General features: G+C 67.4%; 55 protein-coding genes, 1 pseudogene and 1 riboswitch (2 of these 57 cut by a window edge). Of the genes and pseudogenes, 34 read left to right on the top strand and 22 right to left on the bottom strand.

The window, feature by feature from the left end; translation table 11 throughout:
* The 5 genes from AAFP35_RS13260 to AAFP35_RS13240 form a co-directional block, all read left to right on the top strand.
* Positions 1-1712, top strand: partial view of an MMPL family transporter gene (locus AAFP35_RS13260; RefSeq protein WP_419222096.1) — the 3' portion only. The gene continues 454 nt to the left of window position 1, outside the view; only the last 1712 of its 2166 coding nucleotides appear in the window; its start codon lies beyond the left edge, outside the window; it ends in the stop codon at positions 1710-1712.
* A gap of 82 nt (positions 1713-1794) precedes the next feature.
* Complete coding sequence (locus tag AAFP35_RS13255) at positions 1795-2406, top strand: NUDIX hydrolase (protein WP_419222095.1); 612 nt, start codon at positions 1795-1797, stop codon at positions 2404-2406.
* Between the two features lie 123 nt (positions 2407-2529).
* Positions 2530-3078, top strand: coding sequence for a YceI family protein (locus tag AAFP35_RS13250; RefSeq protein WP_419222094.1), 549 nt, complete (start codon positions 2530-2532; stop codon positions 3076-3078).
* A gap of 182 nt (positions 3079-3260) precedes the next feature.
* The gene (locus AAFP35_RS13245) at positions 3261-4985 is read left to right on the top strand and encodes an adenylate/guanylate cyclase domain-containing protein (protein WP_419222093.1); all 1725 of its coding nucleotides are present in this window, start codon (positions 3261-3263) and stop codon (positions 4983-4985) included.
* 61 nt (positions 4986-5046) lie between these two features.
* Positions 5047-5925, top strand: coding sequence for an oxidoreductase (locus AAFP35_RS13240; RefSeq protein WP_419222092.1), 879 nt, complete (start codon positions 5047-5049; stop codon positions 5923-5925).
* Positions 5926-5941: 16 nt separating this feature from the next.
* Here the strand turns inward: AAFP35_RS13240 and AAFP35_RS13235 are convergent, their stop codons facing one another.
* Both AAFP35_RS13235 and AAFP35_RS13230 read right to left on the bottom strand, forming a co-directional pair.
* Entirely contained in the window at positions 5942-6493 is a 552-nt protein-coding gene (locus tag AAFP35_RS13235) for a hypothetical protein (protein ID WP_419222091.1), read from the bottom strand.
* A 97-nt stretch (positions 6494-6590) separates the two neighbouring features.
* Positions 6591-7217: an alpha-ketoglutarate-dependent dioxygenase AlkB gene (locus tag AAFP35_RS13230; RefSeq protein ID WP_419222090.1), complete on the bottom strand. Its 627-nt coding sequence runs from the start codon at positions 7215-7217 to the stop codon at positions 6591-6593.
* Between the two features lie 202 nt (positions 7218-7419).
* On the opposite strand from AAFP35_RS13230, the gene AAFP35_RS13225 reads away from it, so the two are divergent.
* From AAFP35_RS13225 to AAFP35_RS13215, 3 genes are read left to right on the top strand one after another with little or no spacing between them, the layout of a single operon-like run.
* The gene (locus AAFP35_RS13225; RefSeq protein WP_419222089.1) at positions 7420-9657 is read left to right on the top strand and encodes an MMPL family transporter; all 2238 of its coding nucleotides are present in this window, start codon (positions 7420-7422) and stop codon (positions 9655-9657) included.
* Between the two features lie 18 nt (positions 9658-9675).
* A complete protein-coding gene (locus AAFP35_RS13220) occupies positions 9676-10308 on the top strand; it encodes a TetR family transcriptional regulator (RefSeq protein ID WP_419222088.1) in 633 nt (210 codons plus the stop codon).
* A gap of 51 nt (positions 10309-10359) precedes the next feature.
* Positions 10360-11172 carry a mycofactocin-coupled SDR family oxidoreductase gene (locus AAFP35_RS13215; RefSeq protein WP_419222087.1) on the top strand — a complete coding sequence of 271 codons (813 nt, stop codon included), beginning with the start codon at positions 10360-10362 and terminating at the stop codon, positions 11170-11172.
* A 381-nt stretch (positions 11173-11553) separates the two neighbouring features.
* Here the strand turns inward: AAFP35_RS13215 and AAFP35_RS13210 are convergent, their stop codons facing one another.
* The 3 genes from AAFP35_RS13210 to AAFP35_RS13200 are packed head-to-tail and all read right to left on the bottom strand — an operon-like array spanning position 11554 to position 15387.
* The gene (locus AAFP35_RS13210) at positions 11554-13269 is read right to left on the bottom strand and encodes an FAD-dependent oxidoreductase (protein ID WP_419222253.1); all 1716 of its coding nucleotides are present in this window, start codon (positions 13267-13269) and stop codon (positions 11554-11556) included.
* Positions 13269-14813 carry a flavin-containing monooxygenase gene (locus tag AAFP35_RS13205; RefSeq protein WP_419222086.1) on the bottom strand — a complete coding sequence of 515 codons (1545 nt, stop codon included), beginning with the start codon at positions 14811-14813 and terminating at the stop codon, positions 13269-13271. The genes AAFP35_RS13210 and AAFP35_RS13205 overlap by 1 nt, the downstream gene beginning before the upstream one ends.
* Positions 14806-15387, bottom strand: a complete 582-nt coding sequence (locus AAFP35_RS13200) for a TetR/AcrR family transcriptional regulator (RefSeq protein WP_419222085.1) — start codon at positions 15385-15387, stop codon at positions 14806-14808. The genes AAFP35_RS13205 and AAFP35_RS13200 overlap by 8 nt, the downstream gene beginning before the upstream one ends.
* Positions 15388-15603: 216 nt before the next feature.
* Here AAFP35_RS13200 and AAFP35_RS13195 point away from each other — a divergent pair, with 216 nt between their 5' ends.
* The gene (locus tag AAFP35_RS13195; RefSeq protein WP_419222084.1) at positions 15604-17187 is read left to right on the top strand and encodes a GMC oxidoreductase; all 1584 of its coding nucleotides are present in this window, start codon (positions 15604-15606) and stop codon (positions 17185-17187) included.
* Positions 17188-17214: 27 nt separating this feature from the next.
* On the opposite strand, the gene AAFP35_RS13190 is transcribed toward AAFP35_RS13195, so the two are convergent.
* Both AAFP35_RS13190 and AAFP35_RS13185 read right to left on the bottom strand, forming a co-directional pair.
* Positions 17215-17856: a TetR/AcrR family transcriptional regulator gene (locus AAFP35_RS13190; RefSeq protein WP_419222083.1), complete on the bottom strand. Its 642-nt coding sequence runs from the start codon at positions 17854-17856 to the stop codon at positions 17215-17217.
* A 122-nt stretch (positions 17857-17978) separates the two neighbouring features.
* A pseudogene (locus AAFP35_RS13185) lies at positions 17979-19153 on the bottom strand (pyridoxal phosphate-dependent aminotransferase).
* 132 nt (positions 19154-19285) lie between these two features.
* On the opposite strand from AAFP35_RS13185, the gene AAFP35_RS13180 reads away from it, so the two are divergent.
* On the top strand, positions 19286-20419 hold the full coding sequence (locus tag AAFP35_RS13180; protein ID WP_419222082.1) for an LppU/SCO3897 family protein: 1134 nt from the start codon (positions 19286-19288) through the stop codon (positions 20417-20419).
* Positions 20420-20421: 2 nt separating this feature from the next.
* Here the strand turns inward: AAFP35_RS13180 and AAFP35_RS13175 are convergent, their stop codons facing one another.
* Together AAFP35_RS13175 and AAFP35_RS13170 are read right to left on the bottom strand one after the other, a co-directional pair.
* Complete coding sequence (locus AAFP35_RS13175; RefSeq protein WP_419222081.1) at positions 20422-22089, bottom strand: DNA repair helicase XPB; 1668 nt, start codon at positions 22087-22089, stop codon at positions 20422-20424.
* Positions 22090-22152: 63 nt separating this feature from the next.
* The gene (locus AAFP35_RS13170; RefSeq protein ID WP_419222080.1) at positions 22153-24489 is read right to left on the bottom strand and encodes a helicase-associated domain-containing protein; all 2337 of its coding nucleotides are present in this window, start codon (positions 24487-24489) and stop codon (positions 22153-22155) included.
* A gap of 78 nt (positions 24490-24567) precedes the next feature.
* Between AAFP35_RS13170 and AAFP35_RS13165 the strand changes: the two genes are divergently transcribed.
* From AAFP35_RS13165 to AAFP35_RS13145, 5 genes are read left to right on the top strand one after another with little or no spacing between them, the layout of a single operon-like run.
* Positions 24568-24753, top strand: coding sequence for a hypothetical protein (locus AAFP35_RS13165; protein ID WP_419222079.1), 186 nt, complete (start codon positions 24568-24570; stop codon positions 24751-24753).
* 58 nt (positions 24754-24811) lie between these two features.
* Positions 24812-25240, top strand: a complete 429-nt coding sequence (moaC, locus tag AAFP35_RS13160; RefSeq protein WP_419222252.1) for a cyclic pyranopterin monophosphate synthase MoaC — start codon at positions 24812-24814, stop codon at positions 25238-25240.
* Positions 25233-25730 (top strand): MogA/MoaB family molybdenum cofactor biosynthesis protein, encoded by a 498-nt coding sequence (locus tag AAFP35_RS13155; protein ID WP_419222078.1) that lies wholly within the window; start codon positions 25233-25235, stop codon positions 25728-25730. The genes moaC and AAFP35_RS13155 overlap by 8 nt, the downstream gene beginning before the upstream one ends.
* Positions 25730-26182 (top strand): molybdenum cofactor biosynthesis protein MoaE, encoded by a 453-nt coding sequence (locus AAFP35_RS13150; RefSeq protein WP_419222077.1) that lies wholly within the window; start codon positions 25730-25732, stop codon positions 26180-26182. The genes AAFP35_RS13155 and AAFP35_RS13150 overlap by 1 nt, the downstream gene beginning before the upstream one ends.
* A gap of 3 nt (positions 26183-26185) precedes the next feature.
* Positions 26186-26743 (top strand): DUF6328 family protein, encoded by a 558-nt coding sequence (locus AAFP35_RS13145; protein ID WP_419222076.1) that lies wholly within the window; start codon positions 26186-26188, stop codon positions 26741-26743.
* Positions 26744-26818: 75 nt separating this feature from the next.
* On the opposite strand, the gene AAFP35_RS13140 is transcribed toward AAFP35_RS13145, so the two are convergent.
* From AAFP35_RS13140 to AAFP35_RS13120, 5 genes are all read right to left on the bottom strand, one after another.
* The gene (locus AAFP35_RS13140; protein ID WP_419222075.1) at positions 26819-27457 is read right to left on the bottom strand and encodes a transglycosylase family protein; all 639 of its coding nucleotides are present in this window, start codon (positions 27455-27457) and stop codon (positions 26819-26821) included.
* Between the two features lie 6 nt (positions 27458-27463).
* Positions 27464-27637, bottom strand: a riboswitch (cyclic di-AMP (ydaO/yuaA leader).
* Between the two features lie 260 nt (positions 27638-27897).
* Entirely contained in the window at positions 27898-28146 is a 249-nt protein-coding gene (locus AAFP35_RS13135) for a MoaD/ThiS family protein (RefSeq protein WP_419222074.1), read from the bottom strand.
* 7 nt (positions 28147-28153) lie between these two features.
* On the bottom strand, positions 28154-29245 hold the full coding sequence (gene moaA, locus AAFP35_RS13130; protein ID WP_419222073.1) for a GTP 3',8-cyclase MoaA: 1092 nt from the start codon (positions 29243-29245) through the stop codon (positions 28154-28156).
* Complete coding sequence (locus AAFP35_RS13125) at positions 29242-29787, bottom strand: flavin reductase family protein (protein WP_419222072.1); 546 nt, start codon at positions 29785-29787, stop codon at positions 29242-29244. The genes moaA and AAFP35_RS13125 overlap by 4 nt, the downstream gene beginning before the upstream one ends.
* Positions 29784-29993, bottom strand: coding sequence for a hypothetical protein (locus tag AAFP35_RS13120; protein ID WP_419222071.1), 210 nt, complete (start codon positions 29991-29993; stop codon positions 29784-29786). The genes AAFP35_RS13125 and AAFP35_RS13120 overlap by 4 nt, the downstream gene beginning before the upstream one ends.
* Before the next feature lie 227 nt (positions 29994-30220).
* On the opposite strand from AAFP35_RS13120, the gene AAFP35_RS13115 reads away from it, so the two are divergent.
* Positions 30221-30634: a cold-shock protein gene (locus tag AAFP35_RS13115; protein ID WP_419222251.1), complete on the top strand. Its 414-nt coding sequence runs from the start codon at positions 30221-30223 to the stop codon at positions 30632-30634.
* Positions 30635-30649: 15 nt separating this feature from the next.
* On the opposite strand, the gene AAFP35_RS13110 is transcribed toward AAFP35_RS13115, so the two are convergent.
* Complete coding sequence (locus AAFP35_RS13110) at positions 30650-31204, bottom strand: DUF2771 family protein (RefSeq protein ID WP_419222070.1); 555 nt, start codon at positions 31202-31204, stop codon at positions 30650-30652.
* A gap of 54 nt (positions 31205-31258) precedes the next feature.
* Positions 31259-33292 carry an MFS transporter gene (locus AAFP35_RS13105; protein WP_419222069.1) on the bottom strand — a complete coding sequence of 678 codons (2034 nt, stop codon included), beginning with the start codon at positions 33290-33292 and terminating at the stop codon, positions 31259-31261.
* A gap of 113 nt (positions 33293-33405) precedes the next feature.
* Between AAFP35_RS13105 and AAFP35_RS13100 the strand changes: the two genes are divergently transcribed.
* Together AAFP35_RS13100 and AAFP35_RS13095 are read left to right on the top strand one after the other, a co-directional pair.
* The gene (locus tag AAFP35_RS13100; RefSeq protein WP_419222068.1) at positions 33406-34218 is read left to right on the top strand and encodes a DUF3027 domain-containing protein; all 813 of its coding nucleotides are present in this window, start codon (positions 33406-33408) and stop codon (positions 34216-34218) included.
* Positions 34219-34226: 8 nt separating this feature from the next.
* Positions 34227-37004: a sacsin N-terminal ATP-binding-like domain-containing protein gene (locus AAFP35_RS13095; protein ID WP_419222067.1), complete on the top strand. Its 2778-nt coding sequence runs from the start codon at positions 34227-34229 to the stop codon at positions 37002-37004.
* On the opposite strand, the gene AAFP35_RS13090 is transcribed toward AAFP35_RS13095, so the two are convergent.
* Positions 36973-37560: a TetR/AcrR family transcriptional regulator gene (locus AAFP35_RS13090; RefSeq protein ID WP_419222066.1), complete on the bottom strand. Its 588-nt coding sequence runs from the start codon at positions 37558-37560 to the stop codon at positions 36973-36975. The two genes, AAFP35_RS13095 and AAFP35_RS13090, sit on opposite strands and share 32 nt — an antisense overlap.
* 84 nt (positions 37561-37644) lie before the next feature.
* Between AAFP35_RS13090 and AAFP35_RS13085 the strand changes: the two genes are divergently transcribed.
* The 7 genes from AAFP35_RS13085 (at position 37645) to AAFP35_RS13055 (ending at position 44547) form a co-directional block, all read left to right on the top strand.
* Complete coding sequence (locus AAFP35_RS13085) at positions 37645-38799, top strand: acyl-CoA dehydrogenase family protein (RefSeq protein ID WP_419222065.1); 1155 nt, start codon at positions 37645-37647, stop codon at positions 38797-38799.
* 132 nt (positions 38800-38931) lie between these two features.
* On the top strand, positions 38932-39537 hold the full coding sequence (locus AAFP35_RS13080) for a phosphatase PAP2 family protein (RefSeq protein WP_419222064.1): 606 nt from the start codon (positions 38932-38934) through the stop codon (positions 39535-39537).
* Positions 39501-40826 (top strand): acyl-CoA dehydrogenase family protein, encoded by a 1326-nt coding sequence (locus AAFP35_RS13075; RefSeq protein ID WP_419222063.1) that lies wholly within the window; start codon positions 39501-39503, stop codon positions 40824-40826. The genes AAFP35_RS13080 and AAFP35_RS13075 overlap by 37 nt, the downstream gene beginning before the upstream one ends.
* Positions 40823-41896 carry a phosphotransferase family protein gene (locus AAFP35_RS13070; protein ID WP_419222062.1) on the top strand — a complete coding sequence of 358 codons (1074 nt, stop codon included), beginning with the start codon at positions 40823-40825 and terminating at the stop codon, positions 41894-41896. Before AAFP35_RS13075 ends, AAFP35_RS13070 begins: the two co-directional genes overlap by 4 nt.
* Positions 41897-41948: 52 nt before the next feature.
* The gene (locus tag AAFP35_RS13065; RefSeq protein WP_419222061.1) at positions 41949-43007 is read left to right on the top strand and encodes a MerR family transcriptional regulator; all 1059 of its coding nucleotides are present in this window, start codon (positions 41949-41951) and stop codon (positions 43005-43007) included.
* A gap of 86 nt (positions 43008-43093) precedes the next feature.
* The gene (locus AAFP35_RS13060; RefSeq protein ID WP_419222060.1) at positions 43094-43750 is read left to right on the top strand and encodes a hypothetical protein; all 657 of its coding nucleotides are present in this window, start codon (positions 43094-43096) and stop codon (positions 43748-43750) included.
* Entirely contained in the window at positions 43747-44547 is an 801-nt protein-coding gene (locus AAFP35_RS13055) for a DJ-1/PfpI family protein (RefSeq protein ID WP_419222059.1), read from the top strand. The genes AAFP35_RS13060 and AAFP35_RS13055 overlap by 4 nt, the downstream gene beginning before the upstream one ends.
* Here AAFP35_RS13055 and AAFP35_RS13050 read toward each other — a convergent pair.
* Positions 44541-45149 carry a TetR/AcrR family transcriptional regulator gene (locus AAFP35_RS13050; protein WP_419222058.1) on the bottom strand — a complete coding sequence of 203 codons (609 nt, stop codon included), beginning with the start codon at positions 45147-45149 and terminating at the stop codon, positions 44541-44543. The genes AAFP35_RS13055 and AAFP35_RS13050 overlap by 7 nt on opposite strands.
* Before the next feature lie 291 nt (positions 45150-45440).
* Between AAFP35_RS13050 and AAFP35_RS13045 the strand changes: the two genes are divergently transcribed.
* From AAFP35_RS13045 to AAFP35_RS13010, 8 genes are all read left to right on the top strand, one after another.
* Positions 45441-46973 (top strand): ABC transporter substrate-binding protein, encoded by a 1533-nt coding sequence (locus tag AAFP35_RS13045; protein ID WP_419222057.1) that lies wholly within the window; start codon positions 45441-45443, stop codon positions 46971-46973.
* 25 nt (positions 46974-46998) lie between these two features.
* A complete protein-coding gene (locus AAFP35_RS13040; RefSeq protein WP_419222056.1) occupies positions 46999-47931 on the top strand; it encodes an ABC transporter permease in 933 nt (310 codons plus the stop codon).
* Complete coding sequence (locus tag AAFP35_RS13035) at positions 47931-48788, top strand: ABC transporter permease (protein ID WP_419222055.1); 858 nt, start codon at positions 47931-47933, stop codon at positions 48786-48788. Before AAFP35_RS13040 ends, AAFP35_RS13035 begins: the two co-directional genes overlap by 1 nt.
* A 2-nt stretch (positions 48789-48790) precedes the next feature.
* Positions 48791-49810 (top strand): ABC transporter ATP-binding protein, encoded by a 1020-nt coding sequence (locus AAFP35_RS13030; protein ID WP_419222054.1) that lies wholly within the window; start codon positions 48791-48793, stop codon positions 49808-49810.
* Positions 49810-50649, top strand: a complete 840-nt coding sequence (locus AAFP35_RS13025) for an ABC transporter ATP-binding protein (protein ID WP_419222053.1) — start codon at positions 49810-49812, stop codon at positions 50647-50649. The genes AAFP35_RS13030 and AAFP35_RS13025 overlap by 1 nt, the downstream gene beginning before the upstream one ends.
* A gap of 95 nt (positions 50650-50744) precedes the next feature.
* Positions 50745-52322: a sulfatase gene (locus AAFP35_RS13020; RefSeq protein ID WP_419222052.1), complete on the top strand. Its 1578-nt coding sequence runs from the start codon at positions 50745-50747 to the stop codon at positions 52320-52322.
* 44 nt (positions 52323-52366) lie between these two features.
* Complete coding sequence (locus AAFP35_RS13015) at positions 52367-52729, top strand: YidH family protein (protein WP_419222051.1); 363 nt, start codon at positions 52367-52369, stop codon at positions 52727-52729.
* 10 nt (positions 52730-52739) lie between these two features.
* Entirely contained in the window at positions 52740-53042 is a 303-nt protein-coding gene (locus AAFP35_RS13010) for a DUF202 domain-containing protein (RefSeq protein WP_419222050.1), read from the top strand.
* A gap of 31 nt (positions 53043-53073) precedes the next feature.
* On the opposite strand, the gene AAFP35_RS13005 is transcribed toward AAFP35_RS13010, so the two are convergent.
* Positions 53074-53919 carry an alpha/beta fold hydrolase gene (locus tag AAFP35_RS13005; RefSeq protein WP_419222049.1) on the bottom strand — a complete coding sequence of 282 codons (846 nt, stop codon included), beginning with the start codon at positions 53917-53919 and terminating at the stop codon, positions 53074-53076.
* A gap of 84 nt (positions 53920-54003) precedes the next feature.
* On the opposite strand from AAFP35_RS13005, the gene AAFP35_RS13000 reads away from it, so the two are divergent.
* On the top strand, positions 54004-54609 hold the full coding sequence (locus tag AAFP35_RS13000; RefSeq protein WP_419222048.1) for a TetR/AcrR family transcriptional regulator: 606 nt from the start codon (positions 54004-54006) through the stop codon (positions 54607-54609).
* A 104-nt stretch (positions 54610-54713) separates the two neighbouring features.
* Here AAFP35_RS13000 and AAFP35_RS12995 read toward each other — a convergent pair whose 3' ends face one another.
* The 3 genes from AAFP35_RS12995 to AAFP35_RS12985 form a co-directional block, all read right to left on the bottom strand.
* Complete coding sequence (locus AAFP35_RS12995) at positions 54714-55433, bottom strand: TetR/AcrR family transcriptional regulator (RefSeq protein WP_419222047.1); 720 nt, start codon at positions 55431-55433, stop codon at positions 54714-54716.
* A gap of 63 nt (positions 55434-55496) precedes the next feature.
* Entirely contained in the window at positions 55497-56642 is a 1146-nt protein-coding gene (locus AAFP35_RS12990) for an acyl-CoA dehydrogenase family protein (RefSeq protein ID WP_419222046.1), read from the bottom strand.
* 91 nt (positions 56643-56733) lie between these two features.
* On the bottom strand, positions 56734-56866 hold the 3' portion of the coding sequence (locus tag AAFP35_RS12985; RefSeq protein ID WP_419222045.1) for an acyl-CoA dehydrogenase family protein. The gene runs 1073 nt beyond the window's last position; the window shows 133 of its 1206 coding nt (coding positions 1074-1206); the start codon falls outside the window, past its right edge; its stop codon occupies positions 56734-56736.

The following is a 56866-nucleotide window of genomic DNA, read 5'->3' as shown; positions in this document are numbered from 1 at the left end:
ACACCAATGAGATGGTTCGTGCCGCAACCGATCTGAAGGATCCGCTGCGGGCTCTGTCCACGCCGGATGTGTCGGTGAACCCCACCGGTTCGTCGATGCTGTGGGCCGATTTCAACGCAGCCAACCTCAAGGCGATGCTGACCTCCGAGATGTTGTCGTGGCCGGTCACGTTGGCGATCTTGGTGATCGCCTTCGGGGCGTTGGTCGCGGCGGGGCTCCCGCTGCTGCTCACACTGGCCGGGCTGGTCGCTTCCGCGGGGTCGCTGGTGCTGATCAACGAGATCGTGCCGGTCTCGATCTGGGCGATGAACTTCGCGATGATGTTCTCCCTGGCGTTGGGCATCGACTACGCGCTACTGCTGGTGGTCCGGTACCGCGCAGCGCGGATGGGGCGCGATCTCACGCCGCGCGACGCGATTGCGCAGACGATGAACACCGCGGGCAAGGCGGTGCTGCTCTCCGGCGTCACCGTGCTCGTCTCGCTGTCGGCGGTGATGCTGGTGCCGTCGCCCTCGTTCCGGTCGATGGCGGGCGGGATCATGCTCTCGGTCGTGTTCGTGCTGGCCGCCACGCTGACGCTGTTGCCGTTGGTGCTGGTGAAGCTCGACAAGCGGATCAACGCGCTCGCGCTGCCCCGGGCACGCCGCGCACAGCACCGGTCGCCGTTGTTCGAGCGCTGGGGTGAGCGCCTGTGGAAACGGCCGTTCGCCTGGGGTGCGGCAGCGTTGGCCATCTTGCTGGCCCTCTCGATCCCACTGGCCGGGCTGAAGACGGCGATGCCCTCGATCACGGTGTTGCCGTCGGATGCGAGCGCCCGGGTCGGCTACGACGATGTCCAGGATGCGTTCGGCCCCGGCGCCCCGGGCACCCTGCAGATCATCACGCCCGCCGGCCACGTCGCCGAGGCGCAACGCGTGGTGGCGCAGGACGAGGGAATCGCGGGCGCCATGCCTGCCGTGGCCGCGACCACGGGAGAGGACCTCGGCATGATCTCCGCGGTGCCGACGGTCGATCCGTCGGATCCGGACCTCGCGGACACCGTCGACCGACTGCGCGCCGATCTGCCCGACGGCTCGCTGGTGGGAGGCGCGGCCGTGGAGAATCTCGATCTGAAACGGCAGCTGGATTCGTCGACGCCGTTGGTGATCGTCGTGGTGTTGTTGCTCGGCTTCGCGCTGCTCCTGGTGGCGCTGCGTGCCCCGCTGATCGCGTTGTTGGGCACCGTCGTCAGTCTGCTGTCGACGGCTGCCGCGTTCGGTGTGGCGCGGTTGGTCTTCCAGGACGGGATCGGTGCCCAGATCTTCGGTTTCGAGTCGCAGGGTTTCCTGGACGCGTGGGCGCCGGTGTTCTTCTTCGCGATGATCTTCGCGATCGCCATGGACTACACGGTGTTCCTGCTGTCGTCGGCCAAGGAGCACTGGGAGCGCTCCGGCGATCCGAGGGAGGCTATGGTCGGTGCCGTCGCGCACTCGGGACGGGTGATCTTCGCGGCCGGTGGCGTGATGGTCGCGGTGTTCTTCACCTTTGCGCTCTCGGGGCCGCTGCCGCCCAAGGAGATGGGGGTGATCCTCGGTGTCGCGGTGCTGCTGGATGCCTTCCTCGTGCGCCTCGTGTTGCTGCCCGTGGCGCTACGGCTCGCCGGGCGTGCCGCCTGGGCATGTCCGGCATGGCTCGGCAAGATCCTGCCGAACATCAGTTTCGCCCACGACTGACGTCAGGTGGTCCGGCTCGTGGCGGCCGCGACGATGGTGTGCCGGCGCGGCCCGCCGGCCGCGATCGTGGTCAACTGAGAAGGTGATCACACTGGAGCGCAGTCAGATCCGACATCGACTCGATGGCTTCGAACGTCGCGTGGCCACGCCGGACGCGGATGTCCCCACCCGGCCGGCCGCCGTCGCCATCACCATCGCGCAGCGAGACGGGCAGCAGGGCATCTGGCTGTGCAAACGTCCCGCGACGATGCGACGGCACGCCGCGCAGTACGCGTTGCCGGGTGGCCGACTCGATCCAGGTGAGGACGAGCCGACCGCGGCGCTGCGGGAGCTGCACGAGGAGATCGGGGTACAGGTGCCGGCCGACGATGTCCTGGGGATCCTCGACGACTATCCGACACGGTCGGGCTTCGTCATGACGCCGGTGGTCTGCTGGGCCGACGGCGACCAGGTGCCGACACCGAACCCCGACGAGGTCGCGCAGCTCTTCTTCGTCACCTTCGACGAGCTGATGGTCGAGCCGCGTTTCCTGACGATCCCGCAATCCCCGCGGCCGGTGATCCAGCTGCCCATCGTCGGCGCACTGGTCCACGCGCCCACCGCAGCGGTCATCTACCAGTTCGCGGAGGTGGTCCTGCGAGGTCGTGACACTCGCGTCGACGGCTTTGAGCAGCCGGTTTTCGCGTGGTCGTGAAAAATTTCAGAAATCTTCACGCATCCGGGAATGGAATCGGACCGCGGTCCGTTTAAGCTTGTGTTGGGTCGATACGGCCCACGGGAGAACCGATATCTCACAGACCATCACCTGGAGGAATTCATGACTGCTGCAGTCACCGCCCCGATCGCCGCCGGCACCTGGACCATCGACCCCGTCCATTCGACCGTCAACTTCTCCGTCAAGCATCTGATGGTGAGCAAGGTCCGCGGCAAGTTCGACACCTTCAGCGGCACCATCACCGTCGCCGAGGACGGCACCCCGTCGGTGCAGGCCGAGATCGACGTGACCTCGATCGAGACCGGCAACGAGCAGCGTGACGGCCACATCAAGTCGGCCGACTTCTTCGACGCGGAGAAGTTCCCCAAGGCGACCTTCGTGTCGACCGGTGTGGCGCCGAAGGGCGACGACTACGTACTCACCGGTGATTTCACCCTCAAGGGAGTCACCAAGCCCGTCGAGCTCGAGCTGGAGTTCAACGGTGTGAACCCGGGTATGGGCAACGGTCCCGTCGCGGGCTTCGAGGCGAAGACCGTGCTCAACCGCAAGGACTTCGGCATCGACATCGAAATGCCTCTCGAGGGCGGCGGCGTCGTCGTCGGTGACAAGGTCACCATCACACTCGAGATCGAGGCCGGCCAGCCTGCCTGATTCGGCCTCGACGAACCCGAGAGGGTTCTCGGTCGACCCGACGGGAGTCGGTGTCGCGCACATCAGCGCGGCCCGGCTCCCGTTTTGTCGTGTCTGCGCGGCGTCGATTGCCGGTCGATGGGGTGGGGCCGACCGTCGGCTTCGGTAGGCTGACCACACGCGTGCTGGCAGGAGGTGGCCGTATGGTGCGACCACGCCGACGCCCGAGAGCCGAAGACGGGTCGCGGCGTGGACTCCGTGCGCGGTGGGGCGCCGCCTGGGGCCGGTTGCGGGCCCCGCAATGGCATCCGCCCTCGCTGGAGACGACCTCCGAACGTGCACGCGTGGCGAAATGGGCCACCGCCGCGGCCGCGCTCGCAATCAGCATCACCAACAGCGTCGTCGGGCTCGAGACCTTCCTGCTCGTACAACTCGCCTTCGACGGCGGCGAACTCGGCTACGACACCACGGTGCGGGCACCGAACTTCCCCGCGGTGGTCGTCGCGATCGTGGTCGGGACCGTCATCAACGTGGTCCTCGGTCTGGCATTGTTCAAACCGCAGCTGAGATGGTTCGTCGACGGTACGCCCGCCGACCAGTCCCGCCGTCGAGCGGTGCAACGAATACCGATGACCCAGGTGTTCGCCACCCTGATCGCCTGGACACTGGCGGTCATCTCCTACGCCCTGGCCGCGAGCGAGCTGACACCGCGGACGGTCGTGGGTGTCGCGGTGGCCTTCGCGTTGGCCGGTCTGTCGAGCTCGTGTATCACCTACGTGTTCGCCGAGCGTGCCGCGCGACCCCTGGCCGTCGTTGCACTACACGACAATCCGGCCCGGCACGTGATGCACGGGGTGCGGTCCCGGATGATCGCGGTCTGGGCGGTGAGCTCGGCGGTGCCGATGCTCGGCCTGCTCATCATCAACGGCGGGCGCTGGATGGGGATGTTGCCGCCGGCGCGGGGACCGATCGACTGGACCACCGTGGTGTTGGCCATCGTCGGGCTCGCCGCGGGCGCCCGCGTGGTGGTGTTGATCGGCCGGGCGATCGCCGATCCGCTCATCGATCTCCGTAGGTCGGTGGAACGGGTCGACCGCGGCGATCTGAGTGTTCGGGTCGCGGTATACGACTCGTCGGAACTCGGTGTCCTGCAACATGGTTTCAACGAGATGGTGTCGGGCCTCGACGAACGCGAGCGAATGCGTGAGCTGTTCGCCAAGCACGTGGGGGACACCGTGGCCGAACTCGCGATGGAGCGTGGGGCGGGTATGCACGGTACCAACGCCCTCGTGGGTGTGTTGTTCGTCGACATCGCCGGGTCGACGAGGATTGCCGCGCAGCAGGATCCGCGCGACACCGTGGCGTTGCTCAACCGCTTCTTCACGATCGTGGCCGAGGTGGTCGACGGCCACTCGGGCTTCGTCAACAAGTTCGAGGGCGATGCGGCGTTGGCGGTGTTCGGGGTGCCGGTGGCCGTCGACAACCCGGCCGCGGCGGCCCTGGCCGCGGGCCGTGAACTCGCGGTGCGTCTCGGCGAACTGCCGATCGGATGGGGGATCGGCGTCTCTTTCGGGATGGCGTTCGCGGGCAACGTCGGGTCGGAGCGACGCTACGAATACACGGTGATCGGCAACCCGGTGAACGAATGCGCGCGGCTGTCCGAACTCGCCAAGCGATCGGAGGTACCGGTGTTCGCGTCCGACGCGGCGATCGAGGCCGCCGACGACGAGGCAGGCCACTGGGAGTCGGTGGGCGCACGGACTCTGCGCGGGCATGGGGACCCCACCGAGGTCTTCGTCCCCAGCGCCCTGGCCCGAGACCTCACGCAACCCGGCGTTCCCGCAGTGCTGTCCGGACTCCTGCGGCCTGCGCGGCGCACGATGCTCGGAGGTCTGATCCGGTTGCCGTTGCACCTGTGGGGCCGTTGACGGCCGCTCGCCGCGTCAATAGCGTGGATCGCGACATTCGGCGACGAAGGGGAGCGTGAGCATGAGTGGCTGGTCGACGGCGGACATTCCGGGTCAGGCGGGTCGCACCGTGGTGGTCACGGGAGCGAACAGCGGGTTGGGTGCCGAGACCGCAAAGGCGCTGGCACGCGCAGGCGCCCAGGTGATCCTGGCGTGCCGCGACACCTCGAAGGCCGACGTCGTGGCCAAGGAGATCGGCAGCGCCGCGAGCGTTGCTCGACTCGACCTGGCCGACCTGTCCTCGGTGCGCGCGTTCGCCGACGGGTTCACCGGCGCGGACGTGTTGGTCAACAACGCGGGCGTGATGGCGATCCCGTTGCGACGGACCGCGCAGGGTTTCGAAATGCAGATGGGTACAAATCATCTCGGTCATTTCGCGCTCACCGCGCTGGTGTTGCCCAAGATCTCGGATCGGATCGTCACGCTGTCGTCGGGTGTGCACCAGATCGGTCGCCTCGACCTCGACGACCTGAACTGGGAGAAGCGTCGGTACCGGCGCTGGCGCGCCTACGGCGATTCGAAGATGGCCAACCTGATGTTCGGCAAGGAACTCGCTGCGCGACTGTCGACGGCCGGGTCGTCGACGATGTCGTTGATCGCCCATCCCGGATATGCCGCAACCGAATTGCAGGGCCGCTCGGAGTCCGTCGAGGACTTCTTCATGAAGCTGGGCAACAAGACGCCGATGGCCCAGTCGGCAACCCAGGGGGCGCTGCCGACCCTCTACGCCGCGACCTCGCCCGACGTGGTGAACGGAACCTTCTACGGGCCCACCCAGATGTTCGGAATGCACGGTGCGCCAGGCAAATCCGGCTACAACAAACGCGCCGACGACCTCACCGTCCGCGACGGACTGTGGCAGGTGTCGGAGAAGCTCACCGAGATCGACTTCCGGGTCTGAGAGCCCGCTCGGGCGCCTATCGGACGTCGAAGGTGATCGAGTTCGAGGCGCCCGAGATCCCGTCGGTGACGGTGATCGAGTAACCACCAGCGGCCCGCAACATGTAGGTGTGCACAGATGTGCAGTCGCGGGTCTTGAACAGGGCGGCCTTCGCCGGGATCTTCGGCCCGGTGATCCGGATGCTCATGGTGCACTCGTTGCCGTCGACCACCGGTCCCGCGTCGATGGTGGAGTTCCACTTCACGCCGAGTTGTGAGTTCTTCGGATACACGTTGGCCGAGATCGGCTTCGCCTTGGGCGCATAGGCCCACACATTGATCGACTTCACCCCGTTGGGCGCGTTGTCGCGACCGAGCTTGCCGTAATGCTCGGGTTTGCTGCTCGAGGACCCCAGGGCCGAACTGCCGGCGTCGAACAGACTCGTCAGGCCACCCGAGGAACTCCCGAACCCGGAGGCGCTACCCGAACTGCCGAGCAGGCTGTCCAGGGGACTCGCCGATGCGGGCGCCGCGACGGCGATGATCGACGAAGCGGACAGGACAGCAACAGCTATGGACTTGTGATTCACGGTTCTCTTTCGACTCAACCCCGGGGCGGTAGGACAACAGGGATTAAATCACGCAGTCTCCTCGCCCGGATGGTGACGCCGATCACGGGGTGTGGGGTCACCAGACGCCGGGCGGACGGAACTGCACGCTGATGCGCGGGCCGGCGCCGGGCACCTTCGGCACGGCGTGTTCCCAGGTCCGCTGGCAGCTCCCGCCCATCACCAGCAGGTCGCCGGGGCCGACGACGAATCTCATCGACGTTCCGCCACCGCGAGGGCGCAGCAGCAGGGGGCGGGGCGAACCGAGGGAGACGATCGCGACCATCGTGTCGGTCGTGGCTCCGCGGCCGATGCGGTCGCCGTGCCACGCAACGCTGTCGTTCCCGTCGCGGTACAGACACAGCCCAGCGGTCGCGAAGCCCTCGGACAGTTCGCCGCGGTAGTGATCGGTCAGCCGGTTGCGGGCCTCGACCAGCAGCGGATCGGGAAACGTGGCGGCCTCGTGATAGTTGGCGACGAGTCGTGGCACGTCGACGACCCGGTCGTACATCTGGCGCCGCTCGGAGCGCCACGCCGCGTGGGTGCGCAGACGGTCGAAGAGCAATTCGGAGCCGGCGATCCACCCGGGCCGCAGATCCACCCAGGCCCCCTGCGCCAGCGGGCGGCGCATCGCACCGCCGAGATCCCCGATGGTCACGGTGTCGGAGGTCTGGTCGAAGAGTGATCCCTGGATGCCGGCGAGCATGCCCCGAGCATACGCCTGTGTACGAACAGGTGTTCGATGATCTGGCCGACCAGAACGGAGTGAGGGAGAGGTCGATCACGAATGGCCTGGTCGTCGTGGCGAAGATGGAGATTTCCTGTTATCCAGTAACAAGTGGTAGTCACTAACAGTTTGCTGTGGTGACCTATCGCGCAGCCGTTCCGAGAGCGTCCGAGAGGGAAGCATGGCGTCATTTCTGTATCGAGTCGGGAGGTTCTCCTTCCGGCACAAGTGGTGGATGATCGCGGTCTGGTTGATCGCCGCGATCGCGGTGTCTGGCCTCGTGGGCGCGCTCAACCCCAAGTTCGCCAAGGACTTCAGCCTTCCCGGCACGGATTCGGGCACCGCCACCGAACAGGTGGAGCAGTACTTCCCGGATGTCATGAAGCAGCAGGAACGCGCGTCGACCAGCGTGCTGGTGGCGGCCGACGACGGACTGGCCGCACACTCCGCGCAGATCGACGCTCTGGTGGCCGACCTGCACAAGCTTCCCGAACTCTCCGACGCCAAGACGGTCGTCAACCCTCTGACGGTCGCCCAGATGCAGCCGGCGATGGCGTCGTCGGTCATCGGTGACGGCGGCAAGGTCGGGCTGATCCAGGTCCGTCAGAACATCGAGGCGATGGACCTCACCGTCGACGAGAAGGATCAGCTGACGACGATCCTCGCCGCACACAGCGGTGACGGGCTACAGGTCGAGGCCACCGGCTCGCTGATGCAGGTCATGGAGGCCGGCGGCAAGGCCGAGATGATCGGCTTCGCAGTCGCTTTCGTGGTGATGATCGTGGCCTTCGGGGCGCTGGTGGCGGCATTCATCCCGCTGATCACCGGCCTGATGGGCGTCATGATCACCATCATGCTGTTGACGTTGTCGGCGGAGGTCCTCAGCGTCAACGAGACGGCAACCGGCATCGTCACGATGCTGGGTATCGCGGTGTCGATCGACTATGCGCTGTTCATCGTGTCGCGGTACCGCAGCGAGCGTAAACGTGGTGGTTCGGCCGCCGACGCCGCAGGCAGAGCGGTCGGCACGGCAGGCTCCGCGGTGGTGTTCGCCGGGCTGACCGTCATCATCGCGGTGGTGGCCCTCATGGTCATCGGTATCCCGCTCATCACGCAGATGGGCATGGGCGCGGCCGTCGCGGTGTTCGTCGCGGTCCTCGCCGCACTGACCCTGATCCCCGCACTGTTGGGCGCCACCGGCCGATTCGCGTTCGCGCCGCGTATCCCGTGGATCAAGCATGCCGAGGAATCCGACAGCGCCGACACCCTCGGCGTCCGGTTCGGCCGCACGGTGGTCAAGCGTCCGGTGCCGTTCATCATCGGTGGTCTGTTGGTGCTGGTCCTCGCGGCCATCCCGATGACGAAACTCGAACTGGGCATGTCGATGACGAGCGACGACGAGGCCGCCGCTCAGACTTTGCTGCAGCGCGGATTCGGTGAGGGCATCAACGGTCCGCTGCTGGTCGTGCTGCACACCGAGAACGGCGACATCGCGGCCACCGCAGAGCAGGCCGTCGATCACATCAGGACGCTCGACGACGTCGCCAATGCGAACACCCTCACCTGGATGGGCAACGGGTCTCCGCAACCGAACACCGGTGCCGACACCGCGCTGATCTCGGTCACCCCGACGAGTTCGCCGTCGGCCGCGGCCACCCACGACCTGATGGAGGAGATCCGCGACTACACGCCGACCGTCGAACAGGCCGGTGCCCAACTCCACGTCGGTGGACAGACCGCGATCATGTCGGATCTGTCGGCCAAGCTCGACAAGGCACTGATCCCGTATCTCGTGGTGGTCGTCGGGTTGGCGTTCCTGATCATGATCGCGGTGTTCCGGTCCATCTGGGTCCCGCTGATCGGCACGCTGGGCTTCATCTTCTCGGTCCTCGCCACGTTCGGTGTGACCGTGGCGATCTTCCAGGAGGGGTGGTTCGGGCTCATCGACCACACCAAACCCATCCTGTCGTTCCTGCCCATCTTCCTGATCGGCGTCGTGTTCGGTCTGGCGATGGACTATCAGGTGTTCTTGGTGACACGAATGCGTGAGGAATACATCCACGGCATGTCCGCCAAGGACGCGATCGTGGCAGGCTACCGGCACGGTGCACGCGTGGTGACCTCTGCTGCGATCATCATGATCAGCGTGTTCGCCGCGTTCATGCTCTCCCCGGACACGACGGCCAAGATGCTCGGCTTCGCGTTGGCGATCGCGGTCTTCTTCGATGCCTTCATCATTCGGATGATGGTGGTACCGGCGATCATCGCTTTGCTCGGAGATCGCGCCTGGGGCCTGCCGAAGTGGTTGGATCGACTCGTGCTCAACTTCGACATCGAGGGTGGGGCGGTCCGCGACCGCGGTCTGGAATCCGCCGATCCCGAGAAGCCGAAGGAGGAGCTGGTCGGTTCGGCGAGCTGATTCGAGGAAGGGCGGGACATGGCCACACCGACGACGACCCCGGCGGATGCGCCGGGGCGTCGGACCGGTTTGCGGGAGAAGAACAAGATGCGTACCCGCAAGGCGATCCGTGACGCGGCGATGACGTTGTTCGCCGAACAGGGGTACACGCAGACCACGGTCGAACAGATCGCGCGCGAAGCCGAGGTCTCCCACACCACGTTCTTCCGGTACTTCGCGTCCAAGGAACAGGTGGTCATCTCCGATGATCTCGAGGAGGCCCGTGACGCGGCGATCGCAGCCATCCCACCGGGTCTCGGACACTTCGACCTGCTGCGACGGATGGTCACCGACCTTTTCGGGATCGGCACCTCAGACGAGTGGGCGAACAACTCGGCGCGGATGCACCTGATCCAGTCGGAACCCGTGCTGCGCACGGCGTATCAGATCGAGTCCGATCGTGCGATCTCCGAGGCGACCGACTTCTTCGCCGACTACACGGGCGTGCCGGCGGACGACTTCCGACTACGCGTCTTCATCGCCGCCGCGGGCGGGATGATGTTCCACTTCGCGAAGGGCAACGACGAGCCTGTCGACGACGACCTCTTGGCCACGCTGCTCCGCGCCATCGACCTGCTCGAACGGGGTCTGCCCCTGAAGGGCGAATCGTAGATTCACGTTCGAGGAAAAACGGCGACGATGTCGCCCGAAAGGAGTTGCACCATGGGACGTCTCGACAACAAGGTCGCGTTCGTGACCGGTCTGGCCCGCGGCCAGGGACGTGCGCACGCGGTCCGGTTGGCCGGCGAGGGCGCGCAGATCATCGGCGTCGACCTGGCGGGCCCGCTGCCCGGTGTGCCGTATGACTCGGCAACGCCCGCCGACCTCGACGAGACGCGCCGACTGGTGGAAGAGCAGGGCGCCAAGGCACACCTCGCACAGTGCGACGTCCGTGACCTCGACGGGCTCAAGGCCGTCGTGGACGAGGGTGTGGGACTGTTCGGCGGACTCGACGTGGTGATCGCCAATGCGGGCATCTGCATCCCGGAGACATGGGACGAGGTGTCGCCCACCAGTTTCCGGGACACCATCGACACCAACGTGGTGGGTGCCTGGAACACGGTGACCGCTTGCGCGCATCATCTCGTCGAGCGTGGGGGAGGGTCGGTCATCCTCATCAGCTCGTACGCGGGGCGAAAGGTGCAGCCGTTCATGGTGCACTACACCACCAGCAAGCACGCCCTGGTCGGGATGACACGTGCCTTCGCGGCCGAACTGGGCAATCACAACATCCGTGTGAACAGCATCCACCCGGGTGCGGTCGCGACCCCGATGGGATCGGGCCAGATGGTCGCCCGTATCGAGGAGACCAACGCGTCGAACCCGCGCCTGGCCGGCATGGGCATGACCTTCCTGAACCAGTTCGTCGCCGAGCCCGAAGAGGTCGCCAACGTGGCAGCCTTCCTCGCCTCCGACGAGTCGAAGTTCATCACCGCCGAGAGCATCTCGGTCGACGGTGGGGCCCAGCACTTCTGAGCCGCGTTGGCAGGTCGGCGTTTTCGTCGGTCGAGTAGGCGCCGACGCGCCGGCCGAGGCACCGTATCGAGGCCTGGTGTGGTGATCTCGATACGCGGCCTCGCTGCGCTCGGTCGCTACTCGATCGGCGGTGGGGTTGTTGTTTGATCGGTGGTGGCAGGCCGGCGTTTTCGTCGGTCGAGTAGGCGCCGAGGCGCCGGCCGAGGCACTGTATCGAGGCCTGGTGTGGTGATCTCGATACGCGGCCTCGCTGCGCTCGGTCGCTACTCGATCGGCAGTGGGGTCGCTACTCGACCGGCAATGGGGTCGCTGCTCGATCGGCGGTGGGGTTGTTGCTTGATCGGCAGTGCGGTCGCTACTCGATCGGCGATGCAGGTCGACTCAGGCGCCGCGATGAATCGGAGTGAGGGGCAACCGCAGGGCGCCGGGGGCGTGTGCCGGGACCACGGGACGTGCGGGAGTCACCGGGGTGACCGGAACGTAGCCGGCGCCCAACTCCGGTCGCGTGTCCTGCTCGCCCTGGTTCGGCCACATCGCCAGCGCACGTTCGGCCTGGGCGGTGATCGTCAACGATGGGTTCACCCCGAGGTTCGCCGACACCGTCGAACCGTCGACGACGTGCAGTCCCGGGTGGCCGAACACACGGTGATAGGCGTCGACCACACCGTTCGCATCGTCGACACCGATGGCGCAGCCGCCGAGGAAGTGTGCGGTCATCGGGATGTTCATCAGGTCCACCACCGAGCCGCCGGCATCTCCGTCGATGCGACGTGCGATCGATCGAACCGCGTTGTGGCCCTCGGGAATCCATCGCGGTGGTGGATCACCCGCACCGGATCGGCTGCGCAGTCGGGGGCCGAGGCGTCCACGGCCGGCGAACAGTTCGATGGAGTTGTCGGCGGTCTGCATGACCAGCGCGATGATGGTCCGCTCCGACCAGTGCCGAACCGACAGGGACCGCAGCGTCGCCGCGGGGTGGGCGATCATCGCCCCGATCGCCTTGATCCAGCGCGGTATCACGCCACCGCCATCGACCAACACCGCCTGCAGTAGCCCGATCAGGTTGCTGCCCTTGCCGTATCGGACAGGCTCGATGTGCGTGTGGTCGTTGGGGTGAAACGACGAGGTGATGGCGACACCCTTCGTGTAGTCGACGTCGCGGGTGCGTGCGGTGGCGGCGAGCACCGCTTCCGAGTTCGTCCGGACCACCCGGCCGAGCCGCGACGAGAGCCCGGTCAACGCGTCGTCGCGCTGCATGCTCAACAACAACTTGTTGGTCCCGTACGTGCCTGCCGCGAACACCACCTGGTCGGCGGTCAGGGTGCGGATGCGACGACGACGGCCGGTGCGGTGGGTCTCGACCCGGTATCCGCCACCGTCGCGTGGCTGCACGGCGTGCACCGATGTCATCGGGATGATCTGTGCGCCTGCCCGTTCGGCGAGATGGAGGTAGTTCTTGACGAGGGTGTTCTTGGCGCCGACGCGACATCCGGTCATGCACGCACCGCATTCGGTGCAGCCGGTGCGGTCGGGGCCCACGCCCCCGAAGAACGGGTCGTCGGCTCCGACACCGGGCTCGCCGAAGTACACGCCGACCGGTGTCGGCACAAAAGTGTCACCGGCGCCGAGTTCGTCGGCGACCTCGGCCATCACCTCGTCTGCCGGGGTCACACCGGGATAGGTGGTGGCGCCCAACATACGTTCGGCCTGGTCGTAGTACGGCGCCAGCTCGGTGGCCCAATCGGTGATCGAACCCCAGTGCGGGTCGTCGAAGAACGCCGAGGGTGGCCGGTAGAGCGTGTTGGCGTAGTTCAACGAGCCACCGCCGACGCCGGCCCCGGCCATCACCAGCACATCCCGCAACAGGTGCATGCGTTGCACCCCATAACATCCCAGGAACGGTGCCCAGAGGTAGTCGCGTAGTCGCCAACTGGTGGCCGGTAACTCGTCGTCGGCGAATCGACGGCCCGCCTCGACGACACCGACCCGATAGCCCTTTTCGGACAGACGCAGTGCCGCGACCGAACCGCCGAAACCCGAACCGATGACGATCACGTCGAAATGGCTTGTCGTGACTGCTTGTTCCCGGCGTCGCATCATCGTGTCACCTCGGTCGCCGCGACAGCAGGCGTGATCTTCTCGGTCGGCGTGTCTCCCGATCCGAAGGTGTGGTCGGCGGGCACGAAGCGCCCCATCATCTCCCGGTAGGTCTTGGTGAAGGTCGGCCACATGACCGAGTTCCGCCCCGACGCGTCCACGTACCAACTGGAGCATCCCCCGGAATTCCACACCGTGCCTGCCAGTTCGCGATCCATGGTCGCGGCGTAGCGCTGTTGTGCTGCCGAGGTCACTTCGACGGTGGTGGCGTCGCGCCCGTCGAGGTGACGCAGCACGGTCGAGACATAGTAGGCCTGCGGCTCGAGCATGAGGACGATCGAACTGTGTCCGAGATTCGTGTTGGGGCCGTACATCAGGTGAAGGTTGGGGAATCCGTGAATCGAGACCCCGCGGTATGCGTTGGGGGATCCGTTCCACGTCGTCGCCAGGGTTCGCCCGTCTCGACCCCGGATGACCTGTGCGATGGGCGGTGCCGTGGGTGTGAAGCCGGTGGCGAAGACGACGGTGTCGACCGGGTGCTCGACGCCGTCGGAGTCCACCGCACCGGTCGGCGTGAGTCGTTCGATGGCGCCGGTGACCGTCGCGTTGCCACGCTGGAGTGCGGGAAACCATTTGTTGGTCAACAACATCCGTTTGCACCCGATCGTGTAGTCGGGTGTGAGGCGCCGTCGCAGACGCCGATCGCGGACCTGTAGACGCAGCTGGGTCCGGGCGACCGCGGTGGCGATCGGCAACAGTCGGGGTCGGCGGGCCATCAGTACGACGTAGGATTCGCGGTACAGCCAAGTGAGGCGCCGCACGACGGTGTGGGTGATCGGCAGCCGTCGATACAGGGCGCGCTCGGCGTTCCCGATGCGGCGATCGAGCCTGGGTACCACCCACGCGGGGGTGCGCTGGAAAACGGTGAGATGGCCGACGCGGTCGACGATCTCGGGGACGACCTGGATGGCCGAGGCGCCGGTACCGACGACGGCCACGTTTCGGCCGGTCAGGTCATGGTCGTGGCGCCAGCGTGCGGTGTGGAAGACGGCGCCGGTGAACTCGTCGCGGCCGGGGATGTCGGGGACCCCGGGCTCAGAGAGTGCGCCCGGGGCGGCGACCAGGTGTCGGGCGCGGATGATTCCGTCGGAGGTTTCGGCGACCCACTCGTCGGTGGTGCAATCCCATGTGGCGCCGAGTAATGCGCAGCCGTAGCGGATGGTGTCGGGGTGCCGGGCGGCGACCGACTCGAGGTAGCCGCGGATCTCCGACTGCCGCCCGTAGGTGTGTGACCACTCCGGGTTGTCGGCGAAGGACAACGAGTACAGCGACGTGGGGACGTCGCATGCCGCGCCCGGGTAATCGTTGTCGCGCCAGACGCCACCGGGCCCGTCGGCCCGCTCGATGGCGAGGATCGACCGTCGCGGATGGTCGGTGCGCAGTCGGTGCACCGCGGCCAGGCCGCCGAAACCGGCGCCGACGACGAGCACGTCGACCTGGTGGGGCAGTTGACCGGCGCTCGCCGGGTGAGGCTGATCAGGCATGACGGTTCAGGATTTCCTTCCAGACGGGCAGTAGGCGATCGGTGAGGGCCAGGTCGGCCGCGGGGGATCGGAGAATGCGTGACACGGCCAGCCCCCGTGCCAGCTCGACGGTGAGCTCGAGTTGATCGGACGTGTATCGGTCGCCGAACAGTTCGGAGCAACCGGCGGCCAGGGCGTCGGAGACCTTCTGTTCCAACGGGATCATCGCGGCTCGCAGTGTGTCGTCGGTGCGAGCGGCGACCCACAACTCCAGGGCCGCGTCGAACAACGGTCCGCTGAAGGCTTCGACGATGACCTCGATGTCCTCGTCTCCGCTGCGGGGGCGCGACAGGAGTTCGGCGAGCCGTTTGTCCACGAGATGGGCCACCGCGGCGACGACGAGCGCCTCCCGCGTCGGGAAGTGATGCAGCAGAGCGCCCCGGGACACGCCGGCGCGACGGTTCACCTCCTGGGTCGTGGTGCCGCCGTAGCCGAGCTCGATCAGCGCATCGACCGTCGCATCAAGCACTTTGGCCTGGGTCGCGGCCGTGCGTTGCGCCTGGGTGCGCGACGTCGCCGCGGTCTCGTCGGTCATGAGGGCAGGCTAGCGAGAAAACAAGAAACAGTCCAGACTGCTTGTTTATTGACGCGGTGACGCCACGCGACGATCGCGATCAATTCGGCCGAACCCCTTGAGTCATCTGACTGAAACATGTTTCAATATCCAGACCCGGGGGGCCGGGGCTGGCGCGGGCATCGCAACGATGCCCCGCACCAGATCGGGGAGATGTTTTCGACTGGAGGGGGGCCTGTGCTCAGGCGTCGAAAGTTTCTGGCGGCGGCTGCGGCGACGGGGGTCGCCGCAGCCGCCGCACCGTTTGCGGCACCGGTGTCCGCAGCGCCGCGGCAACGGGCACGGCTGACTCGTGAAGATCAGCGCGTCGTCGTGATCGGTTCGGGATTCGGTGGCGGTGTCACCGCGCTGCGACTCGCGCAGGCCGGGGTGCCTGTGGTGGTGCTCGAGCGTGGAAAGCGTTGGCGCGCAGGTCCGAATTCCGAGACCTTCCCGCACGCATCCGCGCCCGACAAGCGTGCTCTCTGGTATCGCTCCGCGCCGCAGTTGTTCGGTCGCCCGGTGACCTTCGATCCCTACGTGGGGCTGTTCGACGCCGTGATGGGTGACAACATGACGGCGGTGACGGCCGCCTGTGTCGGCGGCGGTTCGCTGGTGTATCAAGGGATGTCGCTGAAGCCGGATCAGGACGTGTTCAATGCGTACCTGCCCGAGCAACTGGACTGGGCGCGGATGAACCGCATCCACTATCCGCGCGTCGCCAAGATGCTGCGGCTGGAGACGGCGCCCGACCGGCTCATCGCCTCGCCCAACTATCAGGTGGCGAGAACCTTTGCGCAACGGGCACGTTCGGCCGGTCTGCCGGTGTCCAAGATCCCGATGCCGATCGACTGGAACTATGCGCTGGCCGAGTTGGCGGGCCGCATGGCGCCGTCGTACACCAACGGCGACTGTGCGATCGGCGTCAACAACGGCGGCAAGCACTCCGTCGACGTGACCTATCTGGCGGCCGCGGAACGCACCGGCCTCGTCGACGTGCGCCCGCTGCACAACGTGACCGACGTGGAACGTGCGCGCGACGGACGCTGGACCGTGCATGTCGAGCGGATCGACACGTCGGGAAAGGTCCTGGAACACAAGATCATCACCGCCAAGACCCTGGTGATGGCCGCGGGCGCCGTGCACACCACCCGCATGCTCGTGCGGGCCGATGCGCGCGGTGCGATCCCGAATCTGCCCGACGGCGTCGGACACGGGTGGGGCACCAATGCCGACCGGATCTACGTCTGGTCCGATCCCACCGCCCCGTTCGGTGCGGTGCAGGGCGGACCGGTGGTCTACGGAAGCCTCAACTGGTCGAAACCCGCTCTGGCGCACACGGTCATCCAGGCATCGATCCCCGGATTCGGGCTCGATGTCCACAGCACGATGATGGTGGGCTACGGAGTCAGTGATGCCCGGGGCAAGTTCGTCTACGACTCCGGTCGCGGCGAAGCGATGCTGCAGTGGCCGAAGGAGGGCGACTCGCACATCCAGAACCGGGCGATCGGTCCCACGGCCCGCGCGATCGCGGGTCGCACCGGGATGCTCACCGACACCAACGCGGTCATGCCGTCCACGTGGCATGCGCTCGGTGGCGCGAGCATGGGGACCGTGTGCGATCTCGACGGCAGGGTTCGTGGGCAACGCGGACTGTACGTGCTCGACGGCGCGCTCATCCCCGGGACCACGGCGGCCTGTAATCCGTCGATGACCATCGCCGCGGTGGCCGAGCGCGCTCTCGACAACATCGTCGGCAGCGACGTCGGCACGATCATCTAGCCTGCGCTCGGCGGCCCCGGTCGGACCTCACCGCGTCGGGTGCGTGACCGGGGCCAACCACAGGCCGAGCAGTCCGTCGACCAGATAGTCCTTGACATCCGACCACGATCCCGTCGCCGTACCCGCGGCATCGGCGCTCTCGAAGTCGGCGATCGTGTAGAGGATCATGTTGCGCGCCATGGAGTCCCGCGCGCCCAGCACGTCTTCGGGCAGGTCGGGCAGGGAGCCGTACAGTCCGGTCAGCACCGACATCAGATCCTCGGACACCACCGCGTGGTCGTATAGCTGGAGTTGGTGTTTGGGGTCCACGCTCACCTGGGCGGTGAATCGGGCGAAGTAGGTCGGCTTGCCCAGCGACTCGAAATAGTCGGTTTGCGGTTGCACCAGGCAGGTGACCCAGTCGCGCAGATCCGGTTCGGGCCCCAAGGCGGCGACCATGCGGCTGCGGAAGGGTTCGATCAGGGTGTTGTGATGATCGAGGATCGCGTGCACGAGTTCGCTGCGGCCACCGAAGTGGTACCCGACGGCGAAGTTGTTGGCCTGGCCGGCGGCGTCGCTGATCTGTCGGTTCGAGACCGACGAGATGCCCTGCTCGGCGAAGAGTTGCTCGGCGGTCGCCAGGATGCGCTGTCGGGTGTTCGCGGTCTGCTCGTTGCGGACCCTGGTCATCGTCGTCGATTCTCGCTCTCATCGGTTCCGGCGCGGGCCGGATGAATGATCAGTTTACTGACGGCCATCGAGAGCGTCCATGACCGGGCTCACTGTGCGGGATGCTCGGAGAGCGGTCCGTCTCACCGAAGCCTGCGGAGTCGTTGGGCCGCCTCGGCGATCACCTCGTCACGCTTGGAGAAGGCGAAGCGGACCATGTGGCGCCAGGGCTCGACGTCGTCGACGAAGGCACTCACCGGTACGGCCGCCACTCCGATACGTTCGGGCAGCATCCGACAGAATGCCTCCCCGTCGTCGAAGCCGAGTGGACGCGGATCGGCGCACACGAAATAGGTTGCCTCGCTGCGGTGGACGCCGAAACCGGCATCGCGTAGCGCGGAGGAGAGCAGGTCGCGTTTGCGTTGGAGATGAGCAGAGGAGTCGTGCACCCACTTCATCTCGTGATCAAGGGCCGCAGCGACGGCGGGCTGGAACGGCCCCGAGCCCACATAGGACATGAATTGTTTGGCGGATCGGGCGGCGGCGACCAAGTCTGCGGGGCCGCTGACCCAGCCGACCTTCCAGCCGGTGCAGTTGAATGTTTTTGCAGCGCTGGATATCCGCAGTGTTCTCTCCCGCATGCCGGGGAAACCGGCGAGCGAGTGGTGGCCCGGCCGTCGAAGAGTAGGTGCTCGTAGACCTCATCGGTCACGGCGATGACGTCGTGTTCCACGCACAGTCGCGCGATCTCGGCGAGATCGTCGTCGGCAAGCACGGTGGCGGTCGGGTTGTGCGGCGAGTTGACCAGGATCACCGCCGTGGCCGGGCCGAAGGCGTCGGCGAGACGCGCGCGGTCGAGGCGGAAGCCGTCGCCGTCGGCGACCAGTGGCACCGTCCGGCGGACCGCACCCGCCATGGCGACGGTGGCGGCATAGGAGTCGTAGTACGGCTCGATCATCACCACTTCGCGGCCGGGTTCGACCAGCCCGATGATCGCACCGGCGATCGCCTCGGTGGCACCGACAGTGATGAGCACCTCGCCGTCGGGGTCGTAGTCGAGCCCGTGGTGGCGAAGTTGATGGCGGGCGACCGCAGCGCGTAGTTCGGGTACGCCCGCTCCCGGCGGGTACTGGTTGTGGCCGTCGGCGATCGCCTGTTGTGCCGCGGTGAGCATCGAGGCGGGGCCGTCGGTGTCCGGGAACCCCTGGCCGAGGTTGACGGCGTCGTGGGTGACTGCCAGCGCCGACATCTCGGCGAAGACGGTGGTACCGAACGGGCGGAGGCGGGAGACGGTGCGCACCGATCCAGGCTGACACATGCGCCGAGGTGCGTCACCGCCCGTCGTTCGGAGGTGTCGCCCCAGTGGTGTCGTCGCAGTGGTGTCGTCGCAGTGGTGTTCGTCGAGGTGAGGTACCGGCAATCGCACACCACGGCGGTAGGATCGTCGACTATGACCACGCCACCGGAGCCGCCGCAACCGGGTGAACCGCAACCGGGTACGCCGCAGTCCCCAGATGGGCGGCCACAACCCGAGCCCCAGCAGGCGCCGCAGGGGCAAGAGCCCTCCGGCACGGGCCGGCAGGTTCCCGGCGGTCAGGAACCGTACCCCGGAGCGGGCCAGGTGCCCGGTGCCCAGCAGCCGCATCCGGACTCTCCACAGGCGTATCCCGGTGCACCCCAACAGTATCCGGGTCAGCAGCCTCCGGGGGCGCCACAGCCCTATCCCGGGGGCCAACACCCCGGCGGCCCGCAATACCCGGAAGCGCAGCAATACCCTGGAGCGCAGCAGTATCCCGGCTCCCAGCAGTACCCGGGCTCTCAGCAATATCCGGGAGCACAACAGTATCCGGGCTCTCAGCAATACCCGGCAGGGCAGCAACCGGGCGCTCAACAGTATCCCGGCGCAGGACAGTTCCCAGGTCAGCAGTTCCCGGGTGCTCAGCAGCCCTACCCCGGCCAGGTGCCGGGTCAGCCTCCCGGGCAACCGCCCTATCCGGGTGCCCCGGGGTACGGCCCGCAGCCCCAGGGCAAGAAGCGGTCGAAGCGGCTGTGGTGGGTTCTGGGTGTGGTGGTGGTCCTGCTGGTCGCGATCGTCGGTGTGGTCGCGGTCGTCACGCGGGACGCGGTCACCGATACCGATGACGTCGCGATCGGCGACTGTGTCTCGGTCACCGGCAGTCAGAGCAGCGACAACCTGCGCGCGAAGAAGGCGGATTGCTCCTCGGCGAGCACCTTCACCTTCTACGTGGCCCAGAAGGTCACCACGGGTTCGTGCCCGTCGAACGACTACTCGCGGCTCTACTGGATCGAAGACGGCGAACCGACGGGTGAGCAGCTGTGCCTGGTGCCCAACCTCGTCCAGGACAAGTGCTATCAGATCCCCATGGCCAACATGCCGACCGTGGGACTCGCCGACTTCAAGACGGTCGACTGCGCCTCGCCTGGGGCGTCGGGCACCGAGGTGGTCCGCACGGTGTCGCGCACCGCAGGCCAGCCGTCTTGCTCGTCGGACCAATTGGCCGTCTACTTCGCGTTGCCGAAGCCGATCGGGTATTGCCTGGGGCTCACCGGAACCGCCAGCTGACGTCAGCTCGGCGACTCCTCGCCGATGGTCGGTCCCAGCAGATCGTCGGCGTCGGTGATGCGGTACGCGTAACCCTGTTCGGCGAGGAACCGCTGCCGATGCGCGGCATAGTCGGCGTCCAGGGTGTCTCGCGACACCACGGAGTAGAAGTGCGCTTGTCCGCCATCGTGTTTCGGTCGTAGCAGACGCCCCAGCCGTTGGGCTTCCTCCTGCCGCGAGCCGAAGGTCCCGGACACCTGCACCGCCACCGACGCCTCGGGCAGGTCGATGGAGAAGTTCGCGACCTTGGACACCACCAGGGTCTGCAGTTCGCCGGAGCGGAACCGATCGAAGAGTGCTTCGCGCTCTTTGTTCTTCGTCGAACCCTGGATCACCGGGGCGTCGAGTGCGGCGCCGAGTTCCTCGAGCTGATCGATGTAGGCGCCGATCACCAGGGTCTGGGATCCCTTGTGACGATTCAGGATCGACTTGACCACGTTGACCTTGGTGTGGGCGGTCGAGCAGAGTTTGTACTTCTCCTCGGGCTCGGCCACGGCGTACTGCAGCCGCTCCTCGTCGGTGAGGGTGACTCGCACCTCGATGCATTCCGCGGGCGCGATCCAGCCCTGCGCCTCGATGTCCTTCCACGGGGCGTCATAGCGTTTCGGCCCGATGAGGCTGAATACGTCGCCCTCGCGTCCGTCCTCGCGGACCAACGTGGCGGTGAGTCCCAAACGTCGTCGGGACTGCAGATCCGCCGTCATCCGGAACACGGGTGCCGGCAGCAGATGTACCTCGTCGTAGATGATCAGACCCCAGTCGCGGGAGTCGAACAGATCGAGATTCTTGTACTCGCCCTTCGACTTGCGCGTCATCACCTGGTAGGTCGCGATGGTGACCGGGCGGATCTCCTTGCGTTCCCCGGAGTACTCGCCGATCTCTTCCTCGGTGAGCGAGGTGCGTGCGATCAGCTCGCGTTTCCACTGACGGCCCGCGACGGTGTTGGTCACCAGGATCAGGGTGGTGGCCCGCGCCTTGGCCATTGCCGCCGCGCCGACCATCGTCTTGCCCGCGCCGCAGGGGAGCACCACGACTCCCGAACCGCCGGCCCAGAAGGAGTCGGCAGCCATCTCCTGGTAGTCGCGCAGGTGCCAGTCGCCCTGGTCGAGGTCGATGGGGTGGGCCTCGCCGTCGACGTAGCCCGCGAGGTCCTCGGCGGGCCAACCCACCTTCAGCAACACCTGCTTGAGGCGGCCGCGCTCGGACGGATGCACGACGACGGTGTCGTCGTCGAGGCGGGCGCCGAGCATCGGTGCCACCTTCTTGTTGCGCATCACCTCTTCGAGGACCGCGCGGTCGAGACTCACCAGCGTCAGGCCGTGCGCGGGGTTCTTCACCAACTGCAGCCTGCCGAATCGGCCCATCGTGTCGACGATGTCCATGAGCAGCGGCTGGGGCACCGCGTAACGCGAGTAGGTGACCAGGGCGTCGACGACCTGCTCGGCGTCGTGTCCCGCCGCCCGCGCGTTCCACAGCGCAAGCGGCGTCACCCGGTAGGTGTGCACGTGTTCGGGGGCGCGCTCGAGTTCGGCGAACGGGGCGATCGCCGCGCGCGCTGCCGGGGCGTCCGCGTGATCAACCTCGAGCAGCAGCGTCTTGTCGGATTGCACGATCAGGGGTCCATCGGTCACCCGATCCATTGTCCAGATCGCGGGCAGATGCAGCCACCCGGTGTCCGGATGCGCTCGACGTGCTCAGTTCTCCAGCAGTTCCACGCTGGTGATGCGGTGCAGCGAGAAGTGCTGTTCGTCCTCGGTGGCGGTGTCGACGGCGATCAGCTGACCGGCTCCCAGGGTCTGTGGCGTCACCACGTGCCTGCTGGCCGAGCCGTGCGCATCCACGTAGTCGACCCGCAACCGGCGGTTCACGCGCAACGCGAGCTGGATCAACGCCGTCGCAGATTCCCCGCCGCCGGAAGCGCGCACCGGCCCCGACGACCCGGGCGCGGCCGGTTGCGCCGACGCGGCGCGGTCGTGCGATCGCATCCGGGTGATGACCGTCCGCAACTGGTCACCGGAAGGCGTCGAGCGCCGTGGTGGAGCATGTCGCCGCGGCCGGGCGACGGTCACCCGGCTGCCCTGTTCACGCAGGTCGACCACCGAACCCGAGGAGTCCTCGCCGGTGGGCGCGAAACCGGCGGCGCGCAATTGCTCGATGACATCGCGGAGCTCGGCCTGCGACACGGCGACGGTCGGGGCGAGGGCGCGCAGGGCGAGGTGTTCGGCGGCGGGACTCTTGAGCACGGCGGCCAGGGTTGCCGCGTCCTCACACCGCACGAAGGCCGAGGCCACGCCCACCCGCAATTGGCCGTGTCGGCGGGCGACGTCCTCGATCAGGTACGTCAGCGACTGCGGCACCGGCGTACGCGAGTGGGCGGTGAACATGGTGATGAGTTCACTACTGCTGCGTCCGGCGTCGAGGGCGCGCCGCACACTGTCGTCGGACACCCGGTAGACCGACGCCGCGCCGCCGGATTCGAGATCGGCCACCAACTCCACCTGCTCGGCGAGTTCTGGGGTCATCGGCCCCGGCACCATGAGGGTGAGGTCGGCCTGTGTGAGGAAGTGGTCGACCGGCTCGGGCAAGGCGCTGTGCATCGCCGCGAGCACCGTCTTCTCCGCATCGTCGGTGTGCCCCGCGGCCAATACCGCACGCCCCACCCCGGTCAGCGAACCGTGCGCGACCACACCGAGTTCCCTTGCCTCCCTGAGTGTCTCGTCGACAGTTCGGCGCGAGTAGCGACGGATCTGGCGGGGATGGTGCCAATGTAGCGCGGCCAACAGGCCGTCGGTGTCGACGGGCACCGCGGGGGTGGCGTGGGCGAGCGTGTCCAGGATCGTGTGGCGCTGGACCGGCGCGAAGGCGTCATGGAGTTCGCCCGAGAGCGCCGGATGCGCGTTGCCGTCGCGATCGGGCTCGCCGATCTGCCATGCCCGGCGCGGCATCTCCAGCCAGGCGCGCAGCAGCGCCCACCACTGGCGGTCGGGGGAGTGGTGCAGCCAGGTGTCGGCGGCGGGGGTCGGGGCGAAGGCCTGTTCTCCGGTGTCCGACGACGGGGGCGGGTCGGGGAACCCGGCGTCCATCAGCCGGAGATAGGCGAGCAACTCGACGATCAGGGCCACCCGCGACTGGTCGAGGCCGGTCACCTTCGCCAGACGTCGCAGTTCGCGCACGCCGAGCGCGCCGGAGCGCAGCACGGTGGCCGGCGTCGTACCGAGGGCCCTGATCACCTGTGTGGTGTGCCGGATCAGCTCGAGGGCCTCGCCGCCGGCCGCGGCGTCCACCGCGGAGGAGGAGAAGCGCCGTTTGGCCGAGCGCGCGTGCAGGGCGGGCGCGCGCAGGTCGTCGGCCCGAAGGGGCGGTTCCCCGCGCAACAACTGCCCGACCATGGGCGGCAGTTCGACCGTCTGGTCGTCGATGCGGGCGAGCAGACCGGCAGCGATGAGACGGGGTACGGGCTTGTCCCGGTCGGCATCGAGCGCGGCATCGCGGCTGCGGCCGAGAGCGGGGCCGCGTGAGAGCGTCTCGAGCAGGCCGCGGGTGTGGTCGTCGAGTCCGTCCAACGCCTTCCGCAGATCGTCGATCGTCCGATCGGCGAGCGGGCCGGTCAGATGGTGTGCGCGCCACGGCAGCGCCGACGGTGCGTGCGCGCCCGTGTACAGCGCGTCGTCGGCGCCCCAGAGCAGTGCGCGTCGGCGCAGCAGGTCGATCCGCGCGACGATCTGATCGGTGTCGGCGCGTCCCGACAGGGACTCGACGACGGCGTCGACGCCGGTGGGCGCCGGGATGTGACCCGCACGCGCCGTACCCAGCGTGATCGACTGTTCCAGCACCGCCACCGCGAGCACGTCGAGATCCTCGCCGGCCAACGCCGACGACGCCGCCGCCAGCGCGCGCGAGGCCAACACGGCCGTTCCGGCGGGCGGTGGGGACGCGAGATCCGGGCGCGCGGTCAGCAACTCGACGAGGTCGGCGTCGCTGCGCGACGCCAGATCGTCGGCCAGGCCGATGCCCTGGTCATCCGCACTCATTCGGCCGATTCTACTGAGGGTGACGCGCGACGCGGTTTCCCCCGGACGACCGTGGAGGCCACATGGCACAATGAGCGCGTGGCTGAGAAGAAGAAGTACGTCGACAACGGCTGGCCCAAGGGCGACGACGGCGAGCACGCCCACGCGGTTTCCGAGTTCGCCGCCGGTCTGTCCGGTGCGCTGTCGCCGTTCGGTGACACCGAACTCCCGATCCCGCTCGACGACCTGCCCTACCTCCAGCCGAAGACCGTCATCAATCGCTGACCAGCGCGTGCCGGAGCACGACGGCCTGAGTCACATCGACTCCACGGGCGCGGCCCGCATGGTCGACGTGGGTGGCAAGGCGCGTACCGACCGCCGCGCGGTGGCCGGTGGCACTTTCCGCACGACCCCTGAGGTCATCGCGTTGCTGAGTGAGGGCAGGTTGCCCAAGGGCGATGTCCTCGCGACCGCGCGGATCGCGGGCATCATGGCCGCCAAACGCACCGACGACCTGATCCCGCTGTGCCATCAGCTCGCTCTGTCGTCGGTGGAGATCGACTTCGCGATCGCCGACGATCATGTCGACGTGACCGCGACCGTCGCGACGAGCGGACAGACCGGTGTCGAGATGGAAGCTCTCACCGCGGTCGCCGTCGCCGGGCTCACCCTGCACGACATGGTGAAGGCCGTCGATCGGCGCGCCCGGATGGATGACGTCCGGTTGCTGGCCAAGACCGGCGGCAAGTCGGGATCATGGACTCGTGACTGAGGATTCCGCACCGCGTCCGACCAAGGTCGCCCGGGTCGTCGTGGCGTCCACGCGTGCCAGTCGCGGTGAGTATCTCGACCGGACCGGTCCGGTCATCAGCGACTGGTTCACCGACCGCGGCTTCACCGTGGACGAGCTGATCGTGGTCTCCGACGGCCCGCCGGTCGGCGACGCCATCCGCGCCGGGGTGTACGCGCAGGCCGATGTCGTGATCACCAGCGGCGGTACCGGGATATCACCCACCGATCGCACCCCCGAGGAGACCCGGGCGTTGCTCGACTTCGAGATCCCGGGGCTCGCCGACGCCATCCGGAACGCCGGACTGCCGAAGGTGCCCGCCGCGGTGCTCTCGCGGGGAGTCGCCGGGGTGGTGGGGGCGACCCTCGTCGTCAACCTCCCGGGCTCGGTCGGCGGGGTTCGTGACGGATTGTCGGTGCTCGATGGTGTCCTTGACCACGCACTCGACCAGATCGGCGGTGGTGATCACTGATGAGCGACAATCCCGTATTCGCCCGCGTCGTCCGAACCGAATTGTCGGAGAAGGACATCGATTTGCCGACGCATGAGCGTCTGGTCGCCGAGGCGGCCGGCGGTGCGGCCGGTGCGGTGGTCGGTTTCGTGGGTGCGGTACGCAATCACGATGGTGGCCGCGGCGTGACCCGCCTGGAGTACTCGGCACATCCGTCGGCGCCCGACGTGCTGGCAGAGGTGGTCGCCACCACCGTCGCGGACGCGTCGGGGGTGCGTGCGGTCGCCGTCTCGCATCGCGTCGGCGATCTCGCCGTCGGCGACGTCGCGTTCGTGGTGGCGGTGGCCGCCGATCATCGACAGGCCGCGTTCGCGACCTGTGCGCGTCTCGTCGACGAGGTCAAGGCACAGTTGCCGGTCTGGAAGCATCAGCATTTCCACGATGGCACCGACGAGTGGGTCGGATCGGCGTAAACCGTGGAGGGCCATCCGGGGTCAGCGGGGCCGAACGGCGGCGGTCCCGGACGAAACGAGACCCCCGACGAACAACTCGACCGCAACTGGGCGAGCCTGCTGCAGGAGTTGCGGGTCGTGCAGACGGGCGGTCAGATCCTGACCGGACTGATGCTGACGGTCCCGTTCCAGGAGGGATTCCAGGAACTCGAGGCGCGTCAACAACACATCTTCGTGGTCAGCCTGGTGTTCGCGGTCCTGTCCACCGTCACCCTGATCTCACCGGTCGCGCTGCACCGCTTGCTGTTCCGTCGACACGCGATCGATCGACTGGTGGATCGCGCGCACCTGTTGACGATGGTCGGTATCGGTCTTCTCGGGGTAGCGCTGATCGGGGTGCTCACGGTGATCTTCGACATCGCGCTCGGCGGTTGGGCGGCCATCGCCGCCGGTTGCGTCGCACTCGTCGTCTTCCTGGTGATGTGGGTGGGTCTGCCGCTGCGTGAGCGCAGACGGCTGGGGCCACGCACGGGGACCGATCGATCCGCCCCCGAACATGGAAAAGGGCCTCGCACGGATTGAACATCGTGCGAGGCCCTTCGACCATGGGCCCTATCAGGGCGGTGTGTCACCGAGTCCGGTGACGGCTGCTGTCACTCACGGGGTGGGCAGCTGGTCCTTGTGCTCGTTGAACAGCTTGATCTGGTCCGAGTTGAGCTCGTAGCCGCTCTTCTTGGCGGCGTCCCACAGGCCCTTGACCTCCGGGTTGATCTTGTTGTTCTCGGTGGCCTGCGCGAGGGCGGAATCGATCTGCGTCTTCACGTCGTCGGTGGTCTTGGCCTCCGGCGAGGTGTTCCAGCTGAACGGCAGATCCGGGAGCTGCGGCAGCAGCGGCTTCGGCTGAGCCGGCGCGGTGCGCGGGCTCGAACCCGACAGGCCGGTGCCACACACGGGCCATGCGCCCTTGCCCTGGCTGCCCAGGACGCGCTCGGCGACGACGATCTGCTGTTCCTTGGTGGCCTGGTCGGCGCTCGGCGCGAACTGCGTGCCGCCGTGGCCCGCCCACGTGCTCGGGCTGAACTGCAGGCCGCCCTGGTAACCGTTGCCGGTGTTGATGGCCCAGTTGCCGCCCGACTCGCACTGGGCGACCTGGTTCCACTCGGCATCGGTGGCTGCGTTGGCCGAGCCGGTGCCCAGCATCGCGGCTCCGCCGCCGAGGACAGCGCCGGTGAGCGCGACCTTCGCGAGGGTCTTGGTGGTCGTGGTGTTCGACGGTTTGCGGTGACGTCCGGACATTGGTGGTGTTCCTCTCTCCACGCGCCTACGAAGTCAGCTGTCGGGTTCGGGCGAGAGGTGCCCGGTCTCGGCCTGACGTGAATCACGCCGGGACTTAACCCCAAGGACGGCGGTGTGCCGTCCGATCTCTGCCGGGAGAGTGGGTCCCCCGTCCTCGCTCCTAGATGTCGTTCTGGTACGTCCCGTGGCGGAGCGAGGCTCGGCGCGGCCGACGGAACGGTATGTACTTGGTTACTTGCTCGTGACCCCCCGTGGGCGTCGTTCAGTCACAGTACGACGTCTTCGATCGCGAATCACGTTGTTGGCAAGCCGATTTTCGGTGCCGGATCGGGACTTTCGATCCACTTTCGGCGTCGCCGCAGTTCACGGGCCGATAGTCGCTTTGTGTCCTTCTCGTGATCATCCCGTTATGTGACTGAACTCACAGGCGAGATGTGGTGTCAGCCACCGGCAAACGGCGGCAACACGTCGAGCGTGGCGCATGAACCGAGCGGTGCGAGGCGATCGCACACCGCGATCGAGTCCCGCAGATACGAGCAGCGTTCGAGGACCCTCGCGAGCTCCGGGTTGTCGGCGCCCAGCACCGATTCGAGCCCGCCCAGGGTGATGTCGTCGGTGACGTCGACGATGGATGTCTCGGTGCCCGCTGCGGCCCGGGCGGCAGCAAAGAACCGGATGGTGATGCGCACGGCGGCCTCAGCCTCCGATCGCCGACATCGGCCGGCTCGGCTGGTGGAACTCGGGGTCGTTGACGCCGTGTCCGGCTGCCTTGCCCCAGGCGTTGGCTCGCCAGCACTCGGCGATCGCGGCGTCGAGTTCGTCGTCGGGGAGTCCGCTGCGCAGCACGGGTCGCAGATCGGCCTCGGTGTCCGCGAACAGGCAGTTGCGCAACGCGCCGTCGGCGGTCAGACGAGCCCGGTCGCAATCACCGCAGAACGGGCGGGTCACCGATGCGATCACCCCGACGCGCGCCGGATTGCCGTCGACCTCGTACCCGTCGACGAGCCACGTCGCCGCGGGCGCGCTGCCACGGGGGCGTGGGTCGGGCAGCAGTGTGAATCGGCGTCGCAGGGCGGTCAGGATCTCGTCCGCGGTCACCATGGACGAACGATCCCAACGGTGGTCGGCATCCAGCGGCATCTGCTCGATGATCCGCAGTTGGTAGCCGTGCTCCAGGCAGAAGTCGAGCAGGTCGGGTACCCGGGTCAGGTCGTCGTGATCGGCGAGGACGGCATTGACCTTGACCGTCCGCATGCCTGCGCGCCGCGCCGCGGCCAGCCCCGCGATCACGTCGTCGAGGCGGTCACGACGGGTGATGGCGGCGAATCGCTCTCGGTCGACGGTGTCGAGTGAGACGTTGATGCGATCGAGACCGGCGGCAACGAGAGCATCGGCACGATGCTTGAGCCCGAGGCCGTTGGTCGTCATCGCGATCTCCGGCCGGCCGGGTAGCTGCGCGACGGCCGCGATCAGCTCTTCCAGATCGCGCTTCAGGAGTGGTTCGCCGCCGGTGAGACGGATCGTCTCGATGCCCAGATCTCGAACGGCGACGGTGATCACCCGGATCAATTCGCGGGTCGTCAACACCGACTGCGGGGGCAGCCAGTCCAAGCCGTCGGCAGGCATGCAGTACGTGCACCGCAGATTGCATCGGTCGGTCACCGAGACCCGCAGGTCACGCACGGTACGGCCGTACCGGTCTCGCAGTGGGCCGGTACGCGGCACATCGTCGGCGATCGCCTGGCGCGCCGACGGTGCGCTGGGAAATCCGAGTGCGACCGTCGTCATGATCGGTCCCTGCGCGCTTCCAGCGATCGGAAAGTGCTGGCGTGGAACACGAGTGGTTCGACGCCCGGATCGCAGCGCAGCGCTTCGATCCGCAGGAGCACCAGCGTGTGGTCGCCGGCGGGTATCTCGTGGAACAACGAGCACGACAGGCTCGCGGCTGCGTCCGGGACGAACAGTGCGCCGTCGGCGGTGTCGGTGGCGGTGATCCCGGCGAACCGGTCGGCGGCGGGGCCGGCGAGCTGGCGGCACAGTTCACCCTGATCGCTCGCGAAGACACTCACCCCGATCGCCGGTGCGTTGCGCAGTCGTGGCCAGGTGGTCGAGGTGTTCTGCACGCACAGCGACACCAGGGGCGGATCGAGAGAGACCGTGGTGAACGCGCTCGCGGCCATCCCGACCATCTCGGAGGAGTTGTCGGCGGCGGTGGCCCGGCAGCAGACCGCGACGACCCCGGACGGAAAACAACTGAACGCGCGCTTGAGCGCGTCGGAGTCCGTCGCCGGGGCGAGGGCGGCGACCGGAACCACGGATTCGGTGCTCACCGCGCCCTCCGGCCGGACCGCAGCGCGTAGACGAGGCCGATGACGAAGCCGAGCGGCGCACACATCGTCAGGACATAGACGAATGTCGGTGCGGTGTCGCCGTCGCCGACCAACGGCATCACGAACAGCGCGATGATGGCCGCGAGTCCGATCGCGAAGACGATGCCCGCCAACTGCAGGAGCCGCGGGGACGATTGCCTCTGCATGGGATCCACGGTAGAACACGAGCCCGCCTGGCGTTGTCCGTGTCCGTGGAGGTCAGGCCGTGGCGGCGGTATTCGACGTGACCCGGATGGTCTGTGTTGGCTAGACTGCTGCGCATAGGCGTCTGCTCACCCGAGATGTGGAGCCGGGTTCCGTTCCGGGGCCAGCTGTGATCAGGTGAGGGGCGCTTTTGTCATGAAGTGTCCGATGACGGATGAGGGTGGATACAGTGCCGACCGGCAAGGTGAAGTGGTACGACGCGGAGAAGGGTTTCGGCTTCCTCGCGCAGGACGACGGTGAGGACGTCTACGTCCGATCGTCGGCGCTGCCTGCGGGCGTGGAGAATCTCAAGGCCGGTCAGCGCGTCGAGTTCGGCATGGCCGCAGGACGCCGCGGACCGCAGGCACTGGCCGTCACCATCCTCGAGCCTGCCCCCAGTGTGGCGAAGAACGCCCGCGAGGCAGCGCGCAAGGAGACCAAGCGGCACACGCCCGACGAGCTGCACGGCATGGTCGCCGATCTGATCACCCTGCTCGAGGGCGCCGTGCAACCCGAACTGCGCAAGGGTCGTTACCCGGACCGCAAGACGTCGCAGCGCATTTCCGAGGTGGTCCGCGCGGTCACCCGCGAACTCGAACGCTGACCGACCGGCCGCCGGTCACCCTTGGGTGACCGGTCGCTCCGGCAGGTTCTCCGGCGTGGTGTCCGCGGCGAGGAAGCCGCGCGCCATGACGTTGTCGGTGCCGGGTTCGGTGACCGCCGACGGGATCTGCACCTCGATGTTGACGACGACACGGTCCGGCGTCGAGTGCAGCGCCGTGGTGTAGGTGGACTCCGAACGCATCGGGGTCGAGGTGACCTCGGGCCCGCGCGGGGTCAGATACTGCACCACCAGGTTCCACGGCCATTCGGCGACGTCCTTGGACGCCGACACCAGCACCGACTCGCCGATCGGGATCGGCACCCGCTGCACGCTGATGTCGCGCGGATCCGACGGCGAACAGTTCTTGAGGAAGATGTCGCACATCAGTGTGGGCTCGACGCGTATCAACCGGTCGCCGACGGCCAACTGCAGGTAGAGGTCATCGTCGTCGTTCGAGTCGCCCGACCAGACGTCGCGGGTCAGGAACGCGACCGTGCCCCCGACGACGAGGACGAACACCACGGCGACCGCCGCGATGATCGTGAGGGCTTTCTTCTCTCCGCTTCGCACTGGCGCGGGTCTCCCGGTTCTCTCAGGTGGGGCTGAATGGTCACTCGGTTCCGCTCAGGACGGACCGCTGCGGTTGGTGGGCATCTTGCGCGTGGGATCGCCACCCGGTCCGCGACGTTGCCGCGGTTGCGCCCGGGTCGGGGCCTCCGACGTCGGCGGTCCCTCGGACGCTCGTCGCGGGGCCGCGCCGTTGGGGGCCGCGCCGTTGTCGGGGGCGGGGCGGTTGCGGACAGGACCGTTCGGGGCGGCGGCGAAAGCGACCGTCGGAGCGGCATAGTCGGGACGCTGCCCACCGATGCCCGGCATGAGCGACGATCCGCGGGTGGTGAGGACGGTCTGCAGCAAACCGACGGCCATCAGCACCGCGACGACGGTGAAGCCGATCCACAACGTGGTGGGGAGCAACACACCCAGCGACGCGCCGAAGACCCAGCCGAGCTGCAGCACGGTCTCCGAGCGTCCGAACGCCGAGGCGCGGGACTCCTCGGGGAGATCGTCCTGGATCGAGGAGTCCAGGCAGACTTTGCCGATGGCGCTGGTTCCCGATGCGACGAGCGTTGCCGCCGTCGCGACGATGATGTTGCCGAAGATCGCCGCCAGTGCGGCACCGACGAAACAGGCTGCGGTGCACCAGACGACGATGCGGGGCGGATTCTTCAACTCCAGTCGGGTGCCCAGGCCGTTGCCCAGGAAGTTGCCGATACCGGCCGCGGCGCCGACGGCGCCCAGCAGCAGCAACTGCGTCCAATCGGAGTGCACGTCCTGCTGCGCCTTGGCGTAGAAGGCGACGTACAGGGTCAGAAAGCCGGTCATGATGCGGATGGTCGCGTTGCCCCACAGTCCGGCGACCACCTTGCGGCCGAGTGGCTGACGCATCTTGGCGGCGAGTCGGCCCGCGGTCTCGCGGGCACTGCTCTTGAGACCGCCCGGTCCGGCGTGATCGTCGGGTGCATGGGTCGCGGGCTCGCCGTGGTAGGTCAGCGTCGTCGGGATCTCGCCCTCGGTGACCTCGACCCAGGACGGGATGCGCATGCACAGCCACGCGCCGACGGCGGCGATCACGGCCAGCCAGGCGATGGCGCCGGGCAGATGGAAGGGGAGCACCTTGCCCAGCAGCATCTCGAAGATGCCGGCGATCGCGCCACCGAGAATGGTGCCGCCGAGCAGACCGAACGTCGTCAGCCGTGAGTTCACCATCGGGAGGTCGATGGTCGGTGGCACGACCCGCGGCGTGACAGCGGATTTGAGCACACCGAACGATTTCGACAGCACCAGCAGTCCGAGCGCACACGGGTAGAGAACCCACGGGTCGTACTGCAGCTGTTCGGCCGCGGCGTCCCAGGAACAATTGGCCATGATCAGCAGTGCGAGCACCGTCCGCAGACCGAAGGTGCCGGCCATCGCGATGCGACGGCCGTGCTGGAGTCGGTCGAGCAACGGGCCGATCAGCGGCGCGATGAGTGCGAACGGCGCGATCGTCAGGGCCAGATAGAGGCCGACGTTGGCCTTCGATTCGCCGGTGGCGGCCGCGAAGAACAACGTGTTGGCCAGGCCGACGGCCATCGCGGCGTCCACCGCGAAGTTCACGATCACCGGCATGGTCAGCGCCGTCAGCCCGGACTGGTCGGCACCGTCTGCGGTCGCCGCCTGGTAGATCTTGCCGAGACCGCGACTGGTCAGTTGCCGCGAACGCATCGCCGCGACCCTCGCGACGGTCAGCTTCTTCGGCATGCGGTCGGTGCCCGACGGATCGGTCGGCATGGCCTTGGTCGAACCGATGCGTTCGGTGGTCCCGTCGTCGGGATGGGCGTCCTGGCCGTCGCCGTCGAGGGGCGGCAGGTGCGGGTTGTGTGTCCGGGGCGGCAGATACGCATTGTCGGCGGGGCCACGGGAGCTGCGGGCACCGGACGACCGTCGCGGCGTGCGCTGGTCGTCGGCCGGGTAGTTCGCGGTACCGGGATGCTGCCGCGGGCTCCGGCGGGTGTCGCCGCCGTCGCCCGGGGGTCCATCGTGACCCGCGCCGCGGGCCCCCGGCCCCGTCGGTTCGTTTCGCTCCCCACCGGGGAAGCGCGGACTGGGTCGGTTCACAACGACAATTGTCCCCCATCCCACCGACCGGGTGGCGACGGCGCCTCGCCGCGCGCCGGACATCGGCGGGTCCCACGTCCGAAAACCCGGGTCGATGCTGCCGCTGTCGTGCGATGTTGCACACTGGAGGGGTGACTCTTGCGTTCGACGGTGAGCGGTTGCTCAACGCTGTCGACGTGGCGCGTGCCGCGCTCGTCGACGATGGCCAGCAACCGGGGAAGCATCTCGATGCCTCCCCGGAAGGCGACTGGGCGGTGACCCATTACTTCGAAGCCGACCTGGCCGGGTACCGCGGGTGGCAGTGGTGTGTCGTCCTCGCCGGTGCACCGGAGTCCGACGACATCACCGTCAGCGAGGTCGTGCTGCTGCCCGGCGAGGGAGCGCTGCTCGCGCCCGCCTGGGTTCCGTGGAATCAGCGGGTCGTACCCGGCGACCTCTCGCCCGGTGACATGCTCGCCGCCGACACCGACGACGTGCGACTGGTGCCCAACCAGGTCGACACCGGCGACGAGTTCCGGTTCGAATCGGAGGACGACGCCGAGGAATTCGGTCAGATCGCAGGCGAACTCGGACTCGGACGTCGCCGACTGTTGAGCCCCGAGGGGCGCGACGAGGCGGCGCAGCGGTGGTACGACGGTGAACACGGGCCGCACAGCGACATGGCGGCCGCGGCGACGTATCACTGCGCAACCTGCGGTTTCTACCTGCCGCTGTCGGGTGCGTTGCGCCCGGCGTTCGGGGTGTGCGCCAACGAGTACTCCGCCGACGGCCGCGTCGTCGCCGCCGACTACGGCTGCGGTGCACACTCGGACATCACCGCGCCGTCGGGTGACGGATCACCGGCCTACGACGCATACGACGACGGCGCGCTGGAGATCGTCAGCGTGGCAGCGTCCGCCGACGCCGGCGCCGACGCAACGGCCTGACCATCACTGTGCCGGCGTCCGCCGACGATCCGTTCGAACTCGCCGACCTTCGCTCGTCGACGCTCGCGTCGTGGCGGGGCTCACCGACGAGGTTCGCCGAGGACTCCGCCGTGGAGGCCGACCTGGTCACCGTCGGATACCGGGATCGCCTGTTCACCGAACTCGCCGCGAACGCCGCCGACGCGGCCGCTGCCGCGGGAGTCCCCGGCCGCCTGGCCATCTGGGCGCGGGACCGCGTCGTACACGTGGCCAACACCGGTGCCCCGCTGAGCGCTGCCGGTGCCCGATCCCTGCTGTCCCTGCGCGTGTCCGCCAAACGTGCGGGCGACGCAGGCGAGGTGGGGCGGTTCGGCGTGGGGTTCACGACCACGGCAACCGTTGCCGATCGGGTGGAGGTCCGCTCCACGACGGGCTCATTGGCCTTCGATCGCGACGAGTCGGCGGCCGTAGCCGGGTCGGCAGGCGTGGTCGCCGACGGTGTCCGGCCCCCGCTGCTGCGGCTCGCGTGGCCCGTGACCGCCGCGCCCGCACCGGGATTCGACACCGAGATCGTGCTGCACCTGCGCGACGACGTGTCGGTGGAGGAGACCTTGTCGGCAGCGCTCGCCCAGGCGCCCGATCTGTTGCTCGAGCTGCCGACCTTGGCCGAGATCACCGTCGACGACACCCGTGTCACGATCGACGGTGTCGTGGTGGCAGGAGGGCAGCCGCCTGCCGAGTCGTCCACGCGCACGATCACCGTCACGGTCACGTCACCGCGCGCGGTGGTCACCCGGACCTGGTTCGAGGCGGCTCGCGGTGGTACCCGATGGTTGGTGGAGTCCGACGACTCGGCCCTGCTGATCGAGGACCATCACCGGCTGTGTGCACCGACGCCGACGGACATCGATCTGTCGTTGCCCGCCCGGTGCATCACCGACCTCCCGCTCACCCCGGATCGTCGGCATCTGCACCCTGAGGCCGATATCGTCACCGCGGCAACGGGTTACGCGGACCTCGCGGCATCAGTCCCGGCGTCGTGGCGGCCGCATCTCGTTCCGGTGGCCGCGCGGGCGGTCAACCGCGACGACGCCGTTCTGATCGACGCCGTGATCGACGAACTGCGGCAGGGGGTGTGGCTGCCGTCGATCACCGGCGACGATCTCGTGCCCGGACGGGCCGTGGTCCTGCCGGATCTGACCGGCGAGCTGGCCGACGTCCTGGCGCCCATCGTCGGCGACCTCGCGCACCCGGACGTGTCCGAACGGCGCGAGGTGGCACGGCTGCGCTCGGTGGGGGTCGGCGAGATCGGGTTGGCGCAGCTCGTCGAACGTCTCGTCGGTGTCGAGCGGGAACCGTCGTGGTGGCGCGAGCTCTACGCAGCACTGTCACCGTTGGTCACCACGGCCATCGACGCGGAAGAGCTCGGTGCGATACCCATTCCGCGTTCGGATGGGCGAATGAGCATCGGAGCGCGTGGACTGCGGATCGCCGACCACGTCGACACCGCGATCAGCTGGGTCCCGACGGTGCATCCGCAGGCGCGCCATCCGTTGCTGGAACGGTTGGGTGCACAGGCCATCTCGGTGGAGGATGCCTTGGCCGACCCCGCGCTCGAAGCGCTCGTGGAGTCGGCGGACGAGGACGACGCGGAGGCGCTGGCCGACCAGGTGTTCGCGCTGCTCGCCGCCGAACCTTCTGCGGCCGTGCCGGATTCGCTGTCTCGGTTGCTGTTGCCGGACGAGGACGGCGAGCTGTGTCAGGCCGACGAACTCCTGCTTCCCGACAGTCCGTTGGCGTCGGTACTCGCCGACGATGCACCGTTCGGCGTCCTCGCCGCCGACGTGGTCGCGCGGGTCGGGCCCGACGTGTTACGCCGGGTCGGCGTCGGATGGGGCTTCCTGACCATCCGCGACGAACTCCCGGTGGCGCCCGACCACGACCTCCCGGACGAGGCCCAATGGTGGGACACCCTCGATGATCCTCCGGAAACCCTTGTCGCCGTTCGAGATCTGGACCTCGTCTCCGAACGGCACTGGCCGCAGGCGCTCACCATGCTCGCCACCGACGAGGCGAACGCCCCGTTGCTCGCCGACCGTACCGGGTACACAGCATGGTGGCTTCGGCACCATGCTGTCGTCGACGGTCGACCGCTGGGCTGGTATCGGGCTCCGTCGGACACGACGATCGACGGGGTGCGCGACGCTCTCGACCACCCCCACGCCGACCGACTGGCCGCGGCGCTCGGTGGACTCGCGCCGGAGTCGGCGGCCGACGCCGACGTCATGCTGGCGCACCTCGGGGATCCGGCGCGCGTGATCGCACCCGGCGTGGCCGCCGCCGTGCACACCGCCGCCGTGGCCGCGAGTCGGCACGGCGTCTTCGATCCCGTCGATGTCGGTGTGCCACTGCGTGTTCGAGCTTTGTCGGGCGACGCCGTGGAGCAGGCCGTGGTGCTCGACCGCTCCTGGCTGCTACAGGTGTTGGCGCCCGAGGAGACGGTCGTGACGGCTGTTCCGATCACCGCCGACGACGCCACCCGGCTCGCGGAGATCCTGGATCTGCCCACGGCGACCGACGAACTGGTCACCACCGTCAGGGATCCGGGGGACCCGTCCACGACCGACGGCACGGATGCCGTCGCCTTCGCGTCGCTGTGGGGCCGCGACCTCGCCCGCGGTGAGATCCGACTGCACGACGAGCTGTGGATCCGGGTCCGACGCGGAGCTGCCGCACGGGAGGTCCGGGTGTCCTGGTGGGTGGACGAGCGCGGTGTCACCCACCTGCAGCGTCGATTCCCGTCGTGAGGATCGCCGCGAGCTGACGATAGGCCTGCGCATCGTCGAGGCCGGTGGCGGCCGCGACCTCCCGGCGTTGGATACGACTCATCATCGATGCCGCCAGGTCGGCGGCGAAGGCCGCGTTCACATCCCGGAACTCACCCGCGGTGACGCCGTCGGCGATCAACTCTCCCACGCGGCGGGCCGCCGCGGCTGTATTGCGTTCGTAGAGCGTGCGAGTCGACTCGTTGCCGTGCAGATCGGTCATGAATGCGTCGGATGCCGGTGCCAGTGCATCGCCGACCGCGATCAGGTACTCGATGACCTTGGCTCGTGCCCCCGGCGTCGTCGCCACTCGCGCCTCGACCTCGTCGGTGGCGGTCCGGAAGAAGTGTGACACGGTCTTGACGACGAGCCGCTCCTTGCTGTCGGCCAGTGTGTACAACGTCGACTTGGAACACCGTAGGCGCGAGGCCAGATCGGCCACGCCGAGATGTGCGAAACCCTCTGCCAACAGCAGCGCGACGAGGCCGTCGAAGAGGTCCTCGCGTCGCCGCGTCGCGAAGCCGGTATCAGTGGGCATGCAGACGATAGTACTATCATGAGTACTTCAGTACTGTCAGTAGAACCGAGGCGCTTCCGCTCGGTCCCACGGAAAGGCCTCACGATGCCGGTCGATCGACTCCTACCCAACGACGAGGCCCACGATCTCATCGCGCTGGCCAGGGACTTCGCCGACAAGCGCATGGCGCCGATCGTCGATGACCACGAGAAGTCGGAGACCTATCCCGACGGACTGTTCGCGGAGATGGGGGAGGCCGGCCTGCTCGGGCTGCCGTACCCGGTGGAATGGGACGGGGGCGGGCAACCCTACGAGGTCTACCTACAGGTGCTCGAGGAGTTCGGTGCGCGCTGGGCCGCCGTCGCGGTGGCTGTGAGTGTGCACGGACTGGCCTGCCATCCGTTGTTCAACTTCGGTACCGATGAGCAGAAACGGCAGTGGCTGCCCGACCTGCTGAACGGCAAGCTGATCGGTGCCTACAGCCTGTCCGAGCCACAGGCCGGGTCGGATGCGGCGGCGCTGGCCTGCAAGGCCACACGCGCCGACGGTGGTTATCGGGTGAACGGATCGAAGGCGTGGATCACGCACGGCGGCATCGCCGACGTCTACAACCTGTTCGCGCGTACGCCGGGAAACGAAGGGGAGAACGCCAAGAGCATCAGCTGCTTCCTGGTGCCCCGTGACACCGACGGGCTGACGTTCGGCAAGCCGGAGGAGAAGATGGGGTTGGCTGCGGTCCCGACGACCTCGGCGACCTACGACGACGCCCTCGTGGACGAGGGGCGCCTGCTCGGCGGAGAGGGAGACGGACTGAAGATCGCCTTCTCCGCGTTGGATTCCGGGCGGCTCGGCATCGCTGCCGTCGCCACGGGACTCGCCCAGTCGGCGCTCGACGCGGCCGTCGACTACGCGCAGGAGCGAACCACGTTCGGCCGCAAGATCATCGACCACCAGGGGCTCGCCTTTCTCCTCGCCGACATGGCGGCCGCGGTGGATTCCGCCCGCGCCATGTACATCGATGCGGCGCGACGACGCGATGCCGACCGTCCCTACTCGCGCGCGGCGGCGACCGCCAAACTCGTCGCCACCGACGCTGCGATGAAGGTCACCACGGACGCGGTGCAGGTGTTCGGTGGTTACGGATACACCCGCGACTTCCGAGTCGAGCGGTACATGCGCGAGGCCAAGATCACGCAGATCTTCGAGGGCACCAACCAGATTCAGCGTCTGGTGATCGGCCGTGCACTGGCATCGCGCTGATCGCTCGGCCGGGCCGGATGGCCGCGGCCGTTAGGGTGGAGCCGTGAGGTGTGGCCGACTCGGACCCGACCCGAGATCGCCGCTGCGGGCGGTCGAGAGCCCGGTGCGGGCGGTCGAGAACAGAGTGCCGCGATGCTGCTGAGTCCGAGCGGTCTCGACCGGGACATCACCAACAGTGTGATCGCGCGACGTGACGACGTGCTCACGGCGATCGCACACGCCGTCACCACCACGGGGAACACCCTCGTGCTCACCACCGTCGTGGTGGTCGCGGTCATCGGTCTCGTCGTCTATCGGGCGCACACCGAGGCCGTCCTGGTGGCTGCGGGGTCGGCTGGTGGCTTCGTGGCCATGGTGGGGCTCAAACATCTGTTCGCCCGGCCGCGCCCACCGGTGGACGACCGACTCCTCGACATCGATTCGTATTCGTTCCCGTCGGGACACGCGATGATGAGCACCATCGTGTTCGGTTTGCTGGCCCTGGCCGCCTACCGACTCAGTATCTGGGTGCGCGAGCACGCGCTGGTGTTGGTGATCGCGCCCGTCTGGGCGATCGCGATCGGCTGCACCCGTGTCTATCTCGGTGTGCACTGGACCACCGACGTGCTGGCCGGGTGGTTGCTCGGGGCGCTGTGGGTGGCAGCGTGTGTCTGGCTGTGTCGGCGCTGGGCACCCATCGATCGACCGGCTACGGTCGGAGAATGGACTTCGCCCCGTCACCGCGGTCCGCGGAACTGACCGAACGAGTACGCACCTTCATGCGCGACGAGATCGCGCCGGTCGAGCCTGCCGTGCACCAGGAGATCGTCCGACGTCGCGAGGCCGGGGAGGACCGGTGGACGCCTTCGCCGGTGATCGGCGAACTGAAGGCCCGCGCACGCGCGGCCGGACTCTGGAACCTCTTCCTGCCCGTCGAACATGCCGGTCGCTACGCGGCCGACTTCGGTACCGACGGAGGAGAGGGGCTGTCCAACGTCGACTATGCGCCCATCGCCGAGGCGATGGGGTCGTCGATGCTGGCCCCGCTCGTGTTCAACTGCAACGCCCCGGACACCGGCAACATGGAGGTGCTGCTCCGATACGGTTCGGACGAGCAGCGTGCCCGGTGGCTCGAACCTCTGCTGGCCGGCGAGATCCGCAGTGCGTTCTGCATGACCGAACCGGAGGTCGCATCGTCGGACGCCACCAACATGGCGGCCACGGCAGTCCTCGACGGCGACGACGTCATCATCAACGGCACGAAGTGGTTCTCCACCGGAGTCGGTAACCCGGAATGTCGAATCCTCATCTTCATGGGTGTCACCGATCCCACCGCTGATCGGCACGCGCGGCACACCATGGTGCTGGTGCCGATCGACACCCCCGGGGTGCGGGTCGACCGCCTGCTCACCACCATGGGGTATCACGACGAACCCCTGGGCCACGGAGAAGTGTCCTTCGACGACGTGCGGGTACCGGCGTCCAACATCATCCTCGGTCCCGGTCGGGCCAACGAGATCGCGCAGGGGCGGCTCGGGCCCGGCCGGGTCCACCATTGCATGCGCGCGATCGGTCTGGCCGAGCGCGCCCTGGAACTCGGTGTGCGGCGGGCCCTGGAGCGCACCGCCTTCGGTCGTCCACTGGCGAAACTCGGTGGCAACAGCGAACGGATCGCCGATGCGCGCATCGCCATCAACCGGTCACGCCTGCTGGTGCTGCACGCGGCGTGGCTGCTGGATCAGGGGCTGACGTCGGGGCGAGCGGAGCGACGGGGGATGTCGTCGGGGCGAGCGGAGCGACGGGGGATATCGGCGGCCGCGGTGTCGGCGGTCAGCGAGATCAAGGTCGAGGTCCCGAACATGGCGCTCGACGTCATCGATCTCGCGATTCAATTGCACGGTGGTGCCGGGCTGACCGACGACTTCCCACTTGCCGCGGCATGGGTCGGCGCCCGCTCGCTGCGGCTCGCCGACGGGCCCGACGAGGTGCACCGGGGCGTGGTGGCCAGGATCGAGCTGGGTAAGTACCGGAATGGAGGACATCGATGAGCAGCCAGGTGGCAGGGGCCCGAGACGTACGGGCCGAGGACGCCTTCGACGTGGAGCGTGTCGCGCAGTGGCTGCGCACCCACGCGAAGGACCCGAGCGGTCTCGACGGCGTGCCTGCCGTACGGCAGTTCTCCGGTGGCGCATCCAATCTCACGTTCCTGCTCACGTATCCGCAGCGGGAGCTCATCCTGCGTCACGGGCCTCGCGGCACCAAGGCGCGCGGTGCCCACGACATGGGCCGGGAGTACCGCATCCAGTCGGAACTGTCGTCGGTGCTGCCCTACATCGCGCCCATGGTGGCCTTCTGCGACGACCAGGAGGTGCTCGGCGCCGACTTCTACGTGATGGGCAAGATCGATGGCGTCATCCCCGGCAAGGAATGGCCGACCGACGTGCCGCTGTCGTCGGATCAGGCCCGCCGGCTGTGTCTGAACTTCATCGATGTCCTGGTGCAACTGCACTCGGTGGATCCGCAGGAGGCCGGACTGGCCGACCTGGGCAAAGGGCTCGGCTATGTGCGTCGGCAGGTCGACGGCTGGTCGACGCGCTACCGCAATGCCCGAACCGACGATGTTCCCGACTATGAGGCAGCGATGACGTGGCTGTCGGAGAACCAGCCGGATGACATCGCGAACTGCGTGATCCACAACGATTACAAACTCGACAACGTGGTCCTCGCCGCTGACGACGTGACCCGCGTGGTGGGCATCCTCGATTGGGAGATGGCGACACTCGGCGACCCGCTGATGGATGTCGCCGGATCGCTCGCCTACTGGGTGCAGGCCGACGATGACGAGCAGACCCAGCTGATGCGGCGCGTACCGACCAACCTCCCCGGCATGATCACACGCGCCGAGTTCGTCGAACGCTATTGCGAGCGTATGGGTTTCGAGATGACTCCGGAACGCTGGCGGTGGTACGAGGTGTTCGGGCAGTTCCGCCTGGCGGTGATCGCCCAGCAGATCTATTACCGCTACTACCACGGACAGACCTCGAACGAGGCGTTCAAGCTGCTCGGTTCGGCGGTCGGCATGGTCGAAGGTCGTATCGCGGAGTTGATCGCCGGGTGACCGGCGGCGGTCGTCTTGACCTTCGTGTTGCTCGAAGCCGCACGATGCAGGAATGAACAACGACGACCTGCTGACCATCAGTGTCTTCGCGCGGGCCTGCGGCCTCACCGCGAGTGCATTGCGCTTTTACGCCGACTCCGGGGTGTTGGCACCGGCATTCGTGGACGACGCCACCGGCTATCGGTACTACCGGCCCGATCAGATCGACCAGGGGGTGCTGGTCCGCCGACTGCGCGAGATGGACATGCCGCTCGTGCGCCTGCGCGAGGTACTCGATGCCGCGGACGTCGACACGGCGGTGGAGGTGGTCGACGCCCACGTCGCGGAGTTCGGCACGCGCCTACGGGTGGTGGCCGAGCGTGCCGCCGAGGTGCGGGCATCGCTGCGTGCGGGACCGTCGCCGACGTCGGGACCCGTTGAGCTCAGCGGAATCCGGTTCGCGACCGGACTCGAGCAGGTGTTGAGCGCGACGGTGGTGGACCCGGAGTTGCCGGTGCTCGATGCGGTCGGGGTCTCGGTGTCCGACGATCGGGTCACGCTCGTTGCAACCGACCGGTTCCGCTTGGCCACAAGGACATTCGTGGTTCTCGGTGAGGAGTCACCGGCCTGGTCGCAGACGGTCGACGCCGACGATCTCCGTTCGGCACTGCCGTGGCTGCGACGCAGGCACCGGCTCACGTTGGCGATGGCCGACGGGTTCGTCGAGATGCGGGCCGACGGCGAGCACCGCCGCTGCCGCACCATGGACCTCGACTTTCCCGACCATGAACAGATGCTCCGGAGCCTGCCCGCGGCGACCACACGGGTTCTGGTGAGCCATGCCGACCTGTGCGCGGTCGTGGAACGGGCGAGGTCGCGCCACCTCCATCTCCGGGTCGGCCCGGTCGGCGTCGAGATCTCCGGCGACGACGATCCTGGTGTCGACATCGCCGCCGAGGTCTCGGGTCCGGTGATCGACATCGACTTCGACGTGGTGACCTTGCACCCCGCGATCGCTCCGGCGGTCGGTGCGGAGGTGATCCTGGAGTTCTCCGGCCCCGAGATGCCGATGATCGTTCGCTCCGCCGACAGCGGCGACCTCACCACGGTCGCGATGCCCGTTCGCGTCTGAAGAAGGGCGCCCATTGCCTCGGTGATGAACGGTGTTTTAAGGTCATATCTCATATATGAAACACGGGTCGTCGACACGGGGGTCGAATGAGCGGATGGGCAGTGCTGGGGATCGTCGTCGCGGTCCTGGCGGTGATCGGGATCGTCGCGATCCTCGCGGCGATCGTCCTCTGCGGATTGGCCACCAAACCCGACCGTTTCGCGGTGCGGGAGGTCTCGGCCGACTCCATCGACGACTACTTCGAGCGGCGGGCATCGTTCGCGATCACCATCGTCGAGACCACTCCGCTGTCGCGTAAGGAGGTCTGGGAGCGCCTGACTACCGCCGAGTACCTGTCGTCGCTGCCGTTCCTGCACGGGCCGTCGTGGGCGCCGGACACTGGTGACCCAGACGGCGATTGGCGCAGCGTGCGGGTCGGCGCACGCCGGTCGATGTCCGGCACGATCCTGTCGGTGGGGCAGCGCGTCGTCGAGGTCGACGACTCCGAGAGCCTGACCCTCGTCGGTACCGGGGTGTCGGTGCCGTTGGCCATCAAGGACTTCGCCGAGCGGTTCACCATCGTCGACGGCGCCAGGCCCAACACCCTCACGGTGACCTGGCAGATCGGTGGGTCGCCACGCTGGGTCGGTTTCCTGCCCTGGCGGTGGGGGACTCCGTTCATGAGGCCGATACTCGGGTTCGTTCTTCGACACGTGCTGCGTCTCAAGCCGTTTCGTCGCCCTACCGTGGACCGGTCGGCGTGACACAGGTTGCACTGGTCACCTATCCGGGATTCACCGCACTCGATCTGATCGGTCCGTACGAGGTCTTGCGCATGTTGCCCGCGGCCGACGTCCGGTTCGTGTGGCACGAGGTCGGGCCGGTGACGGCCGATTCGGGTGTGCTCGTCATCGGAGCGACGCACACCTTCGACGAGACCCCCGCTCCGGACATCGTGCTGGTGCCGGGTGGCAGCACCTCGGTTGCCGTACACGCCGACGATGCGGTTCTGCGCGCCTGGTTGCAGTCGGTGGATGCTCACACCACGTGGACGACCTCGGTCTGTGCCGGCTCGGTGATCCTCGGTGCCGCGGGACTCCTGCGTGGTCGGCGGGCGACCTCGCACTGGCAGGCGGTGGCGTCGTTACGCGCTTTCGGCGCGACACCGGTCGGTGACGAGCGCATCGTGCACGACGGCGATGTCGTCACATGTGCCGGGGTCTCGGCGGGTATCGATCTCGCACTGTGGATCGCCGAGCGCGTCGCAGGACCCGATCGTGCACACGCCATCCAGCTCGCCATCGAGTACGACCCGCAGCCACCGTTCGATTCCGGAAGTCTCGCAAAGGCTTCGGCCGGGACGATCGCGCGTGCGAACGTCTTGTTGGCACGCGATTCCGTTAATGTCCCGCAGGTGACCGCGGCGGCGCGATTGCTGTGGCGGGCGGCCCTCGACGGTGTGCGGGGCGCCCGGAAACGGTCCCGACGGTCAGGCACGAAGGCGGTGCGGCGATCGCCCGGGGGTGACGAGGTCGACGACAGGTCGACGGATCGTCACTGATCGGGTGGCGTCCGGTAGACCGCGCCATACCAGACCACGCTGAGCGCTTCGATCGCGGCGTCCTCGTCGAGGCCGTTGTTGTCGGCCTCGCCTCCCATCGCGAGCCAGGTCCAACAGAAACCCTCGAGCATCGAGACGAGCGCCGAAGCCAACATGTCCCGGTCCGCGGTGATGCGGTAGCCCTTGCGCTCCGCGCTGTCGAGGCCGGAGAGCACCGCTCGTATCCCGGCCGCGCGGTTCGCGCGCCACCGTTGCGCAAAAGCGTTGTCGGTCATCGACATCTGGAAGACCCCGATGATCTCCGGCAGATAGCGTCGATAGCTCACCCAGTACGCCCGCACCGCGCCCCGGATCCCTTCGAGTGGGTCGCCGGTCTTGGCCTCCAGCGTCGCTTCGAGGATATCGGCCGAGAACTGGCCCAGAAGGGCTTCGAGGATCTGTTCCTTGTTGTCGTAGTAGTTGTAGAACGACGCCGGTGACCGGTTGGCGGCGACGGCGATGTCGGAGACCTTGGCGTTCAGGTATCCCTTCTCCGCGAAGACCTGACGAGCGGCATCGAGCATCGCGCCCTCGGTTCGGTGCCCCTTCGGGCTTGCCGGCATCTCGTCACCTCCGACCGTGCTCTCGCAGATCCGTCGACGCCGGCCCTGGTGGTGGGCTGCCGCAACCCCCGTGTACGACGTCTTCCCGCGAAAAGAACCTAGCACCAACACAGCTCGACGGTCTCGTGGATGCCGCGATGTCGGGCCGCACGCGCAGCGAGTGGCCATCGCGGAGACGGCAGGGGGTTGCGCCACCTTGATTCTGATTCTAAGGTCAGTTTCAGAAGTGGCGTGAAGCACAGTTCCGGCATCGGATTGACGTGCATCACCTGGACGAGGGGTGTCTGTTCGATGATGAGACTTGCCCGGGGGCTGGCGGCCTTGGCACTGGTCGTGGGTGTGGTGGTCGCGTGTGGTGGCTCGACGTCGAAAGGTGATGGGACCCTGACTTTTGCGGCGGCACTGGCCGCGGCGACGATGGATCCCGATCGACTCTCGGTGCAGCAGATGGCTGTCTACACCGCGCCGGTGTACGACAGTCTGACCGCGCTGGGGGCCGACGAGACCGTGGCGCCCAGGCTGGCGGAGTCGTGGCGGTTCGGAACCGACCAGGCGGGCCCCTACCTCGATCTCGTGCTGCGCCCCGGTCTGCGGTTCCCGGACGCGACGCCGCTCACGGCACACACGGTCAGCGTCAACATCCATCGTTCGCAGACGATGGACGGCAGCACCAACCGCGCCTCGCTGGCGGGCGTGCAGGTGGACGAGATCGACACCCGGCAGGTGCGATTGCGGAGCCCACGTGGGGTGGGGGCGTTGCCGCGTATCCTCGCAGGTCCGGCCGGGATGATGATCTCGGACAAGGCGATTGCCGATGACACTGATTTGTCAAGGAAGGCAGTGGGTATCGGCCCGTACACGTTGGAGTCCGTGGCGCCCAATCGCGTTCGTTACACGAGAACGCCGGGGTATTGGGATCACGTCGCGACCGCAGATGTGCTGGAGATCGTCTATCTGTCGGACGACGCCAAACTCAACGCCGTCCGGTCCGACAGCGTCGACGTCACCGTTCTGCCCCACGACATGGTCACTGCCGCAGAGAAGGCGGGGTACCGGACCGAGCGGAGCCTGGGCGCGGAGAACTACGTGTTCTCGATGAACACCGCCATCGAACCGTTCTCCGATCCGCGAGCGCGCGAGGCGGTGAACATGTCGCTCGATCGGGTGAGCATCTGCGCGGGGCTGTTGAAGGGAGAATGCGAACCCACCGGTCAGATCATGGGTGCGGGCACCGCGGCGTACGACCACCAGATCGGATTGACGCGGTTCCCCTACGACATGGACCGGGCGAAGGAACTGATCGCACAGGCCGGTGCACGTGGCGCCGCTGTGGACATCGTCACGGTCGCAGGCAACAAGATCTTCGAACAACTCGCGACGGTCCTGCAACAGCAACTGGACCTCATCGGGCTGCGGGCACGGGTCGTCCCGGTGGCGCCGCCGCAGGTGGTCAGCCGCTTCGCCGTCGAGAAGAGCGCAGCGATCGCGTTCGGAGCGACCGGGAACTTCTTCGATCCGTCCGAGTCGATCGACCGGTACGTCCTGCCGACCGGCCTGTACAACCCCGGACACGCCGATCTCGACGGAGTGGCCGCGCTGGCCGCCGACGCCACCGCGGCCACCGGAGCCGACACGCGAACAGCGTTGTACCGCAAGATCTCCGGCTCGGTAGATCCGGCCTCGTTTCTCGTGCCGGTGCTCTCGCCCAAGACCGCCTATGTGATCGCGCCCCGGGTCACCGGCTGGACCACCCCGTGGGCGCCCGCATTCCCGTCGTTCCGCGGTGTGACCGACGGGCTGACGACTTCCGAGAAGGGGAACTGAGGTGTTGGCACTCATCGCTCGCCGGGTGGCGAGCAGGGTAGCGATCGCGATCCCGCTGCTGCTCGTGGTCACTTTCGGAACCTACGTCCTGCTGTACTCGATCGGTGATCCGGCGGCGGCCATGGCGGGAGAGACCGCGACGCCGGAGCAGATCGCCGAGCTGCGTACCCAACTCGGTCTCGACCAGCCGATCTTTGTCCAATACTGGGACTGGCTGGTGGGTTTCGTCGGCGGGGATCTCGGCACGTCGATGGAGAACGGTGTCTCGGTGTCGTCGCTCGTCGGTGACCACCTGCCCCCGACGTTGATGTTGACCGCCTGCGCGATGGCCATCGCGGTGCTGGTGACCCTCGTCGTCGGTTCTCTCGTCGGCGTCCGACCGAACGGGTTGTTGGACCGGGCGATGCAGGCGATCTCGGTGTTCGGCATCGCGGTACCCAACTTCTTGGTCGGACTCGGCCTCATCCTGGTGTTCGCGATCTGGATTCCGCTTCTTCCCGCCGGTGGCTACCAGCCGCCGGACCAGGTCGGGATCCTGGGCACCCTCCGCTTTCTCGTCCTGCCGTCGCTGGCTCTGGCGTTGTCGATGATGTGTCTTCAGGTGCGGACCTTTCGGACCTCTGTCGTCACGGAGTTCGGGTCCGGCTACGTCCGCACCGCGCGGATGAAGGGTGCGTCGCCGGGGCAGATCTTCTTCCGGCACGTGGCGCGCAACGCATCGGCACCGCTGGTCACGGTGATCGGGCTGGAAGTGGGAGTGCTGATCACCGGGGCACTGATCGTGGAGGTCGTGTTCGCGGTACCCGGAATCGGGACACTCATGATCGATTCGGTTCGCGGCCAGGACTTCCCGGTGGTTCAGGCGTTGGTGGCCCTGTTCGGGGTGGTCGTCCTGACCGCGAACCTCGCGGCGGACCTCATCGCATCGTGGCTCAAACCGGCAGCAAGGACAGCGTGATGACTCAGATGACAGACGTTGCAGCACCGACGATCACCCGAACGCGCAGGCGCGCGCGGGTGCGATCGATCCCCGAGTGGTGCGCGCTGGGCTACCTTCTCCTGATCCTGGCCATCACGGTGCTGGTCCCGGTGCTGCCCCTGCCGGACCCGAACACCCAGCACCTGATCAACACTCTCGACGCGCCGAGTGGCGAACACTGGCTGGGCACAGACGAATTGGGTCGAGATCTGCTGAGTCGGCTGCTCTGGGCCATCCACACCTCGACGCTTGCCGCGGCCACTGCCGTGGTGGTGGCCTTCGCGATCGGGTTGCCACTGGGCCTACTCGCGGGGTATCGCGGCGGATGGATCGACCAGGTTCTCGGCCGGATCGCCGACGCCGTACTCATCGTCCCCGCGCTGATCCTGCTGCTCGCCGCGCAGACCGCTCTGGACACCGGGATCGAAGGCCAGATGGTGGTACTGGGCGTGGTGTTCGCGCCGCGCGTGCTGCGAGTCATCCGAACCGAGACGATCCCGTTGGCACACGCGCCCTTCGTCGTCGCCGGCCGCATGTCCGGGCTGTCGCACGGTCGGATTCTGCGGCGCTATCTCATGCCGGGTGTGCGGACCCAGTTCGTGGTCCAGTTCACCTACCTGCTGAGCCTGTCCTTTGTCGTGGAGGCGGGGATCAGCTTCCTCGGAATCGGCGTCCAACCGCCCGACGCGAGCCTGGGCACCATGCTCACGGGAGCCTCCACCCTGTTGTCGTATCGGCCGTGGGTGGTCGTCATCCCGGCGCTGGTGCTCACCCTGCTGATCGTGAGTCTCAATGTGGTCGGCGACGCAATGAACAAGCGAGCGGAGGAAAAGTGACGATGACTTCCCCGATCGTGACGGTGGACCGACTGTCCATCGACACCCGTTCGGCACAGCGCGACATCCGTCTCATCGACGGTGTGTCATTCGATCTGTACCGGGGCGAGATGGTCGGTCTGGTGGGCGAATCCGGCTCCGGAAAAAGTCTCACCGGCTCTGCGCTCGCGGCGTTGTTGCCCACCGGGGTCGAACGCTCCGGTGGGCGGGTTCTGGTCAACGGGCGCGAGGTGGACGACTCGGCGAAGACCTGCCCCGACGATGTCGCGATGATCTTCCAGAATCCGATGACGAGTCTCAACCCGTCGCTTCGGGTCGGAGACCAGATCGCCGAGGCGATCCGACTGCGGCATCGGGGGATGAGCCGTCGGGAGTCGCGGCGACGCGCCGTCGACGTCCTCGACCGCGTCGAGATGAACCGGCCTGCGGAGAGGGCGAGGCAATACCCTTTCGAGTTCTCCGGGGGGATGCGGCAACGCGCCATGATCGGTATCGCGATCGCCCGCGAGCCGCAGGTCCTGGTGGCCGACGAACCGACTACCGCCCTGGATGTGACCGTCCAGAAGAACATCCTCGACCTGATCGACACGCTCCGCACCGAGATGGGACTCGCGGTCCTGCTGATCTCCCACGATCTCGCCGTGGTGAGCGAGCGCAGCGACCGGATGATGGTGATGTACGCGGGGCAGCTGGTCGAAACCGGTTCCACCGAACCGATGTTGGGCGCACCGATGCACCCGTATCTGGAGGGACTGCTCCGGTGTGTGCCGGAGCGAGCCGCCGAGTCGGGCGAGTTGCGGCCGTTGCCCGGCCAGGTCCTGTCGCTCGCCGATGCCGGGCCGGGGTGCCGGTTCGCCGCACGCTGCGAACTGTGCACGCCCGAGTGCATGGCCGCACCGGTCCCGTTGGACACGATGTCCGGCGGTCGCCAGGTTCGGTGTATCAGGCCGAACGAACCGGTCGGTGCCGGCGGTCCGCCGCTGGTGTCGAATTCGGCGCAGCCCGAAGTCGGAGGTGTGTGATGGGTAGCCCGTTGCTGCAAGTGGATTCGGTCCGCAAGGTGTTTCGCACGTCGCGCTGGCCTGCACGCGCCGTGCACACGGTGGCCTGCGACGACGTCTCGCTAGAGGTCGCCGAGGGGGAATCGGTGGGCATCGTCGGCGAATCCGGTTCGGGCAAATCGACATTGGCCGGAATCATCTCGGGCTTGACCCGACCCGACAGCGGTAGCGTCCGGTTGTCGGGACGCGATGTCTACCCGCGTGGCCGGTTCGACCGTAATGCCTGGCGGACGGTTCAACTGGTCTTCCAGGACCCGTATACGTCGCTCAATCCGGTGATGACACTGGAGGACACGGTCGCCGAGCCGATCCGGTCCTGGCACGGGGCGTCGGACCGCGAGGCACGTGCGACCGCGCGTGAGACGCTCGAACTCGTCGGGCTCGGCGGTGAATTGGTGACGCGACATCCTCGCGATCTCTCCGGCGGCCAACGTCAGCGTGCTTCGATCGCACGCGCACTGGCGGCGTCGCCGACTTTGCTGATCCTCGACGAATCCGTATCCGCCCTTGATGTGTCGATCCAAGCGCAGATCCTCGAGCTCCTGCTCCGGTTGCGCACCGAGCGCGACCTGGCGTTCCTGCTCGTGAGTCACGACATCAGCGTGATCCGGTTGTTCTGTGATCGCGTCCTGGTCATGTGCCAGGGACGGATCGTGGAGACCTGCGCGGCCGAGGATCTCTCCGTCGACACCGTCCGCGAGCCGTACACCCGAACGTTGTTGTCTGCGGTGCCGGTCCTGGGGGACCACCGGAAACCGCATCCCGTCGACGTGGCTGCCACCGCGCGGTCGGCCATGTGAATCTGCTGCCTGTCGGACAGGCGCGCGACAACCATCATCGACCTGGGCCCGACCACCGGGAACCGGTACCAGGTCCGCGACAGTAGGGAGGCGGCATGGGCCGCAAGATCTTGTTCATCACCACCGACCAGCAGCGCTACGACGCCTACGGATGCAACGGCGGCACGGTTGCCCACACGCCCACGGCAGATACGTTGGCGGCACAGGGAATCCGGTTCGAGCGCGCATACTGCACCAATGTGGTGTGCACCCCGGCGCGATCGAGCATCCACACCGGCCAGTACCCGAGGACGCACGGAGCAATCGCCAACGGGGTGCCGCTTCCCGATGACGCGCCCAGCGTGGCGCAGGCGCTGGCCGACGGAGGTTATCGGACCGCGCTGATCGGGAAGGTGCACTTCGAACCGATCGCCGATCCGACGGGGCAATGGGAACAGAACCGTTTGTCGCTCGACGAGTCCTCCGGTCCCTACCGGGGATTCGACTACGTCCGGTTCGCCGGGCACGGTCCGCTCGGGGCTTCGCACTACGCGAACTGGTTGCGCGAGAACAGGCCCGAATCGCTGGACGGCTTCCTGCGCATCTTCGCCACGACTCCCGGTGGTGAGACCGGTGCCCCGGCGGTCAGTGCCAACCCGGTACGTCGCGAGGACTATCACACCGACTGGGTGGCGGATGCGGTCATCGACTGGCTCGGCACACTCGACGACGACGAGGACTGGTTCTGCTGGATGAGCTTCCCGGACCCACACCACCCGTGGGACCTGCCGGCCAGCGAACACAAGCGATTCGACTGGCGGACACTGGACCTGCCGCCCGGGCATCCCGGTTCTGCCGAACGGATCCGGGAGATCCTGGAGAAGCGGCCGCGGCATTGGCTCGACTGGTATGACGGATCGGTGCCGAACGTGGATGCGGCGCCGGCCGATTTCGTCCCCGCAGACCTGACCGAGGATCAGATCCGCGAGATCAACGCGATCGTCCACGCGAAGAACGAGATCCTCGACGAGGCGTACCGACGGGTTCTCGACTACATCGCGGGCCGCGGTTGGGACGACGACACCGACGTCATCCTCACCACCGATCACGGCGAGTTCCAAGGCGAACTGGGCCTGCTGTTCAAGGGGCCGTATCACGTGGATGCGCTCATGCGACTCCCGCTGATCTGGCGGCCGGCTCCGTCGGCCGGGGTCGCGGCATCGGTGGTGGGAGAACCGGTCAGCCAGGTCGATCTGGCCCCGACCTTCTGCCAGATCGCCGGCATCGAGCCACCGGAGTGGATGCAGGGCCGAGCTCTGCCGATGCAACCGGATTCCGGGCGGGAGCGGGCGATCATCGAGTGGGACAGCCAGTTGGACACTGGTTTTCGGATGCGGACCATCGTTCGGGAAGGATGGATCTGCACGGCATACGAACCCACCGACCGCGATTACGGTTTCGACAGGGCGCGGCGTTATGCCGACTTCGGAATCCCGCCGGAGGACGTCCCCGAGCTCATCGTCTACGACGGGACAGAGGGCGAGTTGTACAACTATCGTGACGATCCCTACCAATGGGACAACCGATGGGATGATCCGACCGTTCGCGAACTGCGGGATGCGTTGGTGGCCGACTTGTACGAGCACCTCGCGCCGGCGCGCGAACCGCGCCTGCGACCGCAGGCGATGGGCTGATCGGTGTCCGGCGTGGGCGGACCGACTCGTGGGTGTCGGTGCGGATGGCCCAGGGGGACATGATGTCCGTGGACGTCGTCGACGAGCGCGAGCCGGACTACCGGTTCACGCTCGCCAACGAGCGGACCTTTCTCGCATGGGTGCGGACGGCACTCGGACTGAGCGCCGCCGCGGCGGCGGCGAAAACGCTGGCTCCGTGGGAGATGGCTGTTCTCGGACGGGTTGTCGAGGTGGCCTGCTGGGTCATCGCGGCGGGCCTGCCCCTCGCAGCACATCACCGATGGCGGACGACTCAACGTGCCATGCGGCGAGACGAGGACCTACCTCGATCGAGGCTGGTCCCGGTGCTGGCGGTCTGCGTCGGATCGCTGGCCGTCGCATCGATGTTCGCGTTGTACCTGCCGTGAGTGACCTGCTGTGAGTGACCGTGGTCTGCAGCCCCAGCGCTCGGCGCTGGCCTGGCAGCGCACCGCGGTGGCGACGGTGGTCGTCGCCTTGCTGATCTTCCGGATGTCGGTCCACTCCTGGGGAGACGTCGGCCATCTCGGCGTGCTCGCGGGGTTCCCGGCCGTTCTGGTGGTGGTCGCGATCGCCCTCCGTCGGGTTCGTCGACTCGGTCGCGACGGGACCGCGGTCGCCGCACCCACCCGTACCGAGATGGCGATTCTCGCCGGTGCGGTCAGCGCGATCGCGGTCACGGCGTCGCTGTGGTCGGTCTGATGAGAGGTGAGATCGCTTGTGCCCGAGAGAATCAGGCCCGGCTCGCGACCACCTCCGTGAGGAACGCGCCCATCTCCCGCGCCACCGCCTCCGGTTGGTCCCACATCGACAACACGTAGGCGTCAGGGATCTCCGCGTAGCGTGCGTGGGGGATCAACTCGGCCAAGCGGTGCCCGTGTTCGGGCGGCATCACGCGATTCTGCGGTGACCACAGCACCAGCGCGTCCCCGGAGAATCCGGCGAGAGCCTCCGTGTCGCGGACCAGCGTCGCCTTGTCGTACTTGGTGGCCGCGTACTTCTGCACGTCTCGACGGATCTTCGGGTTGTTCAGGGGCGGATCGGTCCAGCGGCGGACCACGGCGTCGGGGACCGGGCGACGGACCATCCAGCCGAACAGCAGTGGGGTACGACGGAGCCAGCCGATCCGTAGTTGGCGGGCTGCGAGCGTGATTCCGCCCGGCAGCTTGGACGCGACGGTGGCCATCCGCCCGGGAAGGCCGGGCGGGAAATTGTCGAAGGCCTCACAGGGCAGGATCACCAACGAGCCGACCCGCTCGTCACGGCCGATCGCGGTGAGGAACAGGCCGCCGCCCCAATCGCTGTGCACCAGCGTGACATCGCGCAGGTCGAGTGCGTCGAGGAAGTCGGCGAGCAGATTGACCATGCCGTTCATCTTCAGATCGGCGTCGTCGTTCATCGGGTGCCGATGCGAACCGAGAGGCAGCACCGGGCGGATGTAGCGGAATCCGTCCGGCAGCAACGGGAGCGTTGCGTCCCATTGCGTCTCGTCCATGAACAGGCCGTGCAGGAGGACCACGGGTGGCCCCTCGCCGACCTCGGTGTATTCGACCGGCCCCGCTTTCGTGTGTGCCAACATGTCGATCTCCTCCCGTGGAACCACTCGATTGGATTGCCCGCTCTAGAACAGTCACTCTAGAGCAAATGTTCTAGTATGGGAACCATGCAGACCGATCAACGCATCGTCGTGGCCATGACGGAACTCCTCCGTCGTCAGGGATACGCGGCCACCGGGGTCAAACAGGTCATCGACGCCGCAGGTGCGCCCAATGGCTCGATCTACCATCATTTCCCCGGCGGCAAGCGAAAGGTGGCCGAGGCGGCGCTACGGCAATCCGGCGCTGCCTACGCCGAACTGGTGGCGTCGTTGATCGCCCCCCACGAGAATCTGGTGGAGGCAATCGAAGCGGCATTCGTCGCGGCGGCCGACGACATGGAACAGGCCGGCTGGATGAATCTGTGCCCGGTGGGCACCGTCGCCGGCGAGACCGCCGACGCGGAGCCCGACTTGCGTCTGGCCGCGGCCGAGGTGTTCGAGTCGTGGATGACCATGGGCGCGCAGCTCTTTGCGAGCTACGGGCTCGACGATGACGATGCCCGGTCACTCATCGTCGCGCTGGTGTCGTCACTCGAAGGCGCTTTCATCGTGGCGCGCACGCTGCGGTCGCGAGAACCGATTCTCGCGGCGGGACGGAGCATGGCAGCCTACGCGGCGGCGATGCCCACCCACACCGTCGGGGCGAGCTCTGGTCGACAGCCCGCATCCTGAAACTCGCCCGGGGGTCGCGACTCGCCGCTTCCTGGGCGTTCGTCGAGGTGAGCCGGCCGTCGTCGGCGAGACCACCGAGGTCGCCAGGGCTGTGTCGGCAAATCTCAGATCTGCGCCAGGTATTCGTCGAGCCTGTCCGGAACCACCAACGCGGGCAACAGGAATCGCAGCTGTGCGCCGATGTAGGTGTCCAGCTCGTAGGGGGCCGACGATCGGCCGGCACGCTGAGCGCCGGCCGGCGGCGCGAAATGCCAGTGCTTGAGCGCCCACCCATGGGCGAGCATCATCATGTCGAAGACGGCGAGGTCGGCGTCGACTTCCTGGATCGACCCGGTATCCATCCCGGCGGTGATGGCCTCACGCATCGGAGCCGACGTCTCGACCTCGAGTTCCTTGATGCGTTCGCGCCCATCGGCATCGAGCGTCCGACTCTCGCGATAGGTCAGCACCACCGCGTCACGGTTCTCGTCGACGATGGTCGTGTACTGGCGGAATCCGGCGATCAGCCGTACGACGGGGTCATCGCCGGCGAGATCCATCGCCGGGGTCAACTGATCGCGGAACGTCTCGAGGATGTCGACGATGGCGGCCAGCAGGATCTCTTCCTTGCCACCGAAGTACTTGTAGAACAATCCGACGCTGACCTGTGCTTCGTCGGCGAGCGCCTGCATCGACATCTGATGGAAACCCGTGCGACCCATCACGGCGACGGCGGCGTCGAGCAGCTGCCGTCGCCTCGACGAGGCACGGACGGCGCGCACGGCCTCCTGCACGTCGACCGACCGGATGGTCTCGGCCTTCTCTCCGCGGGTGGCTCTGGTCACCTCTGCTCTCCCATCTCGCCGGACACCAGCCACATTAGGGCATCGGTGGACGTCTACCCCGGCTCAGATCCCCAGATCCTTGGCCACGATCGTCTTCATGATCTCCGTGGTGCCGCCGTAGATCGTCTGGATTCGGGCATCGACGAAGGCGCGCGACACCGGGTACTCCCGCATGTATCCGTAGCCCCCGTGCAGCTGCAGGCAGCGATCGGCGGTACGGACCTGGAGTTCGGTGGCCCACCACTTCAGGCGGGCCGCGCGAGCCGCGGTCAGCTCACCCGCGACGTGTTCGGCGATGCAGTCGTCGAGAAACGTCCGTGCGATGTCGAGTTCGGTGGCCAGTTCCGCGAGCACGAACTGGGTGTTCTGGAACGACGAGATCGGCGAGCCGAACGCGGTGCGTTCCTTGACGTAGTCGAGGGTCCGGGCAAACGTCCCCTCCGCTGCGGCGACCGCTCCGATCGACAACGACAGGCGCTCCTGGGGAAGGTTGTGCACCAACTGGTAGAACCCCTGTCCCTCCTCTCCGAGCCGATTGGCCACCGGCACGCGCATGTCGGTGAAGGTGAGCTCGCTGGTGTCCTGGGCGTGCAGGCCGATCTTGTCGAGCTTGCGCCCGCGTTCGAACCCGGGCGTGTCCGCGTCGACCACGAACAACGTCAATCCCTTGTGCTTGTCGGCGCTCGTCCGGGTCGCGACGACGAACAGATCGCCGTTGCGGCCGTTGGAGATGAAGGTCTTCGACCCGTTGACCACGTAGTGGTCGCCGTCGAGGACCGCAGTGGTCCGGATGCCGGTCAGGTCACTGCCCGCACCGGGTTCGGTCATGGCGATCCCGAGCACGGTCTCGCCGGACACGACGCCGGGCAACCAGCGTGCCTTCTGTTCGTCGTCGGTCATGTCCACGAGGTAGGGGAGGACGACGTCGTTCTGCAGCGAGAAGGCGATCGCCTCGGCCGCCGCACCGGTTCTCGCGACCTCGTCGATGACGATGGCGTGATAGCGGAAGTCCTCGACTCCGGGACCGCCGAACTCCTCGGGCACCGGGAAGCCGAGCAATCCGTTCTTACCTGCCTCGGTGAACAGGCTGCGTTCCCACTGCCCGTGCTCCTCCCAGCTCTCGTGGGCAGGTGTGATCTGTTCGGCAACGAACTTGGCCACAGTCTCGCGGAAGTGCTTGTGCTCGATGTCGTGAGTGAGGGAGCTCATGGGTGTGTGTCCTTTCGCTGAGGCGGTGACCCCACCGCTGATCGAGTAGCCCGGAGCGCTAGCGGCGGGCGTATCGAGATCCGCCCGCCACTCATCGGAATGCGTTCTCGCCGGTGAATGCCTGGCCCAGGACGAGTTGGTGCATCTCGGGTGTGCCCTCGTAGGTCAGGACCGACTCCAGGTTGACCATGTGTCGGATGACGGGGAACTCCAGAGAGATCCCG

The organism is Gordonia sp. CPCC 206044, assembly GCF_048537895.1.
Lineage (GTDB): Bacteria > Actinomycetota > Actinomycetes > Mycobacteriales > Mycobacteriaceae > Gordonia.
Note: the sequence above shows the minus strand (reverse complement) of the source record. Positions and strands in the feature narration are given on the sequence as shown.

Coding starts and splice junctions, on each gene's coding strand:
- AAFP35_RS13250 (WP_419222094.1), top strand. CDS start 2,530: ATGACTGCTGCAGTCACCGCCCCGATCGCCGCCGGCACCTGGACCATC.
- AAFP35_RS13245 (WP_419222093.1), top strand. CDS start 3,261: ATGGTGCGACCACGCCGACGCCCGAGAGCCGAAGACGGGTCGCGGCGT.
- AAFP35_RS13240 (WP_419222092.1), top strand. CDS start 5,047: ATGAGTGGCTGGTCGACGGCGGACATTCCGGGTCAGGCGGGTCGCACC.
- AAFP35_RS13230 (WP_419222090.1), bottom strand. CDS start 7,217: ATGCTCGCCGGCATCCAGGGATCACTCTTCGACCAGACCTCCGACACC.
- AAFP35_RS13225 (WP_419222089.1), top strand. CDS start 7,420: ATGGCGTCATTTCTGTATCGAGTCGGGAGGTTCTCCTTCCGGCACAAG.
- AAFP35_RS13220 (WP_419222088.1), top strand. CDS start 9,676: ATGGCCACACCGACGACGACCCCGGCGGATGCGCCGGGGCGTCGGACC.
- AAFP35_RS13215 (WP_419222087.1), top strand. CDS start 10,360: ATGGGACGTCTCGACAACAAGGTCGCGTTCGTGACCGGTCTGGCCCGC.
- AAFP35_RS13210 (WP_419222253.1), bottom strand. CDS start 13,269: ATGCGACGCCGGGAACAAGCAGTCACGACAAGCCATTTCGACGTGATC.
- AAFP35_RS13205 (WP_419222086.1), bottom strand. CDS start 14,813: ATGCCTGATCAGCCTCACCCGGCGAGCGCCGGTCAACTGCCCCACCAG.
- AAFP35_RS13200 (WP_419222085.1), bottom strand. CDS start 15,387: ATGACCGACGAGACCGCGGCGACGTCGCGCACCCAGGCGCAACGCACG.
- AAFP35_RS13190 (WP_419222083.1), bottom strand. CDS start 17,856: ATGACCAGGGTCCGCAACGAGCAGACCGCGAACACCCGACAGCGCATC.
- AAFP35_RS13180 (WP_419222082.1), top strand. CDS start 19,286: ATGACCACGCCACCGGAGCCGCCGCAACCGGGTGAACCGCAACCGGGT.
- AAFP35_RS13170 (WP_419222080.1), bottom strand. CDS start 24,489: ATGAGTGCGGATGACCAGGGCATCGGCCTGGCCGACGATCTGGCGTCG.
- moaC (WP_419222252.1), top strand. CDS start 24,812: ATGGTCGACGTGGGTGGCAAGGCGCGTACCGACCGCCGCGCGGTGGCC.
- AAFP35_RS13150 (WP_419222077.1), top strand. CDS start 25,730: ATGAGCGACAATCCCGTATTCGCCCGCGTCGTCCGAACCGAATTGTCG.
- AAFP35_RS13140 (WP_419222075.1), bottom strand. CDS start 27,457: ATGTCCGGACGTCACCGCAAACCGTCGAACACCACGACCACCAAGACC.
- moaA (WP_419222073.1), bottom strand. CDS start 29,245: ATGACGACGGTCGCACTCGGATTTCCCAGCGCACCGTCGGCGCGCCAG.
- AAFP35_RS13120 (WP_419222071.1), bottom strand. CDS start 29,993: ATGCAGAGGCAATCGTCCCCGCGGCTCCTGCAGTTGGCGGGCATCGTC.
- AAFP35_RS13100 (WP_419222068.1), top strand. CDS start 33,406: ATGTTGCACACTGGAGGGGTGACTCTTGCGTTCGACGGTGAGCGGTTG.
- AAFP35_RS13090 (WP_419222066.1), bottom strand. CDS start 37,560: ATGCCCACTGATACCGGCTTCGCGACGCGGCGACGCGAGGACCTCTTC.
- AAFP35_RS13085 (WP_419222065.1), top strand. CDS start 37,645: ATGCCGGTCGATCGACTCCTACCCAACGACGAGGCCCACGATCTCATC.
- AAFP35_RS13080 (WP_419222064.1), top strand. CDS start 38,932: ATGCTGCTGAGTCCGAGCGGTCTCGACCGGGACATCACCAACAGTGTG.
- AAFP35_RS13075 (WP_419222063.1), top strand. CDS start 39,501: ATGGACTTCGCCCCGTCACCGCGGTCCGCGGAACTGACCGAACGAGTA.
- AAFP35_RS13070 (WP_419222062.1), top strand. CDS start 40,823: ATGAGCAGCCAGGTGGCAGGGGCCCGAGACGTACGGGCCGAGGACGCC.
- AAFP35_RS13065 (WP_419222061.1), top strand. CDS start 41,949: ATGAACAACGACGACCTGCTGACCATCAGTGTCTTCGCGCGGGCCTGC.
- AAFP35_RS13060 (WP_419222060.1), top strand. CDS start 43,094: ATGAGCGGATGGGCAGTGCTGGGGATCGTCGTCGCGGTCCTGGCGGTG.
- AAFP35_RS13050 (WP_419222058.1), bottom strand. CDS start 45,149: ATGCCGGCAAGCCCGAAGGGGCACCGAACCGAGGGCGCGATGCTCGAT.
- AAFP35_RS13045 (WP_419222057.1), top strand. CDS start 45,441: ATGATGAGACTTGCCCGGGGGCTGGCGGCCTTGGCACTGGTCGTGGGT.
- AAFP35_RS13035 (WP_419222055.1), top strand. CDS start 47,931: ATGACTCAGATGACAGACGTTGCAGCACCGACGATCACCCGAACGCGC.
- AAFP35_RS13030 (WP_419222054.1), top strand. CDS start 48,791: ATGACTTCCCCGATCGTGACGGTGGACCGACTGTCCATCGACACCCGT.
- AAFP35_RS13025 (WP_419222053.1), top strand. CDS start 49,810: ATGGGTAGCCCGTTGCTGCAAGTGGATTCGGTCCGCAAGGTGTTTCGC.
- AAFP35_RS13020 (WP_419222052.1), top strand. CDS start 50,745: ATGGGCCGCAAGATCTTGTTCATCACCACCGACCAGCAGCGCTACGAC.
- AAFP35_RS13015 (WP_419222051.1), top strand. CDS start 52,367: ATGGCCCAGGGGGACATGATGTCCGTGGACGTCGTCGACGAGCGCGAG.
- AAFP35_RS13005 (WP_419222049.1), bottom strand. CDS start 53,919: ATGTTGGCACACACGAAAGCGGGGCCGGTCGAATACACCGAGGTCGGC.
- AAFP35_RS13000 (WP_419222048.1), top strand. CDS start 54,004: ATGCAGACCGATCAACGCATCGTCGTGGCCATGACGGAACTCCTCCGT.
- AAFP35_RS12990 (WP_419222046.1), bottom strand. CDS start 56,642: ATGAGCTCCCTCACTCACGACATCGAGCACAAGCACTTCCGCGAGACT.